Raw genomic sequence first — 56,923 nt, 5'->3', positions numbered from 1 at the left:
CGTCTGCCGTCTCGCCCGCCCGAACACCCGCTGGCTCTCGACCGGCCACGACGGCGGCGAGTGTCGCGCCCCCGCGGCCTACAACTGCACCGTGCCGACGGGGTGGGAGCGGACCGACCTCTCGACGTACGTCGACGACCGCCTCGCCGACGCGGGCTTCGACGCCCCCGGCCCGACGCTTCTGACCGGCGTCGACCAGCGTCACGCCCGCCGGGCGCGTCTCGGTCCCGTCGAAGCCGTCGCCACCGCGGGCGTCACCAACCCCGCCCGCCTGCCCGTCGACCACAACCCGGAGCGACGCGACGGCGACGGGACGCTCACGTCCGTCGCAGAGGCCGACCACGCCGGCACCGTCAACGTCGTCGTGGGGACGACCCGGTCGCTCGCGGCGGGCGCGCTCCCCAACCTCCTGACCGTCGCCGCGGAGGCGAAGGCGGCGACGCTCCTCGAACTCGTGGGGGTTCCGGGGACGACGACCGACGCCGTCGTCGCGGCCTGTGACCCGACCGGCGACCCGGCGAAGTTCTCGGGGAGCGCGACGCCCGTCGGCGCGGCGGCCCGCGCCTGCGTCCGCGATGCCGTCGCCGCCAGCCTCCGCTCCCGACATCCCGACGGCGAGTACGAGGCGTCGTCGGGCGTCGTGACCGACGACCGCGCGACGGTGACAGCGGTAGCATCGGACGATTGAAGGACGCGGCAGGCAGAGAGTCGGCAATGCGACCCGAGGAGCGACCGACGCCGCAGGCACCGCCCGAGTTCGGCCTCGTCCAAGTGTGGTGGGGAGACGGGAAAGGCAAGACCACCGCCGCCCTCGGCATGGGATTCCGGGCGGCCGGCCACGGCTACCGCGTCCACCTGCTCCAGTTCATGAAAGGCGGCGCCGCGAGCGTCGAGGACGTCCGCGGCGAGTACGCGGCCATCGAGCAAGTCGACGGCTTCAGCTACGAACACAGCGGCCACTACGGCTGGCACGGCTTCGCCGACGGGAGCGACGACGACGACCACGCGGCGCGAGCGCAGGGCGGGTTGGAGCGCGCCCGCGACATCGTCGACGGAGCGCGCGATGATGGGTCGACGCCGCTCCCGCTCGACGGCGACCCGACCGACGGCGTCCACATGCTGATTCTCGATGAAATTCTGTACGCCGCCAACCGAGGGCTGGTCGACCCCGACGACGTGGTCGACCTCGTCGAATCCAAGCCCGACGACCTCGAACTCGTCTGTACCGGCGGTCACGAACGGCCGACCTATCTCACCGACATCGCGGACCTCGTGACCGAGGTGCGAAAGGAGTGCCACCCAATCGATTCGGGACAGCGCGCTCGGAAAGGCACCGAGTTTTGAGTCGGGCGACGCCGTCTTGAGGGTCGCGTCCGAGGGGCAGGCATGGACCGCGACCTCTCCGGCGACGTGGTGGACGTGCTGGGTCAACTGTTCGACGCGGGGGCGACGGCGCTCGACGACGGCGACGCCGATACCGCGCGGCAGGTGCTGACGAGCGCCGAGACGGTCGCCACGAACAAACTCCCCGAGGGCGAGTTCCGGACCGAAGTCCTGCGCGACTGCCGCCGGGCGCTCGACCGACTGGACGACGGGGCGTTCGACGCCGCCGCCGAAGACGCCGCCGCGCTGGCCCGGCGCTTCGACTTCTAAGCAATCTAGCCTTTATGCCGACCCGGCCCCACCGCCACCCATGCGCCTCCACTGGCACCGGACGGACCTGCGGCCGTCGGACAACCGCGCGCTGGTGTCGCCCGACGCCGACCCCGTCCTCCCGGTGTACGTCTTCGACCCCAAGGTGCTGACACACGCCGCCCCGCCGCGGATGGCGTTCGTCCTCGACAGTCTCGACGCGCTTCGGGAGTGGTATCGCGCCCGCGAGAGCGACCTCCTCGTCGTGCGGGGGGAGGCGCCCGCGGAACTCGCCCGTCTCGCCGAGAAACACGACGCGGACGCGGTGTCGTGGGCGCAGGCCTACTCGGGGCTGGGCCGGCGCCGCGACGACCGGGTTCGGGACCGCCTCGCGGAGATGGGCGTCGAGACACACACCGTCCACGACCACCTCCACCACGAACCGGGGTCCATCACCACGAACGACGGCGACCCCTACTCGGTTTACAGCTACTTCTGGAAGAAGTGGCGGGACCGCGAGAAGGCGTCGTCGGTGCCCGCGCCCGGCGCCGACCGCCTCGCCGCGACGACGGCGACGACGCCGCTCCCGACCCTCGCGGACCTCGGCTTCGACGACCCGGAGGCGACGATTCCGGACGGCGGCTACATGACCGCGCGCCACCGCCTCAACGACTTCTGTGACGGCCCCATCTACGAGTACGAGGAGGCGCGCGACGACCCCGCGGCGGCCGCCACCTCGCGGCTCTCACCCCACCTGACACACGGCACCGTCGGCGTCCGAACGGTTCATGACCGCGTGGTGCGCGCCCGCGAGAACGCGCCCGACGACGCCGCCCGCGAGGCCGTCGAGACGTTCCGCGGCGAACTCGCGTGGCGGGAGTTCTACCACCACGTGCTCTACTTCAACCCCGAGGTGGTGACCGAGAACTACCGCGAGTACGAACACGATATCGAGTGGCGCGACGACCCCGAGACGTTGCAGGCGTGGAAAGACGGCGAGACGGGCTACCCCATCGTCGACGCCGGGATGCGGCAGTTGCGCGCGGAGGCGTATATGCACAACCGCGTCCGGATGATAGTCGCCTCGTTTCTCACGAAAGACCTCCTCGTCGACTGGCGCGAGGGCTACGACTGGTTCCGGCAGAAACTCGTCGACCACAACCCGGCCAACGACAACGGCGGCTGGCAGTGGGCGGCGTCGACGGGGACGGACGCCCAGCCCTACTTCCGTATCTTCAACCCGATGACACAGGGGGAGCGCCACGACCCCGATGCCGAGTACATCCGCGAGTACGTCCCCGAACTCCGGGGGGTCGACGCGGACGTGATTCACGGGTGGCACGAATGCTCGGAGGCCGAACGGGAGTCCGCCGCCCCCGACTACCCGGCGCCAATCGTCGACCACAGCGAGCGTCGCGAGGCGGCGCTGGAGATGTTCGAACGCGCGCGGGGCGAGGCCGACGAATAGAGTTGCGCTGTTGAACACTCAACAGTATCGCCGCCGTCCCGGCGCCTTTTTATGCTGGAGCGTGAGCGTGTGGCACGGATGGCAAACGACGACCCCACGGTACCCATCGTCTGCTCGGCGTGCGAGACGACGACGCGGGTGCCGCTCCCCGACGTGGCCGAGGCGGTCGAGCGACACAACGAGAACGTCCACGACGGCGAGGAGATTGCGACGGTCGACCCCGACCTCGTCGACAGCCTCGCCGACCTCGTGGCCGAGGATATGGGTCTACTCGACGAGGAGTGACGGAGCGGAGTCGCGGTGCTTTACCGTCCGCGACCCCTCTATCTGATATGAGCGACCCGGACGCAATCACGATTTACTCCGACTACGTCTGCCCCTTCTGTTACTTGGGGCGACAGTCACTCGCCGAGTATCAGGCAGAGCGCGACACAGCGCTGGAAATCGACTGGCGGCCCTTCGACCTCCGGGCGGGGAAGCGGAACCCGGACGGCACCATCGACCACTCGGCCGACGACGGGAAAGACGAGGACTACTACGACCAAGCCCGCGAGAACGTCGAGCGACTGGAGGAGCGCTACGACGCCGACCTCGCGCAGGCGATAGCGACGGACGTCGACTCCCGACCGGCGCAGGCCGTCTCGCTCCACGTGAAGGAGACGGAGCCGTACGAGACGTGGCTGGCGTTCGACGAGGCGGTCTTCGAGGCGCTCTGGACCGACGGACGCGACATCGGCGACGCCGCCGTGCTCCGGGATTGTGCCGAAACGGCGGACATCGACCCCGATATCGTCGACGCAGTTCTCGGCGAGGGGTCGGCCGCGAGCGTCGACCGTGACGCGCTCTTTGCGGACCTCGACGACCGCTTCGTCGCCGCCCAGCGACAGGGTATCACCGGCGTTCCCACGTTCGTCTACGACGACCACGCCGCGCGCGGGGCGGTGCCGCCGGCGCAACTCCGCCGCCTCGTCGAGGGCGCTTAACCTCACCACGGCCCGGATTCGAGGACTGATAATCGGGCCGGTTGACTCATAAGTCAGGGCGTCAATGCCCGACCGAGAACGCTCTATGGACGCCCGCGTCGCCGTTGCCCTCGCTATCGCCCTCCTCGTGGCCGGAGCGACGCCGCTCGTGACCGCGCAGTCGCCGCCGTCGCCGAGCATCGCCGTCGACGTCGACGCCCAACCCCACGATAGGGACGACGTCCACCACACTCGGGCCGACCCGCTGGTTCGAGTGCAAGTGACTGCCCAGACGCCCATCTCGCTCGTCGAGGTTCGCGTCGACGGCGCCACGCGCCACGCCTTCGAACCGTCGAGCGAGCGCTTCGACCAAAGTCTCATTCTCGACCTCTCGACCGGGGCGCACCGACTCACCGTCGTCGCTCGGGCCGACGGGGTCGCCAGACACGAGTCGACGGTCGTCCTCGACGACGAGGCGCCAATCGTGAACTACTCGGCGCCCTTCGAGACGACGGCGACCGACCCCGAGGAACCGCCGGCCGAGGAACTCACCGTGAACCGCGGAAACGTCACGATAAACGGCACGCTCACCGACCTCTCGGCGGTCGACGTCGTCCGCGTCGACACCGACTACGACTACGAGACGGTCGGCGGCGCGGAGCGCGAGGGGCGGAAGCAACATCTCGTCGGCGGCCCCGTCGGGAACTTCTCGCAGCCGGTCGCGCTCGGCGTCGGTGAGAACGACCTCACGGTCCGAGCCGAGGACGCCGTCGGCAACCTCCGGGTCCACGAGTTCACCATCACCGTCAAGGACGACACGGCGCCGGCGCTGACGGTCACCGACGTCGAGTGGGTGTCGCCGACCCGACTGCACATCGAGGGCTACACCACCGACAACGTCCAAGTCCAGAGCGTCTGGCTGGAGTCGGGCAAGGACGCGGGCGAGAGCGACGAAAACGACACCGCCGACGTGACCCGGCATCCGCTGGTCTTCCCGGAGCCGACGGTACCCGACCCCGACCGGCGCAACGTCACGGTCGATACGACCGTCTATCACCCGCCGGACACGGACTACGTGGTGCTCGGCGCGAACGACACCGCCGACAACGAGCAGACGTGGAACTACTCGCTCTCGGAGTTCCTCGCGCCGAACGTCACCGTCGACGACGAGCGGACGGGCTACGTCGCCGACCGCCGGGTCGCCGTCGGGGGACAGGTCACCGGCGGGCAGGTGCGCGGGGTCAGCGTCGAGGCGCTCGACCCCGAGACGGGCCGCATCGTCGACATTCGCTCGACGGACCTCGGACGGAACGGCTCGTTCGCGACGCGGCTCGACGCCGCCCCCGACGAGACGCGGATTCGGGTGCGGGTCCGCGACGCGAGCGGGGCCGAACACCTGACCAACGTGACCGTCGCCGCGGCGTCGGACACGCCGAGCGACCCGGCAGGAACGCCCGTCGAGGCACCCGCCGAGAGCGAGGCGCCAGTAGAAGAGTCGAACGAGGTTCGCATCCCCGTCGTCGGTATCGTGGTGCCGGTGCCACAGATTGGCGGCGTCCTCGCCGCCTCGGTCACCGTTCCGCTGCCGGTCGTAGGGCCGTTGGACGTCCCGCTGGTCGCCGTGGGCGTCCCGCTCGTCCTCGTCGGCATCGGGGTGCGACGACTCTGAAGTCGGCCCCTAGCGGGCGTCGCGTGGATACCGCACCAGCCCGATAGCGAGGAGACACGCCGCGAGCGCGGCCCCAATCCCGGCCGCGAGTTCGACGGGGGCGGCGGAGACGACGCCGATGCCGACGCCGCCGAAGAGAGTGAGCCCCATCGCTCCGAGCAGGTAGTCGACGCGCCCCGGAACCTCGGGCGCCGAGCGAACGTGCGAGTCCGTCATCGTGGTAATTACATCTAATTACTTTCCCGAGTATCTTTCGGCTCGATACGAGAGTAGTGTCTCAGATACGCAGGTGAAACTGAGACCACCTCGAAAGCCCCGAGTCGCTGGAATCGGGAGCCTCGCTGCGCTCCTCGGCCTTCGGCCTGCGGTGCTTACGTCGGCTTCCTTCCTCCAGCGACTCCCCCCTTTCAATCCCACCCGCATCGGCTGGCCAACCGGCTGCCGCCGGGTGGGACTGAAAGGGGCCGGCGTCTCGGCGTACCCGGACGAAGCAAGCACCGCAACGCAGTGAGGAGCGTGGTTCGAGAGAGCGAAGCTCTCTCGTCATCACGAAAGAGTGCGTTGCACTCTTTCGAACGACAGCGAGTCCCGGGAGCCGAGACGGCGGGGGCTTTCGAGGTGTCGTCAGGTCGAACGCGCCACTCTGAACGGTATCCGGCACGGGGGCGACCATAATCGGGCAAACAGATTTGGTCGTGGACGGCCAGCCTCTCGCTATGGCACATTCTGACCCGCCCGCCGACGCCAGCCCGGAGCGCTGGACGGTCACCGTCGACGGCGCCGTCGCCGACCCACGGACGGTGTCGGTGGCGGACCTCGCGGCGATGGCGACGGCGGCTGTCGCGTCGTCGACGGACTGTGAGGGAGAGGGGCCGGCAGAGGAGTGGCTGGGCGTTCGTGTCGGAACACTTCTCGACCGGACGGACCCGGACGCCGACGCCTCGCACGCGCTCGTCCGGTCGTCGGACGAAGATTTCGCGTGCGGGTTCGACATCGACCGGCTCCGCGACGCCCACCTCGCGGTCCGTCTCGATGGCGACCCGATACCGACCGACAGGGGCGGCCCCGTTCGGCTGCTCGTCGACGACGCCGACTGCTGGGAGCGGGTCAAGTGGGTGGCCCGAATCGACGTCCTCGACGCGCCGCCGGGTGACGCCGACACGGCCCGGGACCGCGTCCCCGCGGACGACTGACCGTCACGCACTTCTCGGCGCCGCTCCACGCACACCCATGGTCGGAGCGCGAACCGCCACGGCCGTCGCGGGCCTCGTCGGGAGCGTCCTCGTGAGCGTCGCCGTCTGGTACTACTTCGACACTCTGCTCGTCTTTCTCGTCCTCCCGTTCATCCCGCTCCTGTGGCGTCGCGGGCAACAGTCGGCGCCGCCCGAGCGCTCGTGTCCCGCCTGTGGGTTCAGCACTCGTGACCCCGGGTTCGAGTACTGTCCTCGCGACGGAACGCCGCTCGAACGGGAGTGAGCCGGCCACCTACCTTTATGTCGGAGTCGGGGCAATCGAGAGTCGTCAGTATGGGGGGAGCGGACGGCGACGAGTCAGGTGGTGTCCACGAGGCGTCTCGACCGAGCGCGACGCTGTTGTTAGCCGACGCCGAGGCGACGGTCGACGCACATCTCGACGTCGTCCCCGCGGCGACGAACGTCCTCGTCGTCACCACGGGGCGGTCAATGCGGGACGTCGTAGAGTCGTGGCGCCGGCGTGCCGGGATACCCGCCACGCTCGGTATCGTCACCTACGCCGAGTTCGACCGCTCGGCGTCGCGAGACGCCGGCGACGCCTCGCCGCCCGCCCGGCGGTCGCTCTCCGGCGGTGACATCACGCTCACGTCGATGTCGGACCCGTCGAACCTCCAGCGACTCGGGACGGCCGTGACGCTACATCTCGACGAGTGGGAAGACACCGACCGCGAGACGCTCGTCTATCTGGACGCACTCGGCCCGTTTATCGACGCCAGCGACACCGAGTCCGCGTTCCAGTTTCTCCACCTGTTGGTCCAGAGCGCAGAGCAACTGTCGGCAGAGGTTCTCGTCCGCATCGACCCCGAAGTCGTCGACGAGCGGACGATTCGAACGGTCCAATCCCTGTTCGACGCGGTGCTGGAACCAGAGGCCGACGACATCGATTTCCAAACGCTGCTGGCGAATCGCCGCCGACGGTTCGTATTGCGGGCGCTACTCGAGGAGTCGAGCGTGGGGTTGGAGCGGCTGGCGACGCGTCTCGCTCGGCGGGAGGCCGACACCGAGTGGGACCGGGCCTACACCGCGCTGGCGTCGATTCACGTCCCACGACTGGCCGAGGCGGGGGTCGTCACGTTCGACCGGGAGAACGGAGTCGTCCGCCTCGCCGACGGAAACTGGTCGGTCGAGCGCCTCGAACGCCGTCTCGACGAGGAGTTCGACGACTGACTACGGGTTCGGGTCGACCCGAACCTCGCCGTCGCCTTGGACGGTCACGTGACAGCCGGCGAAGTCGAAGGAGATGGTGCCGCCGTCTCGGAGCGTGCCGTCGGGCTTGGGCGCGAAGATGCGATTGAGGGCGTCCGGCTGAATCACGTCGTTGAGATTCACGTCCATCGGGTCCTTGCCAGTCGCTTCGAGGACGGCGTGGACGACGGTCACGCTCAGTTCGACGTCGCTCGTTTCGTAGTGATTGACGACGGTCACGCCCTGAGAATCGTCGGGCGAGCGACAATCAGAATCGGTTGATGAGTTTCGCATGGTGGTCCGACTGCTGCTGGTTCCCTTTCGCCGCAGACGATATTAAAAGTGTGTGTCCGAGACGGCTCAGTCGGCCGATTCAGTCGTCGAGAACGTCGGTCAGCCCCCACTCCTCGGCCCGGGAGCGGGCCTCCTCGCGGGCGGTGTGACCCCGTGCGCAGCACCACGGTACGGCCAGTGTGATGCCCGTGTCGGACTGGCCAAGTCAGGAGCGGGACGGGCTGTCGGGACCGCTGCCGCCCGCTGTCGTCGGCACATCCGCGTCGTCAATCACGCGCCGCTCGAAGTCACTGGCGCGAATGCGGAGCGGGAACCAGCCTTCCTCGTCAACCCCCAAGAGCGCCTCCGAATAGCCGTCGCTCGCGTTCCCCGCCTTCGCCGTCCGAATCCACTCCTGTTCACGCTCGTTCAAACCGAACCAGTCTGCGAGCGTGTCCGTCTCCTCACGCACGCGATGGATGAGCGTCATCGAACAGAGATTCGCAATCGTTCGGGCTTCCGGCGTGAGCGTGAACTCGCCACCCGTCTGGGTGATGAACTGGACCGACAGGTCGTAGTGACGACTGTGTCGCACTGCCGTTTCGAGAAATTCCAGCGACGACGCGTCGTTGAGCAGGTAGTGCGCCTCGTCGATGACGAACACGACGCGCTTGTCCGTCTGTTTCGCACGCTCATAGATGGCTTTGAACAGGACCTGCATCATCAGGCTCGTCCGCGAGCGCCCACGCGTCCCTTCCTCCTGTTGCAAGTCGAGATACAGGACCGGCGAGTCAAGGTCCAAGGCGGTTTGCTCGGCCAGATTCGCGAGGTCGCCGCCCGGACGGAACGACGGCCGCAACTCCGTGAGCAATGACTGGGCATCCGCGGCAACCCGCTCTTGTTCGCCGGCTGTCGCGTAGCCAAAGTCTTCGGGCGCGTCTAACAATGCCTCCAACACCCCCATCACGTCACGAATCGTCGGTGATGGGCGGGCATGCGTTTCGGGGTCGCGAGTGATGCCAGCCTGCTCGTACGCGACCTGAATGGCGCGCCGCAGGGTCTGCTTGCGACTCCCCAACTCGGAGGTTGCGACGTGCGTGAAGAACGTCTCGAAGAACGTCAGCGCCCACGTAATCTGCTCCGCCCACGGGTCGATATCCGGCACCGACTCGCGAACTGACGCGGGGGTCGCCCGGAGTTCGAGTGGGTTCAAGCCGCGTGTCCCGCCAACCGTGACCCGCTCGCCACCGAGAACCTCTTGCAAGCCAGCGAACCCGCCGAGCGGGTCAAGCATCACGATGAGCGTCTCCGGGTCATACATCGCTCGGCGCACGAGATGGAGTTTCGTCGAGAACGATTTACCGGCGCCAAGCTTGCCGATGACCATCGCACAGTAGCCCGTCTCCCGGTTGAACCGGTCGAGAATGAGCGGGCTCTCGTTGAGGGCGTAGGTCCCGTATTCGATGCCCGGTTCGGCGACCGTCCCAGCGACGAACGGAAACATCGCGCCGAGGGCGCCGGCCAGCATCGGGGTCGTCGTGTCGAACTGCGTGTCGAGCCGGTTCACCGCCATCGGACTCGCCGAGACGAGGGCATCCAGCTGTGCCCACCGTGGCGTGATTGGCGTGAGATTCGCTGGTGACTGCCGGGCCACAGTTCGAACGTCTGTCGCATCCACCTCACGCTCGCTCGCGTGGCGTGTCGTCATGAACATCGCCACGTCGAACGCCCGCATCGGGCTGTTCCGTAACACGTCATACAAGTCTCGATGGTCGTTCAGGTCCTTCTTGATGCCGCGGGCGCCTGCGCGGCGTCGGTCAGTGAGATAGTCGAAGTCAGCTTCCAAATCCTCAATTTGGTTTTCAAGGCCGTCGAGCGTCGCCCGCGTATCTCGGGGGTCGATGTGGATACTGATGTCCGTGCGCCGTGTCTCGGGCGTCGCGTACAGCCCTTCGAAGAGGCCGTCAGTCGGCATATCCGGAAATTCAGCGACCCAGAGCGTCTGTGTCCAGTCGGTGCCAGCGCGAACCGAGCCCGGACGGCAGGTGAGCGACGACGGCGACACGGCCGCGCGCTGTCGGCTCGTCCCATCGGTAAGTGGGCCACGAGAGGGCGTGTACTGCACCGATGGGTCAGCCTCGGTCGCCGCGTCATGGTCGTCGGCCGCTTCGGCGGCGTCCGTCTGCCCAGTGCGACTGCTGTCCCGCCCCAGTCGCTCGCGAAGCCAGTCGATCATCGCTCCGCCTCCTGAGACGTCCCCACAACGGGACGGGTCGTGATGACCGCCGCTGGGTCGTCGTATGTGACGCCCTCGCCACGCCAAAATGTGGCGAGCAGCTCCGCGGCGTCAGCTGCCTCCACCCGGTGAGCATCACAGCCCTCAATCTCACGCACACCCTGCCGAAGCAAGCGCACCCGTTCGTCGACGGCTTCGAACATGGCCGCTCGCTCTGCATCCCGACGGGGGGCGAGCAGTGCCTCAATGAAGACCCCGAGCAGTGGCACATTCGTAAGTCGCTGGCTGAGACTGCGCCGCTCGAATCGCACCTCGTCCGGGCTGACCGGGACGATGATGTAGTGGTCACGGATCGTCATCCGGCGTTGGTCAAGGTCGGAGCGGTACCACTCGATATACTCGTCGAGGAGTGTCGCCAGGTTTGGATTCGCGCGGACATCCGGGTCCGACCGTCGCGCTTCGTAGTGGGCCAGATACTCGTCGGCAGGAAACGCCCGCGTTGTCGAGTAGAGCTGAATCGGGAACTCGACGGTCGTGTTCAGAAATTCTTGGAAGGCGTTGGCTTTGCTTGCCCACTCTTGGTCAGTCGCCAGCGCCATCGAGGGAGGCGTTACTTGCAGCAAGCCAAGGAACGCGCCGTCGGTCCGCTCAATCACGTCGTGCGAGGGATGAATCGCCGCGACGTGCGTGTGTGCCATCGCCGCGTCGTGTGGGAGTTGTGTCGGTCGCTTCACGAAGCCGACCATCATGCCGAACCACTGGACCGTCGTGAGATGGGTCGGTGTGAGATAGACGACGACACTCCCAAGGGCGATACCCGCCACGGTCAACGGCAGCGTCAGACTCGCCACTCGATAGCCCGCCACGGAGAGCGTCGGAGGGACGAACAGTTGACTGGCCAACACGACGGTAACACCCGGCAACGCTCCGACCGCGAGGTCGGTCAGGGTGTACCGGCCGAGGATGTGTGCCTCAGTGTCAATCGACTTCGGTACGCGCTTACTCGCGTCGTGTAAGGTTTTCTCGTCTGGCATTGTGGGGAGGGAGCGGCAGTCGCATCGTCTGGTAGTCAGCGGTCGGTTCGGTCATCAGTCGGCGTCTCGTCGCGAGCGGCGCTCTCGTCGTGAGTCGCGGTGTCGTACTCAGTCGGTTCGAAGCGAACCGGGTCCGTGTACACATGCGCGGTGTCGTCAGTGTCCGTGGGCTGGAACTGGTCACCGAGGCGCCCGGCTGCCGAGTGCAGGCCGCGACGGACGCCGCCCCGCCGCGAGCCGCTACGTGCGCCCTCGCTGGTCGTCGAGGGCTGGTGCGAGCGGTCGCGCAGCGTGTGCAGCGACTCGCGGCCCTGAGTGGCGAGCGTCGTACCGAGGTCGCGCCCCCGTGTCGTTCGGCTGCGGAGCCGAGACCCAGACAGGCGCCGTCCCAGTCGCTCGCCGACAAAGAGGAGACCACTCGCCTGCCAGATGAGGACGAACGGTGAGGCGATGGCGACGAAGGGAATCACGAGCGCGGTGAGCCACGCCCCGAGGCCGCCCATCGAGAGAGTTGCAGCGTCGCCGAGCAACGCACCGAGTCGCAAGAGCAGGGCGACTGGCACGGGCATCAGGAGGAAGGGGACGTAGAAGCCAGCCAGCCGGGTGGCAAAGCGGGCAATGAGGGCAAACGGCCCAACTCCCGGAATCCACGCGGCGATCAACAGCGGCATCCCGAGGACAAAGCTATAGAGCAGGAGTTGCCGGCCGAGATAGACGAGCGCAAGCAGCCCGAAAATGAGGGCGTCGAGACTCAGGGACACAACGATTCCGAGGAGGCCGATGCCGGCGAACGAAACTGTCTCGAACAGCGATATCGACGCAAGGTCGGGCACGAGCAGCGTGACAAGCTGGTCGGTCACCTGCAGTGAGAGAGCCGCGAGCCACCACCACGACAGAATCCCAAGCAGACCGCTGAATGCCCGCCGCTTGAGATTCGTTCGGTGATAGCTACTGAACAGGTGACTCGTCGTTTCGAGAAGGATAACGAGGCCAACCGCGAGGCCGAACAACAACAGGGAGAGGGGAATGATTGTCGACCAGTAGAACTCGTGCAGGGTCACCCACGGGAGCGTCCGTGGCGCGTCCAGCACCGTCTCGGGATGCGGCGTCCCGACAATCAGTCGGAGGAGACTGTTGCCGTGAGCTTCGATGAGCCCCTCAATCGGGGTAAACAGTGTCCGCAAGAGCGACCGCAGCGCATCCACGACGGCGTCGGCAATCATGCCACCCGTGACTACCTGCCCACCATTGCTGCCGCCACCGTCAGTGGTCGACTGCGCAAGAGCCGGCTGGCTCCACGCCCAAGCACTCACGAGGAGGGCGCCGAGCCACCGGCAGACTGGCCGACTGTCGCGCCGCTGGTGGGCTGGCGTCCGTCGCTGCGGGCCACTGGTCGTGTGCGACACACGCGGCGCCGTGTCTCCGGGCGTGCTGCCAGCAGTCGATGACGCGGAGCGCACTGTCTCACTCACGGCTTAGAACGAACAGCTTGCGCCCCCGGCAACGACATTGGTCAAGAGGAACTGGATGATTGCCGTCCCCAGCGGCGCGACAATGATACCCCACACGATACCCTGATTGCGGATTTCTTTGATTTCGCGTTTGAGATCGGAGCGCCGAATCGTCGGTAAGGCGACCGTCGCCCCGAGGGCAATGACACCACCGATGAGTGGCCCACCGAACTGGATGAGTTGAAAGATGTTCAGCAGCGTCCGGGCCAAGGCCGTCTGGCAGAATGACTCACCGATTGACTGGGCCGCGACGGGGGTGGCGAAAAGGCCGATAGCCGCGATAGTGAGGAGCCACCGGCAGCATCGCCGCGCCGAGACAGTGTCCCGCACACGTTGTTTGTACACCTGACATCCCGTCGATTGACCGTCGGAGTTCCTTCGCATGACAGGGTTTCCTCACACCGTATAGCGCCTGACTGCACGCTAGTGGCGTGGGCGACTGGTCAATAGTCCGTCACATAAAATTCAGGGCATGAATATCACCAGTGATACTCAAGGGCAAGAGCGGCAGCCGAGTCTGGGTGCGCCGTCTACTCGGCCGGGTCGTTGAAGCGGTCGCGCAGCTGTTCTGCTCGCGTTTCGAACTGGGTCACTTGAGCTTGGAGGTCAGCCGTGACGTGTTCGAGTTGGGCGAGTGCTGCTTGGCTCTCGACGCCGGTTTGCCCCTCCGCATCCGTTGCCTCGGCCGCTCTGGCCTCGTATTCGTCTCTGACCCGCTCCAGCGTTGCCTCTGGGTTGAACAGGATGTCGTTCGCCGTCCGAACGTAGCCGTCGAGTGCCGACCCCTCCTTCCCCGTGAAGGCGTGGGTCAAGGCGTACGTCGCCCCCGAATGCAGCGTCCACATGTCCGGTTCGAAGGGGTCCGTGGCGTTTGCGCGGGCATCCGACGCGGCCCGCGTGGCGAGGTAGGTCGGGAACGCCAACAGTTCGTAAAACTCCGCCAAATCGAACGGGGCGCGCGTCAGGTCGAGCGTCACTGCTTGGGCATCCTGAATGAATGCCGCAAGGTCGCCGCGAAGGAGCCCGAGTTGGTCCAACAGTCGATCCCACCAGTCATCGAACGCCTCGACATCGCCCACGTGCTTGATCGTCTGGCGATCCGTCAGCGACCGAATCGAGTTCGCACACGCCGTATCACGAGCAAAGCCTTCGACGTACACCGCGTGATTCCCGAAGAAATCGTAGCCCGATGTGACCCCCATCGTGATTGGCTCGCTCCGGTCAGGAAGGGTCACGTCCAGTCCGTCGAACATGATGTCCATGTGAACTTCGCCACCGCCGCGGTACTGCCGCAGCTCACCGAAGACGAGGTCGCCAAGCGGTTGGCCCTCGTAAGTCGTCTCGCGGAGCACCTCTTCGAGTGGCCCGTAGACGTCGACGGGGTTGATGATCGCGTACGACGACGTTGGCACGTGGAACAGGGGGTCGGTCGTGCTGTCGTCAGCCTCGGTGACCGCCGCGCCACCATCCGTCGAGGGGGATCGCCCCTCGGCCCGCCGCTCGAGGCGACGCGGCTCGACGAGGGCGGTGAATCGCTCCGTCGAGACCCACTCGTCCGTGTAGGGATTCTTGTACGCCACTGACGTCTCGGTTGCGCGCGGCAATCGTCGAATGGCCTCGGCAAAGGAGCATGGCTCCGCAGCCGGATGGGTTCGGTCGTACCACGCCGGCAGGCTCGCAGTTGTTCGGTCATCGACACCACTGAACACGAGTCGCGTGTCTGGGTCCTCCATACTGAACTCCTGCAGGCTCCCGATTGCAGGCGCCTGCGCCCGTCGCAGGCGCCCCATAACCAGACCCGCCGCTGCCCCGGCCCTAGTATCGCACCTCCGCAGGGACGATCCACACCTGGTCACCCTGTGCGAGCACGGCGTCGAGACGGTCACGATGCCGAATCCCGAGGCCATACTCGTCGTACAGATAGGTCGTCGGCCCCGCTGTCGCCCCCAGCTCACTGCACAGTCGCCGGACGCCGTCGACATCACGCATGAGTTCGAGCGCCGCGTGACTGCGGAGGGCCTCGCCCACTTGCTCCAGGCGGTCAAGGAACGCCGTCAGCGTCTCCGCCCACTGGCGTTCGAGCAGGGACGCCCCCGGCTCCTGTCGCACCGCCATCGTGGTCGGCCACGTCCCCCAGCGCTCGGTCAGCGCCGACGTGGGTGTCGCAAACGTCGCGTACGACTCGAACACCGGAGTTCGTGCGCCGGCGCCGACGAGTCGGTCGAACGTACCCCGAGCGACCGACAGCGCGTCGTCAGCATCGGCTGCTGGCACGAGCGCCGCGATGAGCATCTGCTGACTCATCGGCGCTCCCCCGTCGTGTCGACGTCCGCACCGGACTGCAGTTCGGCACGAAGGTCTTGCCACCGGGTTCGCAGCGTCACTGGCGCCACGTCCGCAACATCGGCTAGCTCCGCTTGCGTTCGCGCGGGACCCCGCTCGCGTGTGGCCTGATACACACACGCGGCGGCGACGCCAGAGGGCTGACAGCCATTCGCCACACCCGTGTCGATCGCCAGCGTCGCGAGGTCGAGCGCGCGCTTTCGGGTCGACGCCTCGATATCCAGCGCCGTCGCAAACTTCGGGACGAAGTCACGCGGGGTCTGTGGCACGGCCGGCAACCCGAGGTTCTCGTTGAGGACGCGGTACGCGTTCTGCACGCGGTCCGTCGCCACCCGCGCCACGGCACCGACTTCGTCCACCGAGCGCGGCAGACCGGCACAGCGACACGCCGCGTACACACTCCCGGCCGCGACCGCCTCGATTGACCGCCCGAGCAGCAGGTCCGCCCGTTGCGCCTGTCGGAAGATGACGGCGGCCTGTTCGTCGCGCGCCGCTGACAGTCCGAGCGCGCCGACCAGGCGCGACACTTCTTGCAACCCGAACTCGAGGTTGCGCTCGCGCTTCGAGCCGTGTCGCGCCCGCCGCTGTTGGGTTCGGAGCCGTCGCAAGCGTCGCCGCGTCTTCCCGTCGAGTGTTCGGCCCGTGCCGTCGCGGAACCGCCCGATTGTAGTGGTGAGCCCGCCGTCGTGCATCGTCTTCGTTTGTGGGGCGCCGACCTGCCGCGGGTCGGTCTCAGCATCCGGGGCTGCTCGCGGTGTCGCCCCGTGGTCAACGTGGTATTCGTCGACAATCAGCCCGCAGTCAGTGCAGTGTCGCTCGCCCGCGTCCGCGACGATAGTGCCCTCACATTCGGGACACGGTGCGTCTGCGTCGAGTGCTTGGCCGCTCGATTCGTCGAAGCCAGTCTCGTAGACATCGCCGGTATGCATCGGTACTCCTGCGAGGCACTGTTCATCGCGCCCCGCACCCCTCGGGGGCGCATACAACCACACCGCGCGATGGCCGTGCTCCGCTCTCGGCTGTCAGGCGTCGTCGCCGGCGCGGTCGCCGACTGCGAGTGCGAGTCGGTCGGTGGTGACACAGGGCCACCGGGGACGCCCACCGTCCGGCTGGCAGTCACAGTCGGCAGCGTCAGGGACCGTTGCAGGAGCTGTCGCCCCACCTTCGCGACGCTCGCGGTGCGTGTCATCGCGCCCGTCGGCCGCGGTGGTCATCGCAATCGCCATGTCGAGAATTTTCGACCGGATGGCGACCCCAACCCGGTGTTTACAGGCGCGCTCGTACTCCATGTCGGCCGGACAGGTACAGTTGACAGGGATGCCATCGGCGATGCGCACCCGGTACGTGTGTGCCTCGGGGTCCGCGTAGCTGTGATTTCGCACGTCGACGTACGACGGCCGGATGACGAACGCGAGGGCTTCGTACTGGGCCCGCTTCAGGACGCGCGACGAGACGTCTAATCGGTCAAGAGGATGTTGCGCACTAGCCATTGGAACTCGCGGGGCCGGGGGATGCGCCCCGCGCCCGTCGCGGGGCGCACAAAAACCGGTCACTGTGTCACTCCCGGTGGGGATTTTCTCTCACTGCAACCGGTCCGTCTTCGCATTCGCCACGAACACCGATGCGATTCAATCCCGTTCTGGGTTACTTCCCCGTCGCGACTAATCACCGGCAGGATGGTGAATCGGCAGTTCGGGTGGTTTCAATCCCGTTCTGGGTTTCTTTCCCGTCGCGACGAGCGGCGCGCACGCGACCGCCCCCCACTGCCAGTTTCAATCCCGTTCTGGGTTTCTTCCCGGTCGTGACTGGGCATCCTCGACACCTACGGCACCGTGCTCATGTTTCAATCCCGTTCTGGGTTTCTTCCCGGTCGCGACCGCCGTCTGAGCAAGACGCCGGTAGAGGTACGCCCCGTTTCAATCCCGTTCTGGGTTTCTTCCCGGTCGCGACGATGGAGAAGGCCGCCGAGACCACGCAGCTCGACGAGGTTTCAATCCCGTTCTGGGTTTCTTACCGGTCGCGACCTACCGTGAGGTGGGCGCGTCAACATGGATTCAAGAGTTTCAATCCCGTTCTGGGTTTCTTCCCGGTCGCGACATCGTCTGCAACTCCGAGGTCGTCGCGCAACGCGTCGTTTCAATCCCGTTCTGGGTTTCTTCCCGGTCGCGACGGCACCGGCGGGTGGTGGTCGCGGTCGTCGTCGTCGGTTTCAATCCCGTTCTGGGTTTCTTCCCGGTCGCGACGCGACTGCACACAAATATGTCCTCAGCTTTCGTCGAGTTTCAATCCCGTTCTGGGTTTCTTCCCGGTCGCGACATTCCCACTCCTCGGCTACTCTCTCCGCCCCGTAGTGTTTCAATCCCGTTCTGGGTTTCTTCCCGGTCGCGACGACGTATCTCCTCGATGTCCAACTCCTCTCCGTCGTGTTTCAATCCCGTTCTGGGTTTCTTCCCGGTCGCGACCCTCGCTATCGCGGACATACGTCACGAACATACGGTTTCAATCCCGTTCTGGGTTTCTTCCCGGTCGCGACGGTCGCTGTTGTGCTTGAGTGCCGAGAGCGAATCCTGTTTCAATCCCGTTCTGGGTTTCTTCCCGGTCGCGACAGCCTGACCAGCCTGACCAAGACGAACAGTTCGTTTCAATCCCGTTCTGGGTTTCTTCCCGGTCGCGACACCGGTCGTGGCGCTGGGGTTCGTGACGCCTTTCAGTTTCAATCCCGTTCTGGGTTTCTTCCCGGTCGCGACAGGGGGTGATATTCCGTCCATAGAACCTATAATTTGCGCTGCATACGTAGTTCAGAGTTCAATCTTCATCAACCCCCGCTGTACACGTTATTGAAAAGGGTCCACGAACGCGCCGGTCAAATCACGTTCGACTGCTCGTCCGGTGGAGTAGCTCCGAGATCCGTGATATCGTCGAGACAGGACTCACACAACCGATAGATTCGGACCCGGTCACCATCATCCTCGTCGATTTGATCGGCCAGTTCATCTTCCAATTCGACCCGACCAGCCTTCGAAACATCCACCTCAAAGACGCTGTACTGTCGCCACGCACCATACCGTTCAAGCGTCCGATAGACCTGTCGCCGGTTCGTGTCGTCGCTCACGTCGTATGTGATGGCTAGTCTCATCTCGAAACCTCCAGCGCGTAATAGGAATCAAGTTCACCTGTGATCGCTTTCCGCAGGAGGATCGACTGTTGATGAATCGCTTTCCGGCGCGTCACCTCGTACTCGAAGTACGGATGCGTCAGCGTTTCCTCCATGTAGTCGTCGAACTTGTCCAGATACGTCTTGAAGGAATTGTCACGAAGGTGGTTGTCGTCCCGAAAGTCGTCGTGGGTGAACGTTCCTCGATTCACGATACGCGTGACGAACGCGTCACAGAATAGCGGTCGGAACTCCTCCTGTAAATCGAGTGCGAGCGACGGTCGTCCATGCCGATCCGCGTGAAGTACCCCGAGAAACGGATCGAGATTATAGCTTCTGAGACCAGTCAGTGCCTCGTTTTTCATCATCACGTATGTCAGCGACAGCAGCGAGTTGATGTGGTCCTCCGGGGGGCGTTTACTCCGGGTTTCGAACGTCCATCCATCGACCAACGTCTCGTCGAGGCGGTCGAAGTACCGCTCGGCGGCCTCTCCCTCAGTCCCGCGAATATCGTCCTTCGAGTCGGCGCACTTGACACGCTCGCCTAAATCCCGGAGCACGTCGGTCCCAGTGACGCCCTTTCGCGAGAGAAGGGTCCGGGCGTTGCGGATCTTTGCTCGGATCATGGCCTTCGCGATGTCGAGTTCGACCGCATCATCGAGTGCGTACTGTGCGCGACGGACCTCTGCGATCGTGTTTCGTTCGGGGACGAAGCTCCCCCGGTACTTCCCCTGCTGTGTGAAGTAATTGAGAACGATCCCGTGTTCGTTAGCCTCGGCGACGAATGGCGTCGAGAAGTTCACACCCCCGAAGACGTTGATCGTCTCAACCTGCTCCGCCGGGAACGTCCCGAGCTCTCCCCCACCACCGTCAACATCGTAGACGATGATCTGCCCGCCATCGGTTCTGACTTGAGTGCCTTGGGTCGTGACGTACACGACCGAATCGAGGAACATTCCGTCGCTTGCTTTCACGATGGGTCCTCCGGACGAGCACCTTCCCATTCAGTACCCTCTGCCATCTCCGGGGCAAGCATCGCCGTCTCGGCGGGCATACAGTAGTCCCGAGCAGAACACGCCTCGCACTTCGAGCGGTTGTCGATCAACGTGGGAACATCACCGAAGGATAACTGTTCGATCCGTTCGACGACATGGCGGACCGCCGTACGGTGGTCATCGGTGATTCGAATGGGATGTCGGGTATCAGTCGAATAGAGGTAGACGTACCCAACGTTGACCGGTTTGCCGATCGCGTCCTCCAACAGCATACAGTAGCCGGCGATCTGTAGTTCGTCACTCGGGTAATACTCGCCACTCTCGGCACGTTTGCGCTCCACCGGTGTCGGTGTCCCGTCATCCGTCTCGATTAAATCGATCTTTCCGTGCAGTCCGAGCTCATCCGAACGAAAGTATCGTTCGGTAATCCAGCCGCCGCGTCTCGCCACCCCGTCGTGTTTCGATCGGCCGTCGATCAGCTCATACGGCTCGCCGATTTCGTCGTGGAACCGTTGGTAGTAGTACCGACGCGGACAGTACGTGAACTCGTTGAGCGCGCTCACGTACACCAGTTCCTGCTTGAAGCTCGACCCAGCGGTCATCAGATATCCACTCCAAATCGTTCGAGATCGACAGACTCCGCTTCGTCCTGAACTGCACAATGGAGATACAATGCGTCTGTCCCAAGTGCGATCGAACGGAGCCCGTTCGGCATCAGTAACCCGTAGAGGAAAAAGAACGGGCCGAGATCATATTGATTCTTGACGGCGTTCGGATCGTCGTCAACAACGTACGCCAAGATGTCGAGATCGGTCATCTCCTCGCGAAGATGTTCGATACTATCGATCCGACGAGATCCGTTATTGACATCGACCTCCACCGAGAGATCATCGACGATTCGAGGCTTCCGCCCCTTTCGATCCTCCTCAGTCTTTAACCACCGATAGAGCTCCGGTGTAGGTTCCAAAGCAACATCTCGGCCGTAACCGTCCTTGTTCGACGGGATCGTCCCGTGGTACGTACAGAATCCAGTCACATAGGCTGCCGTGTTATCGATAGCTGCGTGGTGTTTTTCGGGTACCATCTGTTCGAATTCCTTGCGTGGATAGAACTCGATATCACCATGCCGGAGGAGATAGAACAGATTGTACGCTCGAATAGCCTCACGACCCTCACCTGCCGGATCGTACACGAGTGCTTGTAGCGAGTCCCCACGATACCACTTGAGCGTATCCTCGACTGCATCCTCGATTGGATCGATATACCGTTCAAGGTCTTCTCGTGTGAGCCCCGAATCCGGTGCGAAGTGGGCGGTAATGCGATCCCATCCCTCGGATCGTATCTCGTCTTCCAGTTCGGGGTTGGCATCGCGCGCTCGCCTTTGCAGATGGTGATACGCCTCCGCCGCGGAGTACCGCCAGTCAAACGACTCTCTGTCCCGTGGGTCATAGTACGCATCCTTGAGAATCCGAGTCAGTTCATCCCGTTCGAGTGACTCGGTATGCGACCGCTCATTAAGTGATGCTGTGACCGCCGGAGGAACGTAACAGCGGGCGGACTGACGGACTGTTTCGGTCCGGAGCCGCCCCAATCGCTGGAGAAAACTGGCTCGGTCGTGTGCCGAAAATATCAGTCGGTCGACCGTAAAATCGATCCCGACTTCGACTGCCGAGTTACTCACTAGTACATCGAAGCGGTTGAGTTTCGATTCAAGATCACCGCGGTGGAATCCATCGATACGGACGACTTCTTGCTCATCAAGCCTCTCATCGAGACAGGTGTACACGTCCTCGACCTCGCGGATCCCATCGAGGATGAAGACAGTTCTCCCCGACTTCGACGCAAAATCGCATGTCTCATCCCAATCCTCACCGAGCAACGTTTCGGAGGTGCCAAATGTTGATGCGGAGCGGACATCGAGTTCTACAGGAGGCATCACCGCACCCCATCCCGACGATGGGTTGTCATCGAACGGTCGCTGCTCAATCTCTCCCCGTCTCTCGGTGACTCGGTGATACGGCGGACTCATCCCGCTCTTGAATCGATCTTCGAGCCAGTCCGTTGGCGTGGCGCTCAGCAAGACGATTCGCGAGAGCGCACAACGATATTCGGGAAGGTCATACATCTCATCAAGGAGGAACAGCAGCGTGTTCTGCTCCTTACGACCGGCACGATGGAACTCGTCGATCACGACGGTCCCGAACTCGTTGAGTGCACGGAGCTTGGCTCCAGGATTTCCGGGTCGACCGTAGAGGCTCCGTCGCATCATTACGAAGATGTCCGGATTCGTCAGGAGGATCACCTGCGTACTGCCGTGATAGATCTCCTCTCTGAGAAGACGCCGGAGTCGTGCTCCATTGCTCGTCTCTTTCGGAAACCGTTCGGCGTATTCTCCGCGAAGCGTGTCGGCAGTGACGGTCAGTAGCTTCGCGTCTTCACCGAGCTCTGTTTCAGGAAATTTCTCCGAGAGTTCCGCTCTAATGTTCCGTTCTTGGTCGTGGATAAGCGCGTTTGTTGGGTAGAGGCCGAGTGTGTGTTCGCCGCGTTCCACGACCGGTGCGAGCCACGACATAGTCTTCCCGCCACCGGTGGGACTATCGTTTACTGCGAGGAATGATTCCTGTGTCGCGAATAGTTCTCGAAGGTCCTGCTGGTGGGCATACGGCTCGAAGGTAGAGTCAGCAACAGGATAGGACGGATCCGTGTGTCGGCGTAACTCAACCCCCGACAGGGGGATCAATGCCGTCATCGCTTTCTCCGAAGAAACTGCACGTCTGCTGGGAGTTTGATCGAGTCGCTGTTCGAGTCCGTATCTGACTCGCGCATCGGCTTCGAGAGTTCGATGTGGGGACCCTCGTACGTTCCTTGTCCGATCAGCGGTGTCGGTCGCATCTGCTTAGTGATGAGATCCCCGACCGGCGACTGTTCACTGTCATACGCACCGATTGCATGACCTAGTTCATACCGACCGGTCGCATCGGTGACCGCAAGTTGTCGAGTTTCGACTCGCGCCTTTCCACGCTTCTTTCCGAGGCGGATATACCCCGGTAATTTGGCGTCCAGCGCATCGATTTCCATATTTCGCCCGAGAACATAACATCGGAGTTCGTTCCCGTGACCGAGTACTCGCCGTCGCCCGTATGAGGGAAGATTCTGCCCCTCGTCCGGGTCGTCTTGGGCGGAATAATTGATCGTCGCGTAGTCGTCAGTGCTCGTATTGTACGTCGACGTAATTCTGTTTTCGATTCCAGAAGTAGGCGTTGCAGGAGTAACGTAGATGTCGTCCGCGACATCCGCCGTGTCGTCGAGGTACGTCGGCTCGAACAGTCGGTCGACGTAGCGCCCCGAAGCGAACCCGAACGCGTAGTATAGGGCCGTGTTGAGAAAGTACGGCTCCGTATCCGCGAGCCGGCCGACCTCGCGGCTGGCGAACCATATCTCCCCCTGAGTTCGAAGCGTTACTTCTAGTGCCGACTGCATCGAGCTACTCCTCCTCGGACTGGTCACGGAACGCCCGTGAGGCGTCCCGTTGCTGTTTCAGTACTTCTGCGAGCTCCTCTCCGGTCGCTGCCGCGATAAGATCGGCTACGGTCTCGGACGGGACGCGTTCGAGATCTAGTCCTCCGCGTTCAGCGTCGACACGCTTCTCGAAAGCCCCTCGGAGATGTTCTCCGACGACTTCCGGATCGTGAGCCGACTCGGTGATCACGTCTTGGATTGTCTCCGAGTCCGTCATATCGCTGTCACGAAGTCGCCGGATCACATCTCGGGTCAATCCAAGGTTCGCCGGACCCTCCTCGCTGCCGACATATACTCCGAGGATGTGGTTCTTCACACGGCCGAGACGGCTGGTTGCAGCGCCGTAGCGCTTGTTCTTTGCGGTGATCCCAAGTACAAATGCGAGCTCTTCTGGTGTCGCATCGCGGAGCGTGATAACCGCAGGAAACAGCGTCCCGGGCTCAAAGAAGTCCGGTTCGCGGATCGTCGCCTCGGCTTCTTTCGCGTAGTCGTCACCGGGAGCGTTCTGGAACTTCTCGTCGATGGCGGCGGTCGCGTCACGGAGTGTGTAGGCGGTATCGTACATCACCCGGGAGGTGATCGAAAGTGCTTGGTCCGCGTCGTCGCTTGCGGCGCTCCCGTAGAGAATGCACTCGACACAGTCTTGGCACATACCATTGACCTGCATTGTACACTCAATGTCGAGTAGATCGCGCTGGAGCGACTTCCCGAAACGGCGGTCGCTCCCCGTCTGTTTGCGCATAAACATCAGCCCGGGAGAATAGGTCTCACGATCGTCACCGGATCCCACGGCTACACTTGCAAGGTCGGCGCTCTGTCCGTCAGTCGTGAAGATTGCGTGGCTCTCCAGTTCTCGGAGGACCAGAATGTTTGTGAAATTATTCTGCGGTGCGATGCTCATCTCGTCAGGGGCGACGGTACCGCGCTCAAGTTCGGGGTAGGTGTCGTAATCGAACATAGTTATTGACTCGTGTTGCTGTTGTTGGTCGGTTTGTTTTCGGTTCCACTGTCGTCGTTGGATTGGTGCTGCAGCCGGAGTGTCGCGGCGTAGAATCCGTCAGCGAAGTTATTGGCGCGCCGCTTCAGTAAGGACGGCTTCCCTTCGCATCGATCTACGAGCAGGCGCTGTGCGAACGCTTCGGCGTACCGTTCGATCCGCTCATTGAGATGTCCGCCGTATTCGCTATCCGCCTCAGAGACACGGTATACCTGATTACTCCGGTCCGGTAGCTTCTGCAACCGACCAGCAACCAACAGTTCCGCCTCGTCGGCATTCACGTGGAACTCGTTCGATTCTTTCACGGCTTTCACGGACTCGCGAAACACGCGCTCGACCGCGTACGGCTTGTCGTTGCCGTAGACCGGTCGAATTGCATCGTACGCGAGTGCTGCGAGCTCTGAGATATCGTCTCTCGTGGTGGTTGTTGTCGTCATTCGTTGTTAGTCGATGTGAGTCGTGACGTAGTTCGTGACCGCTCCGATGCGTGGTGATCAAGGTACTCCGCTTCCTCAAGCAGGTACTGCGGTGCCCCGCCATCATCGGCATTTCTCGCTGCTTGCTTTAGCAGATATGACCCCGGTAACGGCTTGTTCCGTGTCACGCGGAGGTACTTGGGAAACCGAGCGTCGTCCCTGGCCTGCTCGTATCCGAGTTGGATGAGTGCTGCTGCAGCTCCGAGTCGTTCTCGTAGAACTGACAATGCGATCTCCTGTCCGTAGAAGTCGGTGACTCTTGTGAATCCAGCATCGAGTTTTGCCATCGTCTGGAAGTCCCGACCGCGAAGATTCGGGAGCGGTGACTGAGAGATGTACACGCGCGTTCCCATCGCGGCGGCGATCGATAGACCAAGGAAGACACCGAAGAACTGGAACTCTGTTTCGTTGTCCAGCGGCTTGTAGAACGAGAGCGTCCGGGTTCCGAAGCCGGCGTCCGGATCGAACTCTTGGCTGAGTTGTTCGACCATTGAGCGGCCGCCTTCGTCCTCGGCGCGGGTCGCCTCGCGGATGACGGTAGCAAGCGACTCGCCGGCGAGCGTGTCAGCGGTATTCCTATCGGTCGCATCGAATACGGCTGATGCCAGTCGACCCATCCGGGTCATCGCCTCGCCGGTGAACCGAGCAAACATCTCGTCGGCGTACAGCGACCACATCGTCGGCGTGTAGAAGTAATCTGGGACGAGGTGGATAAACAGTCGTCCCGCTTCACGTCGCGTTGTCCCTGTCTCACGAAGCGAAAACTCCACCTGACACGGGATACAGGCGAGGAGCTTTTCCGGCTTCCCAGCGTCTGCCGGGATCCGGTTCGAATAGCCCGCTTGGAATGTCGTAAGCGATTTTGGGGCCTTCATATCGCTCTTCCGCCCGCTGGTCGTCCCGCGGTTACAGAACGTACACGTCTTCCCACGTCGGGTAGCGTGATGTTCTTCGTACGGGTCGGTAATCTGATTGTTTTGTCTCCTGTCGACCGACCGGCCATCAACGCGAAGTACGTCCGCCAGATACGCCGTGAGTTCAGTCTCGAACTCGCCAGCGTGCTCAGCCATCACAGTTTCCTGCCAATTCGGAGCCGCATCCTCGAACCGTTCCAGCAGATACTCCGCAATGTGTTCGGCCGCTGGGGACCATCCTTCTTTCCGGACCGTATTGGCAATATGTTGTCCGATCGCGTATCCATAGTCCCACTTGCCGCCAGCAGTCAAGCTCACGTCTTCGTCGTCGCGGAGTTCTTTCAGGGCCTCTGTAATCTCCTCTCCCAGGCCGAACAGCCGACAGGTTGCGGTCAACGCGTCTTCGTCAAGTATGCCCTCATCAACGAGCGGGTCGACAAACGACCGTTTGATCGTGTACGCCAGTCGGGAATACCCCGGAGCGACGCGGGTGGTCGCGTCGATCTCTATCGGCAGCCGCTCGTTGAGCAGTTCCATCGTCTCCCGCATACTCTCCGTCGGGTCGGAGTCCGGGTCGGCATCTTGGACTGCTTTCACGGTAACCGCGAGCAGGATGTTCGCAGCTCCAGCGTAGAAGAAGTCCTGATCGTTGATCGTATAGAACCCCTGTGACTGAACAGAGAGATTTTCGGCGAGTCGCTGTCTGTCGTCGTATGCCGGATGCGCGTCGCCGATTTCGTCGGTGAGACGTCCATAGAGTTCCTCAATTAGCATCGCGTCGACAGTCGGGTCCGGCTCCTCGGCGTCAGCAACGTACACGCATCCGTCCTGATAGATGAGCAGAAGTTCGTACCCCGCGCATTCGTCCAACTCCCGGGAAACAACCCCGTTCAGAAGGTTGGTGAAGATCCCCTTCACATCGTCAAGGATGTGGGTCCGAAGTTCAAGATCGGCCCCTGGATACGCTTCGTCGAGCGATCGTTCGTTGCGCTCACTCGCCGCTGACTCGGGCGTCTCACACGACGCGAAGGCGTCGGCAAGTCGGACGAACGGACGGAGGCGGTCGTACGTCCGCGTAGACTGCTCGGGGTTCGACTTCCAGCTATTCTCGTGGTCGACAGCACAGGCGTGAAAGTCCTCAGTTCGAAGCGACGGAGCGAACTCGTCGACACCGACCGCGTTTACCAACGACTCAACTTCGTCCTTGTCGATGTCGTACTCGCTCCTCGCAGTCGTCTCATCGTCGCGGTACTTGTGGAGGTCGTGTATCACGAACAGCGCCGTCGCTTGTCGGAGCTCGGAATCGGTGAGCTCGTATGCGCCGAATGTGGGTGCTACCTCGTTGAGTCGCGAAAGCGCGAAGACGCCGTTTCGGACGTGGTTGACCATCGATTGGTCGGTCTGACCGCCGTACTCGACACCTTTCGCGACCTCGAAGCCCCATCCTTCGTCAAGCAGCTTGGGGTCGACATCCGAGAGGAACTCCGCGAGAACCGGATGTAGTTCGGTTGTGTCCCCGAAGACAGGCATACTATTCATCCCTGCACCTCTACCTCCGTAACCCCGCACCCACGCGCGACCGAACTCCCTACGCCGGAGTACTCACCAAACTGTGCGAGCGCGGTCACGGCGTTTCGGACGGCCTCGCTCGTGTCCTTGAATTTGTACGTACAGGATCCAGTGAATCCCTGTGCAAGGATGGGAGAGCCGTCCTCGCCGCGGTTCACGAGCACGCTGTGAGTCTCGTATGTCCGCGCGTTGGGTTTCTCGATGAGGTTCGCCTCGAACTCTTCACGGGTCATTGCAAGCGCTAGTTCGTCACTGTGCTCGTCTGGAATTGTTGCGTTCCATTTCCGGAGAAGCGACCGGAACACCGAACCCCGGTGGGGAAACATCGTCGTGATTTCGTCGGCCTCTTCGATGCAGGTTGGTGTTCGGAATCGCAGTTCGATCTCGAAGGTGTCCGGACGGTCAGCCACGGTCTCGGCCGCCGTCTCCAGCAGTTCCTCATGGGTTGTGTTGTGACTCGCGAAATCCCGCACCTGAAGCGAGCCCTCCGCGAGATCTAACGAATCACCACTGAACACGAATGCGTCAGCGAGTGCCTCGAACACTGCCTGGTCATCGGGATCTGTCACGCCCAACGAGAGCATGTAGGTCTCCGCGGGCACGACCCGCTTGTGGAACTTGCGCTCACAGCCACGAAACGAGCCCAACAGGCCGCTGTTGTGGAGACTACCCAATGGGGAGTCATGAACCCGCTCGCTCACGTCTGCTGCCACGTTATCGAGCGCATCGAGTAAGGCACCGTACACCTGATACCCGTCTGCGCTCGGAATGATAAACGACTCCCGCGGTTCGAGAGTCAATTCGACGTGCCGCATTGACACCTCCATCGGTCGGGCCGCAAGTTGGCACCCTGCACAAAGTCACATAGCGTGGGGGCCCCACTTTAGTCTTATTCAAGAATTGATATGTATGCAGAGATGTGCGAAATTTCGTAGATATTTGCAGGCTACTGCAACGGAACCATTTAGCCGCTGAGGGTTGAGGACAATGTGTGCGCACGTACGTCTCGACGATTGGGTACTACGAGACGCGGGTCGTCCGTCCAGTCCTTGATCACGGGCTCGATGCAGAGGATATCGTCGTGTTGCTCCGCCCGTACAACGATGACGAGGACGGGGACAGTGCCGTTGCAGACGTGAAACAGATTTTTTCGGAGCTCGGCCCCGATGTCGAGGTCATCGTGGAACAGATTACGTACGACGAGTTCTCGACCGCCGTCGAGGAATGTGTTGATATCCTTGCTGCCGCTGACGGGGAGACGATCGCGAACTTCGGTGGCGGGCCGCGTGAAATTTTCCTCGCCTTTTCGATCGCTTCGCTTGTCGCGCAGCCGCAGCTTGACACCACGCTCCAGTTCACGGATATCGATGAGGACGTCATCGAATTGGCGCTGCCTGAGTTAATGGCCCCGCTCCCAGCAAAAACGCATCCGACGCTGCAGGCGATCGCAGCAGTCAGTGGGGAAGCAGCGCTCCCGACGATTGCGCGGGAGAGCGACCAATCACGAAGCACCGTCGGTCGCCATCTCGATGAGCTTGAGGCCGCCGGTGCTGTCACGACATCAAAACAGGGGAAAACCCGTCACGTCGAACTGACACTCGGTGGTCGGCTACGACTGTTTCGAGTCGCATAGTTCGTGGACCTTTTTGAATGCGGTGTATAGGGGGGGTCCACGATGAGGTATCGAGTTCTCGCGCATTCTGCACAAACTATAGGGGCGTTCGGCCGATATTCACCCCCTGTCGCGACAGGGGAGAAACCCGCACCGGGATTGAAACCGGCGCATGACCTTGTGATGGGTCTACTCTGAGATGTCGCGACAGGGGAGAAACCCGCACCGGGATTGAAACACGTCGTCGACGGATGCGGGGCCGAGGACCGGCGCGTGTCGCGACAGGGGAGAAACCCGCACCGGGATTGAAACACGTCGTCGACGGATGCGGGGCCGAGGACCGGCGCGTGTCGCGACAGGGGAGAAACCCGCACCGGGATTGAAACACGTCGTCGACGGATGCGGGGCCGAGGACCGGCGCGTGTCGCGACAGGGGAGAAACCCGCACCGGGATTGAAACATACGTCATAAGAAGTTTATCCAAGCCGGGAAATTGTCGCGACAGGGGAGAAACCCGCACCGGGATTGAAACATCATCGTCAGCGGATGTTTCATCGCGCACCTCCGTGTCGCGACAGGGGAGAAACCCGCACCGGGATTGAAACCTGCTGGCATGGGGCCAGCGCGTCATCCAGATGAGGTCGCGACAGGGGAGAAACCCGCACCGGGATTGAAACACAACGTCCTCGTCGGTTGTCGCGTAGGCACTGGGGCTGTCGCGACAGGGGAGAAACCCGCACCGGGATTGAAACACCTCGACGCCGAGGAGGTCGAGGAGCTGGACCCGTCGCGACAGGGGAGAAACCCGCACCGGGATTGAAACACGAAGTGTAAACGACTAATGGAAATGGACCAGACAGTCGCGACAGGGGAGAAACCCGCACCGGGATTGAAACGGGCAGGTGCACTCGGCCTCACCGCGGCTGGCATCGTCGCGACAGGGGAGAAACCCGCACCGGGATTGAAACTTCACGGCACTGTGGTCGACGTCGGGCGAGGCGTTCGTCGCGACAGGGGAGAAACCTACACCGGGATTGAAACAGCGCGTGTGTATCAGCCCGCGGGACGACGGCGCCCAGTCGCGACAGGGGAGAAACCCACTACGGGATTGAAACGATATATGTGCAATGCACCGTATCACACGTAACACAGTTGCGACAGGGGAGAAACCCACTACGGGATTGAAACTGGGCGAACTCACCGGCGTTCGACTGCACGATTCTCGTTGCGACAGGAGAGAAACCTACACCGGGATTGAAACAGCGCCTAATGGGCGACTACTCCTTTGACGATTTGGTCGCGACAGGGGAGAAACCTACACCGGGATTGAAACGGTCGAGATGCTCCGCCCGAAGCCCTGCTCATCGGTCGCGACAGGAGAGAAACCCGCACCGAGATTGAAACTAATTCGTGATATCTATGTCGGGAGAACTGCACAGAGAGAGTCGCACTGCCGCACTCGATAATCTCGACGCTGTCGTCGAGCTCGTACTAGTGGTCTGTTGATACAGGGAGAAGTACCTTCATGAGGCGATACAGTATCTGTCTGCCCGTCGAGATGTGGGAGTGGGAAAACGAGGAGGCGATTCGTAAGTGCAACTCCGAGAGCTTCTCCCCCTACGACTTCGAGGTCTTCGGCTACGAAATCGACGTGAAAACATCGAGGGACGTCTCCGCCTTCCGACCGTCGAAACTCGTTGAAGCGGCGATTACAGCTATGATTTCGGCTCTCTGTTTGAGGGCCGCCGCAATAACACTCGGAGCGAATGCGGCTATCGTGGTGGTCTTATCACGGGTGCAGTTCAGCTGACTGCGGCTGTTGCGATTGTCGGCGTGTGTGCTACCGTTCTCCTCTCGTTCGCACAAGCACTCACTCCCTGAACGACCCCATATTTTGGTTCCGTAGAGGCGGTTGTGGCTGCGCGCGCAGCGACCATCGGGAGCGAGCACGGAGCGGAGGGTGGGGCGGTGGGGACTGGGTCGGGCTGGCGTCCAATAAAAAAAGAGTGGGAGCGTCGCCTACGCGTCCCACCACCGCCCGCGATCCGGGAACACGACCTGGCTCGTCGATGTCAGTGCGACCGACCACTGCCCGCGATACCAACTCACCTTCGCCGCGCGAAACCGCACCCGTTCACCCTCACGCACAGTGGGTTGCCGACTTTTCTTCCAAACGGTGAATTTCGTTTTTGCCGTGTCATCACCGATCAGCCCGGCCTGCTGCACCGACCCACTCGTCTCGAACAACGTCTTCACCTCACCCTCGATGCTCACTTCCTCCCGGTCAACTTCGGGCACGGCCTCAATGGGGATGATGCGCCCCGGCGCCAGCTGCTCGTCTTCGGCCACCTGGATGGCCGCCTCGAACAACTCGCGCCCGGCCAAGACGTGCTCGGCCAATCGCCGGCCGAGCATCGCCCGCGACAGCCGCCCCGACAGCCGCTCGCACAACCGCTGTGCCTGCTGGTTCACCGCCGCCAACTCGTCTTGGGACAGGAACTCCCGCGCATCGACCAACGATGTCTGTGCATGCCGCGTCCGGGCCTGCTCGCGCACGACCTGCCGCGTCCGGGCCTCTCGGTCCGACGTCTGTCGGTCGTCCAGCCGGCGTCGCGTCCGCTTGATTTCCCACTCGCGCGCCTGCAGTTGTTCCTCTTCCGCGAGCGTCTGACCGAACAACCGGTCACCGTCGTCGACCCACTCGTCGTCCGCATGGTCAACCTTGCCCTGACTGTCCTGCGCGACGCTCGCCCGCAGTTCGGGCGTGTCGTCCTGCGTTGCATCCGCCTCGCGCCGCTCGCGTGTTCGTTCGATCTGTTCGTCGACCCAAACCTCTTCAGCGATGGCATTCCTATCTGACATCGGAGTACTCGCTCCACGGCGCTTCACGGCGCCCACCCACCGCGCCTCCACCGCGGTGGTTTCTGACAGGCCGCAGCCCGCCAGACATGGCTGCGCGCGCCGCTCGCGCCGTAGTGAGCGCCCGACAGGGCGCGAGCGGCGCGCGCTGTCAGCTGGCCACACAGCCAGCCGCGCGCGCCGACCCGCCCGGAGCGAGCGGCCAGCGCATTCCCCGTTCGCCGCGACGCAACCACGTCCGTCGCGGTCGGCGCAGCCGAGGTCCGCAGGACCCGAACGGGTGAAGCGCTGGCGTCGAGGGCACATTCACTTTAGCCCGGCAGCCCGCCCGCTACTGCAGGCAGGCAGCCCGGACTGGTCGGTCGCGAGCGAAGCGCGGCGCGACCGACAGCGAGCGGGGAGTGTGCGACCCGCGAGCAGGGAGCGCCACGATGCGAACGGCGAACAGAGTGAGCCGTGAGCAAGCGGAGGGCGGCAGCGGCGAGCGGGGCGTGCCGCTACGAACCCCATCTGATCAAGGAGTGCCTGCATGCCCGGAGTGATATCCCGTTTCCGAGATGGAGTGATATCTTCCACCGGATCTCCTCGTGGAGTACGGGCACGACCGACTGTGGCTACACCTTTGCAGGCGATCAAAAACAACGCAGAGTATCCGCTCTAATCCGTGACTTGAGGATTTTTACACGAGGTTTCATTAACAGTGCACGTCCTCAACGGTGTATGGTACGAACCGTGGCTGACGTCCCGAGCTACGAACTTACCTTGGTTGATTCTCAGGACAACCTAATTTCTGCGATTGAGATAATGTTCGAGAACGACTACTCTCAATTAGGCGTCGAACGTGATGGAGAATTGATCGGGATGGTCTCCTATCGATCAATCTCACAGGTGCTGTCGATACTGCGCAAGCTGGGTGCTGATAAGAATCTCCCCGGACGAACGGTACAGATCGCTATCGAAGAGGTTGAACCCGTGGTGGAGCCCACGACAGATCTCGTCGTTCTCTTTGATTTGTTGGCTGAGGATCCATATGTGCTGGTTAATAATCCCGACCAAGAGTCGTTGCAGATTCTCACGAACTACGATCTTCTCCACTACCTCCGAGACTCGATTGAACCCTTTCTGATGATTGAAGACATCGAAATCTCGATTAGAACGCTTCTCCAAGAAGCGTTCCCCGATGATCTCGATACTGAACTACAAAACTTCTATCAGAATAAGGATATTCGGACGCCAGATGGACTGACAGACTGTAGTTTCGGCCATTATCCACAGTTCATGTGGCAGAATTGGCCTCAGTTTGAGTCGTACTTTGAAGAAAACGGCGACTTCGTTGGTCGACTAATCGAGGAGGTCGGAGATGTCCGCAATCAGATCTTCCATTTCCAAACTGAACGTCATAATCCAGATGTTGACGAGGCGCTCTTGGATTTTGCTCATAGCTATTTCGCAGACCGAAGATCTCGAACCCCGTTGTCATAACCTCTTTCTACAGAGAATCAATGGTCGGTCGCGAGCGAAGCACGGCGAACGGAGTGAGCCGTGAGCAAGCGGAGGGCGGCAACGACGAGCGCAGCGTGCCGTTCAGATGCTCATCACGGCATACTCTTGATGAACCTGTCTCGAATCATAACTCGTTTTGGATGATTCGGAAGTACCAGTTCAGTCTGCGCTCCGTTGTTCAGTGGCGCCGGCCGAGCTGACTGGTGATCGGCCGGTCGTTTGTTGTTGGACAGCTGTCCCTACGGCTGTTGATGTCGATCCGAGGGTACTTGTGATAGGTTCGGTGGGATCGGATTCGAAGTCATCATCATCGTGGCGAAGTTGGTTGACGAGATCGCGGAAGACAGCTGCCTCCAGCTGTAGCCGATCTTTACTGGGATTCGCGGCCTCCATTTCCAGATGCTCGTGTGTGTCGGTGGAGTCGGCAAGGAACTGGTAGAGGTAGTACGCTGGATCACTCAGGGTATCTGCATCTGCATGCTTCTTGAGTTCCCCGAGCGCTTCAGTGCCTGCTTCTTGTGCTTCATCGAGGGTCACTAAGCGGGTTGCAGCGACGAATCCAATTCCAGCTGAGAGTGCGGCAGTATATGCATCAGTGCTGGAATCCAGATCGGTGCGGGCCTTCCAAGCTTTCCGCAGTGGTTGAAGTGCATCATCGATCTGATCCCTGTCAAGATACCGAAGCCCAACGTACAACAGATCCTCAACACCATCCTTAGGAGCTTGATGGCTAGCCCGTGTTTCCACGAAGTACAATTCAGCTTCTGGTAAGAGATTCTCATCACATTCGTCGAGATAGGACTCCGCAGACTGGCACCACGAAATCACCTGTTCAGACTGTTTAGTCTCAACACCAATCTGAACAAGATTCCTTAGGGCGGTCACGATAAGATGACTTGCATCTTCCTCACGGAACGTTGCGAGCGCGTCAGTCAGGCTTTCACGGGCTTCGTCATAGCGCTCCATATCTGCCAAAATCGTGCCCTGTTCAAGCTGAGCACGGCCAGTCACGATCGGCTGATCGATCAACTGCTCGGAGGAATCCAAGATACCCCGGATCGCTTCGAGTGCCGCTTCAGGCTTGTCTTGGTCGCGGTGAATTTCGGCTTTCTTGAACAATGCGATCGATCGGTAGACATCTCGGTCTGCTTTTTCGGATAAATCGATGGTAACATCTAGCCAATCGATTGCATCACTATATTCGTGGATCTCCCGGTAGGCATCAGCGAGTTCAATCTGTGTCGTTAGTGCTGACGTGAGATCTTCTGTATCAGCATATTGCTCTACTGCATCGCTGAAGGCATCGATCGCAGCCTTTGGATTCTCCTTGCCCATCTCGAGAGTCCCCCAGCTACGTCTGAGTTCTGCCTGTGTGTGCTCATAGATGGTTTCCTCGGACTCTAACAACTCTTCTGCTGCTTCGAGTGTCATCTCCTGAGCTTCGAGATCGCCACTTGCAGAGTGGATCTCTGCTAGCGTCAGTTGGAGGTTTGCTCGTTCTGTAGTCGCCCCTTCATCTAAGAGGGCCAACCCACGCTCGATAGTAGATATTGCGGGGCCAAATTCTTCATCGATCACCTGAATAGATGCTAACTGCTTCAAACTATCCACAGCGGATGAGTGATCGCCAATTTCGTCGAAGTACTCCACTGCGGTTTCCAAGTGTTCTTTCGCATCTTCGAAGCGATCGAGTCCAAGAGAAGCTCTTGAGAGAGCTTGTTCGGCATGGGCCTTGGCTGATGTTATACCATTCTCATCTGCCAACTTCTGGGCAGATCTGGCCAACTCAATAGCAGCGGTATAATGACCTTTGTCATTAGCCATATAGGAAAGTATAATCTGTGACGATCCAAAGATCGCCTTATCCATTTCATTGGCATCTCCGAGATTCACATTATCCAGCAATGAAGCCGCTTCTTCAACATTGTCACGGTGGGCTTCAATCAGTGCCTTACCGGCGGCAATGAGGGCATTGGTCGTCTCGTCGTCTATCTCTCCGTTGAGCGACCCAATCTCGTCGATGTATTCGGTCGCAGCCTCAACATCACTATTTTTGGCTTTCAGTGCTGCTAAGTGTGCGTACACTTCGGCAGCAGACTCGAAATCACCTTCATCGCGGAACAGCGAAGCCGCTTTGGTGAACGGTTCCGTTACTGGCTCACTATCAGCGAGGGAGCGGCAGAGTCCAAGTAAGTGGAGAGCCTCTGCCTGCTTGATTGAGCTCCCAATCCGTTCGTACTGTGTCGCGGCCGTCTCGAACGCTTGGAATGCCGTCTCGAACTCCTCATCAGCATCCGATCCCTCGAGAGCTTCGCTTCCGGCATACCGGCCTAATGCAAACATCGCTCCAGCGCGCGCATCTATAGCATCAATTTCAGCATAGAGGTCATCAAGGCCTTCGACAAGTAATTGTGCTTCCTTAATGGGAAGTTCCCTAACAATTGATAGGATATCTAAGTTCGTCAATCGCTCTCGAACATCGGTATCGAAAGATGTCTTTTCAGAGGTTGCAATCTCTACGAGAACCTGTAATGCCTTTGTCTGGCACTCACTGTTCGTTCTATCTAAGAGATCGATCAATCTCGGAATTGTGGGAGAAATTGCATCAGGCTTCACTTTTGCAATTTCCCGAAGACCGTCCAAGACTTGCGGTCCAACATCTGAGTCATTAAGCACGTCTAGGAGGCGTTGGCCAAGTTCCTGAGCGGCACTTGCTTCGAGATCGGCCTCGCTTGATTGTTCAAGAGTGTATGAGAGTCCCTCAATACGTCGCTGGGTCTCTTTGTCGATTTTACCCTCAGTTTCATCAGCTGTCTCTAGGTGATCGGTTAATTCTGATTTAAGCTCCTCTTGAGTGGCTTTCTCGGGACGTGGTGCATTCTCATAAGCTTCGACTTCTTCGGGCTTGTCCATCGATTCGTACATCGCCCGGATCAAGTCTAGGTCATTGAAGAGATTCAACTCATCGACGACCCGAAGGCCGTATGGGGTCAGCCCATAGAACGTCGAGGGTTGATCCCGTCCTGCATCTTCATATTCAAATTGAGTGGTTATGTCGTTCTCTTCGAGCGTTTTGAGGTGCTCGTAGATCGTGGATCGACCTTTGTCGACAACGTATTCGAGTTCGCGGAGCGATGGTAGCGACTCCGGATGGGCCAGAATATTCTGTATAATCTGGAATCGGGTATCTTGGGTCACGAGGTGCTGCACTTCATTCCCCTTTTTAGAGGGGGCCCCGCCAGAGGCAGTCATACAACTAATTGAGGCCGCCCAGACGCATAATGATTCGGGAATTACGAATCGGATATACTCCGGTTTTCCCGAATTAGTCCCGAACTCTTATGTGGGAACCATGCAACATCTCACATATGGCAGGGCCGGTGGATCCGGATAGTGTCTTAGGAGCAGACAACTCCGATTCAGGATCAACTCTGGATGAAGCCGAAGTCGAGCACTTAAAAGATCTCAATGTCCAGAAAGAGGAACTCCAGGCACTAGCAGAATTCAAGCGACAACTCGAATTCATCAAGAACAACGAGATCACTTATCTGGTGTTAGGTGATTTTTCTGAACATCCAAAACGCCGCCTCAACTGCATTTCCTTATATCTAAGCGGGAAATCGAAGACATCCGCGCAGCTGTTGATTAAGCTTCCATATTTCGATGAATTAGAGAATGTCAGTACTGAAGCGGCAGAAAGCAACCTCGAAACCTATCTCAAATTCCAATCGGTCGCCAGGAATGTCACAGCAATTGTTTTTGTAGCCGAAGGGCGAAATGCAGGATCCGCAGTAGAACTTGGAGACCTCACACCAGATAGAGGCCACCATAACAAGCACCCATACTTTTCAAAAACCTACCTTGCTGTCCGGGATTACTCGGAGCTGACTGCAGCTGACATCAGTTCCAGCCATCCATCGTTCGACGATATCTTCTCGACAAACTCGAATGGGGAAACAACGCTGACTACCTCTAGACCCTACAGTTCCCCACAAGAAAGCAAATTCGAGATTTTCAAACGAGAAGGACGGTATTGGAGATGGGATACACGTCCAGCACTCTGGGAGAGTGCCGATGAGATTCACGAACTGGTTACGACCAATAAGTAGCGATAATCGTCCAACAGATTGTTGTTGTCGACAGGTATCTCCGGTCATCACATCTGGTTAGGTTTGTACCTCAACGTCGATCCTCTGAGCATGATAGCGCAGTACTATCGTCTGGTCCGACTATCGCTATGAATCGTCGTCGCCAGAGAGCCGCCGCGACAGCTGGTCGAACCGCGACTGCGCCTGTGCACGGCGCGCCTGTGTCGCGTCGGGGTCGTACTCCCACTCGGCAAGCGCGCCATCGGTGACGACGACGGTGAACACGGCATCCGCGTGCCGACCCGGCTCCGGCAACTCGTCGGCCGACAGTACGAGACTTGCGCACTCGACGTTGTCCTGTTCGATGAAGACCCGTGCCTGCCCATCTTCGATCGCGTCGACGACCGCTGTGTACGTGCCATTCGCGAGGGCAACGTCGGTCTCAGTCATGCGTAGGCCTCCTCGACGACGAGTGTCCCATTTGCGGTGCGAACCCGAACGGTGTCGCCACCGTTGTTCCAGATGGGAGCGTCCGCCCCCCAGTACAGGTCGGTCGCAGAGTCACTCCCGCTCCCGGTATGCAGCGTGACCGTCTCACCGCCGGCCAGCGTGTACCCGTCTGGTACCGTGTAGGTGTGGTCTGCCGCATCGGCGACGGTCCATCCTGAGAGGTCGAGTGGGTCACTTCCTGTATTCCGGAAGACCACGTACTCCTCGTTCAGATTCTCTCGGTCGTCACCGGGCGCGTCCGCTTGGACCGTCTCGACCACGAGTGCCTCCTCAGGAGGCGTCTGAGTCGTCGTCCCACCATCCGAGACTGCCGTCAGTTCCGTGCTCTCTCCTACCGCATCGTACCGCGCCCGCGGGGTGACGCCGCCGCTCGTTCCGGGGTCGACGGGCGCACCGCTGCGCAAGTCGAGAGGGGCCGTGGTGGCCGCGCGCTGCGTTCGCACTTCCACCGCCGACCCGTTGCTCGCGAGGACGATATTCCCGTGTGTCGCCGTCCAGTAGGTGGGGAGTGACCGCTCACTGAGTCGTTGCAGGACCGCCTCGTTCGGATGCCCATACTGGGAATCGTAGGCGCTGGAGATGACGGCCACGTTCGGCTGAGAAGCATCGAGGAGGGCTGCGCTGGTTGAACTCGCCGAGCCGTGATGACCAGCCTTCAACATCGTCGACTGGAGTCCCGAGCCATAGCGTGAGACGAGGTACGACTCTTGGTCGTCTTCGGCATCACCCGTAAAGAGGAAACTCGTCTGTCCGTGGCTGAATCGGAGGACGATGCTGTTCTCGTTTCGCGCTCCGTTTTCCAGGTATGGCTCTGGTGGGCCGAGCACCTGCACGTCGACGCCCTCGAACGGCAGTTGGTCCCCTTCACGTGTCTCGTAGAGTGGCACGTCGTACTGCTCGACCGCGTCGAGATACGCTTGGTATGTCTGTGTACTGGCCGCAATCCCGGGGTCGTACACGGCGCCGATGCCGTCGGCCTCCGTCTCGTAGTACTCGATGACGGCCGCGTTCCCCCCGATATGGTCCGCGTCGTTGTGTGAGACGACGAGATGGTCGATGCGGTCGATGCCCCGTTGTTGGAGATACTGGAGGACGTACGCGCCGTCGTCGTGGTAATGCCCCGTGTCGATGAGCATCGTCTCCCCGGTCGGGCTGACGACCAGCGTACTCACCGACTGGCCGACATTGATGAAGTGGACTGCAAGGGTGCCGTTGGCGTCGGTGCTGGTCGTGGTCTGTGTGGGCGGCGCCGAACTCGGGGATGCCGACGTCGGCGTCGCCGTCGCCGACGGCGTCCCATCAGGGGCCGGCGCTCCACTACACCCCGCGAGCACGACGAATGCCACGACAAGAAGAAGTCGGAGTGACGGCGACCAGTCACGCATTGGTGGCTGTATGGGGTGTGTGGGCAAAGGTGTATGGCTCACCATCTGGCTCCGTCGGCCCTGTTGCAATCTCAGTGAGAGGTTTCAATCCCGGGACTGAAAGGGGCGCCGTGCTGGCGGACGGCGGGCGACGCAAGCACCGCAACGCAGTGAGGAGCGCAGCGAGCCCCCCGACGCCAGCACGGCGGGGCTTTCGAGGTGAAAACCGGGGCCCCGCCTCACCGGAACCATATCGGTGAACTGGACGCAGAGATTTATATGCCACCGACGAGACACGTCGCTACCCACGACGCGACGATGTCTGGTGACGAGCCCGCCACCCGACCGTATCTCCGCATCCAGCCCGCGACCGACGCGCTCGACCCCGACACGGTCCACACCCAGTGTCGGCGCCTCCACACGCTCGCCGAGACGGCCGACACCCGTCGGCCGGCGATACTCGACCGTACTGCCCCACCCACCGTCGAGATCTGCCTCCACAGCGACGGCGACCGCATCGAGTACCTCGTCGGCATCGCGGCCCCCGACCACGCGGCCGACCTCGACGCGCTCGACCACCTCTGTCACACGCTCTTTCCGGACACCTACGCCATCGACCGCGTCACCCGCGCCCCCGACGCACTCGTCCCGACGACCGACGCCGACACCGCCCCCACCGCCCTCGTCTGCGAGGGCCAGCCAGACCGTCGCCAAGACTGGCACACCCAGCTCACCCCATTCGACGAATTCCAAGCCGACGACCAGCCACGGGTGCCCCTCGCGACCGTCGCCGAGACGATGGCCACGACGGACACACCCATCGTCTATCAGGCGCTCATCCAGCCGTACCCGGACTGGACGGCCGCGGCCGACGACCGCCGCGCCGCCATCGAAGCCGGGCAGGACACCCTCGGTGGCCAACTCATCACGTCACTCACGGGCGTCGATGCCCCCACGGCCGATGCCGACCCAACGCGGGCGGGCACGGGCGCCGCTGACGCCCTGCCCGCGTCGGACCGCAGCCGGCTCGACGCCATCGCGGCCAAAGATGCCACCCGCTCGTTCGTGGTGAACGCCCGCCTCGTCGCGGCCGCGGCTGCCCCACTATCCGAACTCCGGACCGCCTTCAGCGAGTGTTCGGGCCCCCACTACGCGCTGCACCTGCGCCAACTCGATGGGGCTGCCGCGGCCGACGTGGCCACCGCGATTCGCGAGCGGACCGTCGACCCACCGACCTACGACACGGTGCGCGCCCGCCTCCCCGGCACCACCGTCCGGAGTCGCGGCCTCATCGTCGACGCCGCCGCGCTCGGGAGTGTCTGGCTGCTCGATGGCACGGCCCTCCCCGCAGCGAGTCAACGCGCCCTCGACGTCACCCCGCACGACCGGACGCCAACGGCCCGGCCACCCGCGTCGATGCTCGACACCTACGATACCTCCGGCCTTACGCTCGGCCGCCCACAGACACAGGATGGGACCGTCAGCGACACCCCCATTGCCCTCCCCCCGTCACTCCAGCGCCTCCACACCGCGTGGTTCGGGCGGACTGGCTCGGGGAAATCCACTGCGCTCACGCGCGCCATCCGCGACAATCACGCGGCGACTGCGGGCGCCGATATCCTCATCGACCCGAAAGGCGATGGGATGGCGCTCGACTACCTCCGGGCCCACTACGCGCAGTACGGCCACCTCGATAACGTCCTGTATTTCGACTGCAGCGAGGTGCTCCCTGCCCTCTCGTTTTTCGACGTGCGTGCCGATGTCGAGGCTGGCGTCCCGCGAGCGACGGCTGTCGACGACATCGTCGACCACTACATCGAGATTCTGCAGGCCCTGATGGGTCGTGACCGCTTCGAGCAGGCGGTGCGAGCCCCCGACATCATCCGGTTTCTGGTCCGGGCGCAGTTTGACCCCGTCCACGGCGCCGACGCGTTTGCCCATCGCGACCTGCACGGCGCCGCGCGCCGAATGCACGAACGCCAGTCGGCCCCCGCCGTCTCGAATCCCGACCTCGAGCGGATGCTCGGGGGCGTCGTCGCCAACCGGGCGCGGACCTTCGACGAGGTGATGCAGGGGGTCGCGAACCGACTGGAGAAAGTGCCGACCGACCGACGGCTCGCGCGCCTGTTCAATCACGTCCCCGAGACACCCCGGACCGAGACGGCCACCGCGACGGCGACGGCAGCCGACGCGACCGACACCGCCGCCGGCGCGCCCACCGACGCGACAGCGACCGATGCCCACTTCGACCTCGGCCCGTATCTCGACGCGAACGTCGTCATCATCCTCGACGTGGGCGGGCTGCGCATCGAGACGCGGCGCGCGATCACGCTCGTTCTGCTCTCGAATCTGTGGACGGCGCTGCGACGCCGCCGCCAACGCCGGGACGCGGACCGCCTGCCCCTCGTGAACTGTTACCTCGAAGAGGCGGCGAGCATCGCGGCGACGGACCTGCTGACCACCCTGCTCGCCCAAGCCCGCAGTTTCGACTGCGCGCTCACCCTGGCGATGCAGTTCCCCACCCAACTCGACCAGGCCGACCCGACGGGGGCCGCGACCGACGAAGTCCTGAACAACGTCGGGACGATACTGACCGGTCCCATCGGTCTCGACCAGGGCCTCGCCGAGCGCCTCGCGACGGCCGATACCACCGCACAGGACGTCGCCCATCGCCTCCGCGGCCTCCAGCGCGGGCAGTGGCTCGCAAGTCTCCCCGCGGCCTTCGGCGACGCGGCGCCACGCCCGTTCCAACTGCAGTCCGCGCGCCCACCCGCTGGGCATCCCGCCGCCGACGCCACCGCTGACGGGGTTGCCGACGCGATTGCCGACGTCACCCACCGCACCCGTGCCCAAGCCGGCGTCACGCTCGCCGACCCCGCCCCGACCGAGGACACGACCGAGGAGACGGCGACCGACCCCGAGCGCCGCGTCGACTCCGCGCTCCCCCACACGATGCGCCTGCCCGCCTGGGTCGACTACGATGGCGAGCTACACGCCCTCCGGTGTGCGGCGTGTGATAATCGGTACGACCCCACGCAGCCAGGGCTCCAGCGGGCGATTGCCTGCTGTCACGACCCCGATGCAGTCGCCCGCGCCGATATCCCCATCTGCGAGTTGAATCTGAAGCTCACGCCCGCGGAGCGCGCCGACAGCCAGTGGAGCGATGCCCAGCTGATGTTCCTGCAGGCAGTGTACAACGCCCAGCAGTTGCGCTACGAGCCACCGGGGTACGACCTCCTCCAAGATTCCATGCTGCGATTGCAGGAGTACGTCGGTATCGACCGCGAGGCGGTGGACGAACTCCTCGAAACGGAGCTCCTGCGCCACGATACGGACCATCCCCACCGCCTCTTCTCGGTGTCGCCGACGGGGCGCGACGTGATCGGCGAACACTACCGCCAAGGCGTCGATTACGGCCACGGCCAGGGGGACCTCGAAGAGTCGAGTCAGCACGTCTTCGCCGTCGAGGTGGGGCGTCGCTGGCTCGATCAGGAGTACGTCGCCGACCCTGATTCACCCGTGACCGAGGTCGTCCCTTATTATGACGTGGCGGGGAATCAGCGGCTCGACATCGCCGGCCTCGATAGCGACGGAGAGATTCGGGTGGCGGTGGAGGCCGAGCGTGTCAATCACGATATCCAAGAGGCCGTGCCAGCTGATTACGACAAGATTGCGGCGTGTGATGTCGACGACGCGATTTGGATTGTCATGACCCAGAGTGATGGCCATGCGGTCTTACAGGCGCTCAACGACCCGCCAGACGGCGCGCCGCGGGTGGCCAAGACGTATGCGGAGACGACGCCACCCCAGCAGTTCCGCATCGACACGGCCGGCCTCACCGCAATGTATCCCGTCGAGTGGGTTCGGGACCGGGTGATAGGGTGAGCCACAGCTCGACACCCGACCCGTGGTGGGCAGGTAGTCATAACGGGTGTCACGTGGTGAGCGGGGTCGAGACGGTGGCTCGGTGGGACTCGGGTCGTGCCGGGAGATTCATAATCGGGTATTTCACCGGAAGGAATGGGTGTGACCGACGGGTTGGCTGTCGCACTCCGGGTGTGTGGCACGCGCCGCGCCACCTGGTGATGGGCCGTGTCCACGACGCTCGCGGCTGTCGTCCAGCCACTCGGGGGCGCTGCCGCTCAGTCAGCCCGGTGTGACACACCCCGTGCACCACCACAATCGACAGCCCGCGACCGAGTATGACACGCATAGTCGCCGAGTCCGTCCCATCGTGGACCCCCATGCAGCAGCCAGCGCCCCGCGTTCGGGCCTGTCGCGATACATCTGCCCCAGCCGCGCCCCGGCCTAGTTCGGCCCCGTCCAACACCTCACCGATACTCTTGCGGTCCGCATATCCGATTATGACACCACCCTGTTGTCCGTATATCCCAGCATAACCCGGTTCAAACCCACAAATCTGAGTATGAAAACGCAGCTACCCCCGACCCGAATCCCCATATACGAATCCGCGGCCACAGCGCATCGCCGTGCCCCACAACCACCCACCAGACGGACCCAGTGGGCTGACTGGCGACACCGAGGTACTCACGACTGCTGGCCTCGCCCCCGTCGCGACACTCGCCCCTGGTGACACGGTGTACACGCTCGACCTCGACACGGGACTGACGACACCAACACCAGTGCAGGCGATCGACCGACTCGCTGTCGACGAACTCGTTGCCATCGAGACGCGCCGAGCAGACCTCCGGGTTGCCGCTGGCACGCCGATTCCATGTACGACGCGACACGTCGCTGAGCCGCGCCTCATCCGGGCGGGGGCGATTGGTGACCACGCCGCCTATCTGTTCATCAACACGTGGACGCAGCCGGTGGAACCGGAGCCGACACAGGTCGATATCACCACGTGGCTCGATGACTACGAAATGTGTGCGACGTTCGAGGCACACGGCCACACGGTTCGAGCGGCCTTACCGACAGGCTGCAACCCGCACCGCCGGAATAGTACGGTAGGCTACTGTTTCGACCCAGCCACATTCACGCGGCATCAGGCAACCATCGAACGGCTTGCCGACACCGTCGCAATCCACGCTGGCCCGAACCACCATCGACGACCGTACCGCTTCGCAGCGAGCGATTTCCTGCGGCTCCTCGGATGGTACATCACCGAGGGCAGTGTGTATTGGTCGGCGACGAGCCAGACGGCACAGGTCAAGATTGCACAGCAAACACCGACGCACCGGCAGGCACTCACAGCCTTGTTTGACCGCCTCGGGATTGCAGTCCATCGCGACGCCCGACGCTTCGAATTTGGCTCAGTCACCTTCGGTCGGCTCCTTGAGCAACTCTGTGGGAGCGACAGTCGTACCAAACACTGCCCGCCGTTCATCTGGGAGTGGTCACAGGCCGCCCAGCGGCTCCTTCTCGAAATACTTCTCAAGGGCGATGGCGATGCCCGCGGCACCTACTACACAGCGAGTGAGCGGCTGGCGACGGATGTGCTTCGACTCTGTGTCGACTGCGGAATCAAGCCGCGGTATGGACGCCGTGGGGAGATGTGGCGCGTATACATCCGCGATGTGCACGATGGGTTTCGACCGGAGCGCCACGTCCGTCGGCTTCCTGCCACCCAAGACGTGTATCGACTGCACTTGCGCGATAATCGCGTGGTTATGGCCGGTCGAACGGGGTGCTTCCAATGGGTCGGCGTCGATGACGGGCAGGAGGGGAGTGAGACAGGCACATAGCCGGCGGGCGACGGGCACCACGCCACGCTCACCCTAGTCGGATATCTCGACCGCCGCGGGGAGCGTCACCGTGACGACCGCCCCGCCGTCGTCGGCGTTCGCGACGCAGACGGTGCCGTCGTAGGCGTCGACAATCCAGCGGACCAGCCAGAGCCCGATGCCGTCGCTGTGTTGGAGCGCCGTCTCCGCCGCCCCCCGGTGGACGGCGAGTTCCGCCTCGTCGAACCCCGGCCCGTAGTCCCGGATGCGGAGAGTCACGTCGCCGCGGCGGTCCTCGGAGATGGAGACGGTCACGTCGGGGGCGTCGGTCCGGTCGCCCCTCGTGCCGTGTTCGACGGCGTTTCGAAGCAGGTTGTCGACGACGGAGGTGAGCAGTTCGTTCGCCCGAACGAGGACCGTGTCGTCGATATCGGTTTCGACGACGACGTCCTCGGTGCGCCGAATCTCTGCGACGCGGTCGCTGACGAGCGACCCCAAATCGACCGGCTCCGTCTGCGTCATCGATTCGAGGTCGTCGAGGCGCTTTGCGGCCTCGCTCAGCCGCTCGATGTGGGCGAGTTGGTCGCGGACCACCTCGGTCGAGGAGAGGGGGGACGACCCGCCGTCGGCCGCGAGGTCCAGATGCCCGCGAATGAGGTTGAGGCTGGTTCGGATGTCGTGTCGGAACAGGCGCAAGAAGACGGTGTTTCGCTGGTTGAGCGTGCGCGTCCGGTCGTGTTCGGCGCGCAGTTCGAGAATCGAGCCGACGAGGACGCCCACGACGCCGCCGGCGGCGATATCGACCATGACGACCGACCGCCACCCGATGCCCTGAAGCGACGAGGGGGCGAGCGTGATGACGAGAATCGCGGCCAGCGTCGGGAGGCCGAGGCCGAGCGTCGACCACCCCGCGACGCGCCAGACGTGTTCGTCGTCGAGCGTGCTTCGGGCGAGGCCGACGCCCGTCGCGAGGAAGCTTCCGGCTATCATCACCCCCATGCTGACGCCGAGCAGCGACTGTGAGTCGACCTGCCCGCGGGCGCCGGTCGGAACGACGAAGCCGGTGCTGAAGACGCCACAGAGCACGACACCCACCGCGACCAGATACCCCACCCCCAGGTCGCCTTTCGACACCATTCACCCCCACCCTCGATAACCCATTCCATAAACGGACTGATTAAATTATCACGATTGATTCTCCAAGGCGGCTATCGTCGGACTGAAACCCGCCGCGACCCTACTCGCGGTAGTGACCGACGTTCCGCCCGATTACGCCGACCGCATCCGCGAGAACCGCGCCGAGAAAGACCGCGCGTTCGCCGAGCAACGCGGGTCGCCGATTCCGCCCGAGGAACGCGACGACTTCGACGGCCTCTCCTATTTCGACCCGGATCCCGACTACCGCGTCACGGCCACCGTGACCGTCCACGAGGACCCCGACCCCGTCGAGATGGAGACGAGCGACGGCCGGACGGTGCGGTATCTCCGCGCCGTCACGTTCGAGTTCGAACTCGGGGACGACACCCACACGCTCTGTGGCTATCGGCAGTCGCCCGACGACAGCGACATCTTCGTCCCCTTCCGCGACAAGACGACGGGCCAACAGACCTACCGTGGCGGTCGCTACATGGAACTCACACCCGACCGCGAACTCAGCGACGGCGACAGCGTCACGCTCGATTTCAACCTCGCGTACACGCCGTTCTGCGCGTTCAGCGACACCTTCTCCTGTCCCCTTCCGCCCGAGGAGAACTGGCTCGAAACGACGGTCCCGGCGGGCGAGCGCGACCCGGCCGAATAGCCCGTCGACCGGCGGAACCGTTTTGCCGACTCATTCCTTTCCCAACACGAATGCCCGTCCGTTCCGCCACCATCGTCGTCGTCGCCGCACTCGTTCTCGTCAGCGGGTGTTCGGGACTGGCGCCGACCACCGACACCGAATCGGCGTCGCCGACGCCGGAAGCCTCGTACACCCAGACGCCCCACATGGGCTGTCAGCCCGGTGCAATCCGCGAGAACGGCACCTGCCAGCCCGTCACCTCGGGCGCCAACGCCGACATCTTCAGCGCCGAGAATCTCTCTGCGGTGCGCACGTCGCGGACGACCATCGACGGCACGCCGGGGTATCTCGCTCGGCCCGACGACAACGGCACCTACCCCTCCGTCGTCGTGATTCACGAGTGGTGGGGCCTGAACGAGAACGTCGAACACATGGCCGAGATTCTGGCCGGGCACGGCTACGTCGTCTTCGCAGTCGACCTCTACGACGGCGAGGTGGCGTCGAACGCCTCGGAGGCGGGCCGGCTCTCCGGTCAGGTCAGGGAGAATCCCGACGTCGCGGTGTCGAAGATGAGCCGTGCCGTCTCGGGGCTGCGCGCTCGCTCCGATACGACGGACCAAGTCGCCAGCCTCGGCTGGTGTTTCGGCGGCGGCCAGAGCCTCCAGTTGAGCCTCAGTGATGCCGACCTGAACGCGACGGTCATCTACTACGGAACGCTGACGACGGACGCCGAGACGCTCCAGCGTGTCGACGAACCCGTCCTCGGGGTCTTCGGCTCCGAGGACGAAGTGGTCGGCATCGAGAACGTCCGCGCGTTCGACCGCACGCTAGACGACGTGGGCGCCGAACACGAGGTGTACGTCTACGAGGGCGCGGGCCACGCCTTCGCCAATCCGAGCGGAGAGAGTTTCCGTCCGAACGCGACTCGGGACGCGTGGGGCAAGACGCTCCGGTTCCTCGACGACAATCTGAACGAATCGGCGTCGTGAACCCCTCGTCTCAGTCCAGCAGGTTGGCCACCATCTCCGAGACGTGGTCCTGTTCGTCCGCGTTGATGGTGTGACCCATCCCGGGGTAGAGTCGCTCGGTCACGTCGGCGTTCAGTCGCTCGAACACCTCCGTCGTCTCGTGGACTCGCTCCTCGGGGATGTGCGGGTCGACGTCGCTACACCCGACGAAGACGGGCGTCTCCAGCAGGTCGCCGTCGTAGTCCGCGGGGTCGATTGATTCGCCAATCAGCCCCCCGCTCAGCGCCGCGAGGCCGCCGTAGCGGTCGGGGTTTCGGGCGACGAACTCGCTCGCCAGACACGCACCCTGCGAGAAGCCGAGGAGCATGACTCGGTCCAGAGGTACGCCGGCGTCGGCCGCCGTCTCGATGGCGTCCGAGACGGCCTGTAACCCCGAGGAACGCCCCGGTTCGTTCGACTCGACGGGTGCCGTGAACGGGTTGGGGTACCACGTGTTGCGGTTCGCCTGCGGCGCGAGGTAGGCGACGCCGGGGCGGTGAAACGCCTGTGCCATCTGGACGATGCTCCGTGCCGTCGCACCCCGCCCGTGGACGAGGACGAGGGCCGCCGTCGCGTCGTCGAGGTCGGTGCCCGCGGTTACGAGCGGCTGATTCTGGTGGGGGCCGTCCATCTCAGTTCGCCTCCGGCGTGGTCCGTGTCGCGTGGTCGAGCGTCATACCACTCCGTACGGCGGCGACGAGTATAGGCGTTCGCCGACGCGCGTGCCACCGGGTGGCGCCCGCGTCATCGGGGTCAGACGCCGAACTGACTCTCGAAACGCGTCGTCGCCTCGTCGGTGCCGGCGATGACCACCTCGTCGTCGACCTCGAACGTGAACGTCTCGGGGTCGAAGTCGACGATGGTCCGGTCGTCGCGGACGATGGCGACGACGGTACACCCCGTCTCGGTTCGCACGCGCTCGTCGGCGATGGTGCTGCCCGCCAAATCGCCGGCGGGAAGCCGCACCACGCTCACCTGCTTGTCGTAGGCGAGGACTTCCTCGTTCTCGAAGACGGTCGAGGCGAGCATCCGCCCGCTGACCGTCGCGAGCGACTGCACGTAGTCGCCGCCGGCGCGGTAGAGTTTCTGGACGTCCGCCTCCTCGTTCGCCCGGACCACGACGTAGAGGTCGGGGTTCAACTCACGGGCGATGAGCGTCGCGAAGATGGCAGTCGTGTCGTCGCCGACGGTGACGATGAGCGCCGAGGCGTTCGTGATACCCGCCTCGTCGAGGGTGTCGGGGTCGCGCGCGTCGCCCACGACGTCGACGCCCTCGCCGTCCTCAACGTCGAGGACGGTCACCCGGGTGCCGGTCGAGGAGAGCGCGTCCGCGGCGGCCTGCCCCGAATCGCCGTAGCCCGCGATGACGATTCGCTGCGGGCCGAACCGGCGGACGGTCGAAGCCGTCGCCTCCTTGAGCGCCTGCACCTGCGCCGACTCGCCGGCCACGAGGAGGCGCGTCCGCGCAGTCAGTTCGTCGCGCGCGTCGATGGGCGTCTCGAAGTCGCCGTCGAACCACGCGCCGATGACGTTCACGCCGAAGCGCTCGCGCAGGCGCGCCTCGCCGAACGTCCGCCCGTGGAGGTCGCTGTCCGCCGCGACGGTGAGTTCGACGAGTTCGAAGTCGTCGCCCACCTCGACGCCCGAGTCGACGTCGGTGGTGACTGCCGTCGGTACCTGTTGGGCCAGACTCGACCCCAGCAGTTGCCGGGGTGAGAGCACGTCGTTCGCGCCCGCCGCCCGGTGATAGCGGGCGAGGTCCGCGTCCTCGACGAGCGTGATGATTCGAACGTCGGAATCGGCGTCTCGCGCGGCGAGTGCGATGCTCGCGTTCGTGTCGTCGTCCGCGTCGGCGACGACGGCAAGCGCCGACTCGACGTTCGCGGCCCGGAGACCGTCGGCCGACTCGGGGTCGGCGTGGACGACCCGGTATCCCTCCTCGTGGAGGTCGCCGGCGCGGTCCTCGTCGGCCTCGACGAGGACGTACTCGCGTCCCCGGGCCTCCAGTTCGCTGATAAAGGCGTCCGTCCGCGGGGTGTGCGCACAGATGATGACGTGGTCCGAGTGGTCGTCGATGGACTCGGGCGCTCGCGGTGCGAGTGCGGTCCGAAGCCACGGCACCGCGAAGACGTCGACGGCGGTGAGGATGAGTCCGATACCCGTGAGTTGCATCGCGATGACGAGAGCGTTCATCTGTGGCGTCCGCCACGGGGCATCCTCGCCGTAGCCGGTCGTGGTGAAACTCTGCACGACGACTTCGAGCGACCGGTACAGCGGCTGGGACCGACCCTCCCAGACCGCCATCCCCGTGTTGTAGACGAGGGTAAAGAACAGCGTCGTGGCGATGACCAGCCCGAGATAGTAGGCGGGCCGGCGAGCGCGAAGCGGCATGGGCGGTCGTTCGCCGGCCCGGTAGTTATACCGTGTCCCTCCGCGACTACACGAGGCGGTCGTACAGGTCGTCGGTGACCGCCTCCGTCGTCGCGCCCCCGCCGATATCCGCCGTTCGGGGTGCGTCGTCGTCGGCCAACTGCGTGGCTACGCCGTGCCACAGAGCGTCCGCGACGGCGTCTTCATCGAGATGCTCGAACATGAGACTACCCGAGAGCACCATCCCGAGGGGGTTGGCGATGCCCTCGCCCATGATGTCGAACGCGCTGCCGTGGACGGGTTCGAACATCGAGGGGTAGGTGCCGTCGGGGTTGATGTTCGTCGACGGCGCGAGGCCGAGCGACCCCGAGATACCCCCGCCGATGTCGGTGAGGATGTCGCCAAAGAGGTTGGAGGCGACCACCACGTCGAACTCGTCGGGGCGTCGGACCATGTCCATGCTCGCGGCGTCGACGAGGAGTCGCTCCACCTCGACGTCGGGGTAGTCCTCGCTCACTTCCTCGACCATGTCGTCCCAGAAGACCATCCCGTGAGCCTGCGCGTTCGACTTCGTGACGTTCGTCAGTTTGCCGCGGCGCTCGCTCGCCGCCTCGAACGCGGGCCGGAGGAGTTTCTCCGTCCCTTCGCGGGTGAACACCGACGCCTGCACCGCCACCTCGTTGGCGAAGCCCTGATGTTCCCGCCCGCCGACGTCCGCGTACTCGCCTTCCGTGTTCTGCCGGTAGACGACGAAGTCGATATCGCCGCCCTCGTAGCCGCGAAGCGGGCTCTGGACCCCTTCGAAGAGATAGGTGGGGCGCTTGCAGACGTGCTGATTGAACCCCTTCGTGATGGGAAGCCGGAGGCCGCGCAGGGTGACGTGGTCCGGAACCTCGGGGTGGCCGACGGCGCCGAGGAGGATGGCGTCGAACTCGGCCAACTGGTCGAGGCCGTCGTCGGGCATCAGTGCGCCCTCGTCGAGATAGCGCTGGCTCCCCCAGTCGAACCACGTCGTCTCGACGCCCACGCCGTGAGCGTCGGCGACGTCTAGCAACAGGGGTTCGACCGCTTCGACGACTTCGTTTCCGATTCCGTCGCCCGGAATCACCGCGATTTCGTAGGACATGGGGCGTGGGTGTCGGCACGCGGTGATAAATGGCCCGGAGCCAGCGAATTCGGCCAGCCCGTGCCAACCACTAATATCGGGCCGGACGAAGGCCGGGTCGTGACGCTACTGGTTCCATTCGACGGGTCCGACCTCTCCGAAGCCGCCCTGAAGCGCGCCCGCGAGTTCGCCACCTATCGGGACGAGGAGGTGGTGGTGCTGACTGTCGTCCCCGACGACGAATCGTTCGCGGCGGAGCGTGGCTGGATAGAGCCGGGCGAGTCGTACGACCCCGAAGCGGTCTGTACGGCGTTCGAACGCCGCGTCGAAGAGATAGACGCGGACGCGACGTTCCGCTGTGAGCACCCATCGCCCGCGGCGCATCCGACGGCGACGGCCATCGACAACGTCACGCACACGATTCGGTCGGTCGCCGCGGACCTCGGCGTCTCGATTATCTTCATCGGGAGCGAGAACGCCGGGCGGGTGTCGATGCCCGTGACGAGCGTCGGCGGCCCGCTCTCGACCGACGCCAACTACGACATTCACATCGTCCGGCGGGCGGAGTAGCGTCGACGACCCATCGGAGGAAGCCGGACACGAGGTATTTATACGGGACCGCCGAACGTTTGGGCGATGGAACGTCTGTCGGCGAAGGCAGGGGGGACAGCCATCGCCATCGTCGGCCTCGGCCTCGCCGCGGTCCAGGTGGAATCGGCGGTCCGGTTTCGAACCCAGCCAGCGCTGGTGCTGGTCGAGGTGGTGATTCCGCTCGTGGTGTCGCTGGTCGTCGCCGCCGTCGGCGCGCTGATTCGAGCGGAGCGTCTCGCGCCCCCGCAGTTCGTCGGCCGGGTGCTCACTTGGAGCGGGGTCGGTGCGGTGGCGCTGAGCGCGGCCATCGGCTGGCTGTTTCTCAGCGCGTCCGTCCGCGGCGAGCCAGTCCCCCACGGAACGGAACTCGTCCTCGACGCCGCCACGATGGGCGTCCTCGTGGGCCTCGTCGTCGGTGTCTACGACGCCCGGAGCGCGAGTCAGCACGCGCGAGCCGAGCAGTTGACACGCATCAACGACACGCTCCGCATCGCGACGCGAGAAATCGTCGAATCACCGGACAGAGCCGCCCTCGAACGAGCGGTGTGCGAACGCCTGACCGACTCCGCTATCTACGACCAAGCGTGGATTGGCCGCTACGTCCCCGAGGAGGACGTCGTGAAACCGGTGGCGTGGTCGGGACACGACGATGCGTACATGGAGTCGCTCCATGTCACCACCGACCCCGACGAATCGAGCGGGCGAGGACCGGGCGGGGAGGCGATTCGAACCGGCGATATTCAGATTGTTCACGACGTGTACGTAGAATCGAGTCTGGAGCCGTGGCACGACATGCTGGCCGAGGCGGGCGTCGAATCAATCGCGGTCGTCCCGCTCGTCGGGACAGAGCACGTCTACGGCTTTCTGAGCATGTACGCCAACCGTCCGAACGTGTTCGACGCGCAGGAACAGGACGCCCTCACCGACCTCGGCGAGAGCATCGGCCACGCCATCGACGCGATGGCGGCCCAAGAGCGACTCAGCCAACGCGAGCAGGAACTCGCCCGCCAGAACAAGCGCCTCGACGAGTTCGCGAGCGTCATCAGTCACGACCTTCGAAACCCGCTCAACGTCGCGCAGGGGAACGTCGACTTGGCGCGGACGACCGGCAACGAGCAGTATCTGGACCAAGTGGACGACGCCCTCGACCGGATGGACGAACTGGTCGACGACCTGCTCACGCTGGCCCGATACGGGCGGACCGTGAGCGACACCGAGCGACTCGATATCCAGACGGTCGCCGAGAACGCGTGGACGACGACGGCCACCGACGGCGCGCGGCTTCGATTCGACGGCGACCCCGGCAGTATCCGCGCCGACGGGAGCCGCCTGACCCAGTTGTTCGAGAATCTCTTTCGGAATAGTGTGGAGCATGGCTCCACAAACAATCGGCACGCTGAACGCGCCGATGATAGTGTGGAACACGGCTCGACGGATAGCCGGACGGAGTCCGGTGACGACACCCCGCCCGTGACCATCACCGTCGGCGAGATGGACGACGGCTTCTACGTCGCCGACGACGGGCCGGGCATCCCCGAGGACGAGCGTGAGACGGTGTTCGAGACGGGCTACTCCACGACGGCAGATGGGACGGGCTTCGGTCTCAACATCGTCCGCAACATCGCCGAGTCCCACGGGTGGTCGGTCGCCATCACGGAGAGCGAGGACGGCGGCGCCCGGTTCGAGTTCACGACCGACGCCGGCGATGCGACGGCCCGGTAGCCACGCCGACGGAACACGTAAACCGGCCTCGGCCGAACGGCGAGTATGGCGGCCCAACCAGTCTTCGAGTTGTACGAGGACAGAGGTTCGGAGTGGCGATGGCGTCTCGTCGCGTCGAACGGCAACATCGTCGCCGACAGCGCGGAGGGGTACGCGTCCAAACAGGGGGCAAAGCGGGGCATCGACTGCGTCAAGCGAATCGCGCCCGACGCGGACGTCGAAGAGCGATAATCCGTCGGCGGCACCGAGAGAGTTTTAGTAGTCCGCCGACACGTCGAAGCGAATGAGCGGAGCGCAGTCGTGTGCGTACACCCACGACGTGAGCGCGTTCGACGACATCGAGGGGGCGGAGTGGGGCTGTCCGCACGACCGCTACGGCGACAGCGACACCTGCATCTTCCACCAACCGATTCGCGCGCTCGATTCCGTCACACCCGAACAGGTGGGCACAGCGCTCGAAGCCGTCGTCGAGACGGCCGACGCCGAGCGACACCGAATCCTCGGGGCACGGTGTCCGGGCCTCGACCTCCGGCACACCGTCGTCGACGGCGGGTCGAACCACCCTATCGACCTGCGAGAGGCGTGGTTTCTCGGCCGCGTCGACTGCGAGAACTGCCGCATCGCGCACGCGCTTCGGTTTGACCGCGCGGTGTTCGAGACGCTCGCGACGTTCGAAGACAGCATCTTCGAGGCAAACACGAGTTTCGCCGGCGTGGAGTTCCGGGCGGACGCCGACTTCAACCTCGTGACGTTCCGCCGATGGGCGAACTTCGAGGCGACGACCTTTCGCGGCGAGGCGCGGTTCCGGGCCTCCGTCTTCCGGAGCGGGATTTTCGGCATCGGCGTCACCTTTCGCGACGCCGCCGACTTCATGAGCGCCCAGTTCGAGGGCGTGGCCAACCTGTACGACGCCACCTTCGACAACGGCGGCCTGTTCGCGTCGACGACGTTCGAGGGCGACGCCAAGTTCATCAAAAGCGACTTTCGCGGGCCGGTGGCGGTGGGCGAGAACTTCGTCGACGACCCCGCGCTGGCGGACACGGCCCTCCCGTACCGGGACGGCGTCATCACGGACACGGCGCTCGTGATTTCGTCGTCGACCTGCGTCGGTGACCTCGAACTCGACGACGTGACGACGGACGACCGACTGCTCGTCACGGACACCACGCTCGACGGCGATATCGAACTGCGGGGCGCCAGCACGGCGACGGCCGAGACGGTCGATGTAGCGTTGTGGGACGTCGAGACGGTGTCGGGCGTCCTCGAACTCGCGCCCGGCCTGCACTTCGATTTCGGCGACAGTGTGTTGGAACAGGTCGACTTCCAAGGCGTCGAGCGGATTGGCCCGAACCTCCGCCGACTCGATTTCGAGAACGCGGTGTTCGACGGGTTCGACTTCGGGGCGTACCGGGAACTGTTCGAGCGCTTGGAGTGGCGAATCCACACGGACGGCACCACCCCGTCCGAGCGGGAGAACACGTATCTGCGCGCGAAAAACGGCGCCATCGACGTCGGCGAGAACACCGCCGCGCGCGAGTTTCACTACCGGGAACTGGTGTGTCGGGGCGAGTCACACCGCCGGCGCCTGACCGAGTGGGACCGGGGCGACGACGAGAGTCGCCTCGCGTTCGCGCGGCGAAAGTCCCACGCCGCCCGGAAACTGTGTAGCAACCTGCTTCTACGGACGACCTGTGGCTACGGCGAGCGCCCCGGTCGGGTCGTCCTCGCGTCTATCGTCGTGATTCTCGGCTACGCCGCCGCGTACGACCAAGTCGGCGTCGACCTCTCCTACCGAGGGTGGGGCGGAGCGCTCGCATTCAGTTTCCAGTCGTTCAACGCACTCGTCCTCGGACTGCCGGAGGTAGAGAGCGCGACGCTCGGCGTCCTCGTCGCGAGCGAGGCGTTTCTCGGCCCCTTCTTCGTCGCCCTGTTCGTGTTCTCGATAACGCAGTCGCTGGGTCGATAGCTCAGTCACCGACCCCCGTCTCGCTCCGGGCGCGTTCGACCGTCGCCACCTCGTCCGTCCGGAGGTCGGAGACGAAGCCGAACAGGGCGTCGAAATCAGAGATGCCCTCCTGCACCAGATACTGCACGTATCGGTGTTTGCGGTGGAACTCGGTTTCGACCGCGTCGACGTCGCGGTCGGTCGCGTCGGCGAGGCGATGGAAGAGGCGGAAGCCGAGCGCCCGGTGGTCGTCGTCGAGATGCGGGTGGGCGTAGTCGAGGCTGAACGCGCCCTCGGTGTCGCGCCGGGCGACGACGTTCCAGTAGAGGGTTCGCCCGCCTTTCTCGATGGCGCCGGAGGGGAGCGTTCCGGTGCCGTCGAGCGCCTCGTACTCCGCCTCGCTGAGCAGTTCGACCGCCTCGGCGACATAGCGGTCGCCGTCGACGTGATGTGGGAAGACCACGAGGTCGATTTCGCGCAGGAGGTAGGGTGCGAGCCCCCGCTCGATGACGCGGTTGACGAGCGTCTCGACGCTCTCGGCGTGGGTGGTGCCGATGACGCCGTGGCCCGTATATAGTCGAGATATGTTAGTAGATATCTTTACTGGCTCAACAGAAAGAGGAAGAATATGGGCTGTCGGCTATATCAGTAACCAATCGAGCCACCTCTGGTTCAATTCCGGGAGGCGGCATCCGCATACCGGTTGAATGATAACCGACAGCGTCTACGCCGTCCTGCGATTCCAACTTTCCTCGTGCGATTTCAACCGGTCACTGGGCGCACCCCGTCACGTCCGGCGTTCTGCAATAACCGAAACGCGCTCGGGGAACCTGATTCTTTGGGTGAATAAGGTCGTTAAGTTTCCTTGACCCGCGTGGACACTCACGCACCCTCATCGTTCAACAACGTCTCGGGATAGAGGTCGGAGATTAGCCCGATGATCTGGTATTCGAGTTGTTCAAGAGGAACCTCGAAATCGTGATATAGCCCAACGTCGTCCTTCCGCCACGCCTTCGCCCAGAAGTACGTTGGCTGTCGAAGTTGTCTCCCTTCCTCGAAAAGCCGATTAGCCCATTTCTCATACTTCTGTTTCTGGTTCTTGTCGTGGTCGAAGATGATAGCGCTGAGATTCCCGATATGGTAGTAGTGACCGTCTCCCCATCGAGCAAACTTCCCCGTGCTCGTTCCACGGAGTCCACGTAGATTCGCACTTAGACCTTCACCGTCTCGTCCGTACTTCCCTGCCTTGCCGACGTAAAGGGGAGTGACGTTTCCATCCTCCAGCCAGTACATCAAGTAAATCAGCCCATCATACGTGTCGTCGGAGGTCGACCAATCGTTGATAACCTTCCGCCCCTCCTCTCGGACGAGCGTTTCCATCTCCTCGCTTCGTTTCAGGATTCGTCTGTCGTCTTTGCCGTAGTTCTTGTATTCGACGGTGAGAGCCTCATCAGTCTCAAACAAAGGAATTGGACCCTCTATGTCAATATACCGATCAGTCCACTTCTGCCAGATCTCCTCCTTGGTCGTCATAGTCGTTCGTTGTACCACGCTTGCGTCTCTCCGATAGCTAGCCCCTCCGTTGGGATC

The 56,923-nt window shown here is 63.1% G+C and carries 51 protein-coding genes, 1 pseudogene and 2 CRISPR repeat arrays (2 of these 54 cut by a window edge); of the genes and pseudogenes, 22 read left to right on the top strand and 30 right to left on the bottom strand.

Going from position 1 to position 56,923, the window contains the following annotated elements:
• The 7 genes from ACQUSQ_RS06055 to ACQUSQ_RS06025 all read left to right on the top strand — a co-directional run.
• On the top strand, window positions 1–688 hold the 3' portion of the coding sequence (locus ACQUSQ_RS06055) for an adenosylcobinamide amidohydrolase (protein WP_435067726.1). The gene continues 26 nt to the left of window position 1, outside the view; 688 of the gene's 714 nt are visible here — the last part of the coding sequence; its start codon lies beyond the left edge, outside the window; the stop codon is at window positions 686–688.
• 26 nt (window positions 689–714) lie between these two features.
• Entirely contained in the window at window positions 715–1,344 is a 630-nt protein-coding gene (locus ACQUSQ_RS06050) for a cob(I)yrinic acid a,c-diamide adenosyltransferase (protein ID WP_435067640.1), read from the top strand.
• 42 nt (window positions 1,345–1,386) lie between these two features.
• Window positions 1,387–1,653, top strand: coding sequence for a hypothetical protein (locus tag ACQUSQ_RS06045; protein WP_435067639.1), 267 nt, complete (start codon window positions 1,387–1,389; stop codon window positions 1,651–1,653).
• Window positions 1,654–1,693: 40 nt separating this feature from the next.
• A complete protein-coding gene (locus tag ACQUSQ_RS06040; protein WP_435067638.1) occupies window positions 1,694–3,100 on the top strand; it encodes a cryptochrome/photolyase family protein in 1,407 nt (468 codons plus the stop codon).
• Window positions 3,101–3,178: 78 nt separating this feature from the next.
• The gene (locus ACQUSQ_RS06035; RefSeq protein WP_435067637.1) at window positions 3,179–3,385 is read left to right on the top strand and encodes a hypothetical protein; all 207 of its coding nucleotides are present in this window, start codon (window positions 3,179–3,181) and stop codon (window positions 3,383–3,385) included.
• Window positions 3,386–3,432: 47 nt separating this feature from the next.
• On the top strand, window positions 3,433–4,083 hold the full coding sequence (locus ACQUSQ_RS06030; RefSeq protein WP_435067636.1) for a DsbA family oxidoreductase: 651 nt from the start codon (window positions 3,433–3,435) through the stop codon (window positions 4,081–4,083).
• Between the two features lie 85 nt (window positions 4,084–4,168).
• Window positions 4,169–5,731 carry a hypothetical protein gene (locus ACQUSQ_RS06025; RefSeq protein WP_435067635.1) on the top strand — a complete coding sequence of 521 codons (1,563 nt, stop codon included), beginning with the start codon at window positions 4,169–4,171 and terminating at the stop codon, window positions 5,729–5,731.
• Between the two features lie 9 nt (window positions 5,732–5,740).
• Here ACQUSQ_RS06025 and ACQUSQ_RS06020 read toward each other — a convergent pair whose 3' ends face one another.
• A complete protein-coding gene (locus ACQUSQ_RS06020; protein WP_435067634.1) occupies window positions 5,741–5,947 on the bottom strand; it encodes a hypothetical protein in 207 nt (68 codons plus the stop codon).
• Between the two features lie 500 nt (window positions 5,948–6,447).
• Between ACQUSQ_RS06020 and ACQUSQ_RS06015 the strand changes: the two genes are divergently transcribed.
• Genes ACQUSQ_RS06015 through ACQUSQ_RS06005 form a run of 3 tightly spaced genes read left to right on the top strand, consistent with a single transcriptional unit; the run spans window position 6,448 to window position 8,151 of the window.
• Window positions 6,448–6,924, top strand: a complete 477-nt coding sequence (locus tag ACQUSQ_RS06015) for a molybdopterin-dependent oxidoreductase (RefSeq protein ID WP_435067633.1) — start codon at window positions 6,448–6,450, stop codon at window positions 6,922–6,924.
• A gap of 37 nt (window positions 6,925–6,961) precedes the next feature.
• A complete protein-coding gene (locus ACQUSQ_RS06010; protein WP_435067632.1) occupies window positions 6,962–7,207 on the top strand; it encodes a hypothetical protein in 246 nt (81 codons plus the stop codon).
• 50 nt (window positions 7,208–7,257) lie between these two features.
• Window positions 7,258–8,151 carry a DUF7504 family protein gene (locus tag ACQUSQ_RS06005; protein WP_435067631.1) on the top strand — a complete coding sequence of 298 codons (894 nt, stop codon included), beginning with the start codon at window positions 7,258–7,260 and terminating at the stop codon, window positions 8,149–8,151.
• Here the strand turns inward: ACQUSQ_RS06005 and ACQUSQ_RS06000 are convergent, their stop codons facing one another.
• The 18 genes from ACQUSQ_RS06000 to cas6 all read right to left on the bottom strand — a co-directional run bounded on the left by ACQUSQ_RS06000 (window position 8,152) and on the right by cas6 (window position 28,005).
• The gene (locus ACQUSQ_RS06000) at window positions 8,152–8,463 is read right to left on the bottom strand and encodes a HalOD1 output domain-containing protein (RefSeq protein WP_435067630.1); all 312 of its coding nucleotides are present in this window, start codon (window positions 8,461–8,463) and stop codon (window positions 8,152–8,154) included.
• Between the two features lie 205 nt (window positions 8,464–8,668).
• Complete coding sequence (locus ACQUSQ_RS05995; RefSeq protein WP_435067629.1) at window positions 8,669–10,678, bottom strand: VirB4 family type IV secretion system protein; 2,010 nt, start codon at window positions 10,676–10,678, stop codon at window positions 8,669–8,671.
• Entirely contained in the window at window positions 10,675–11,712 is a 1,038-nt protein-coding gene (locus tag ACQUSQ_RS05990; protein WP_435067628.1) for a hypothetical protein, read from the bottom strand. The genes ACQUSQ_RS05995 and ACQUSQ_RS05990 overlap by 4 nt, the downstream gene beginning before the upstream one ends.
• A 35-nt stretch (window positions 11,713–11,747) precedes the next feature.
• Window positions 11,748–13,118, bottom strand: a complete 1,371-nt coding sequence (locus ACQUSQ_RS05985; RefSeq protein ID WP_435067627.1) for a hypothetical protein — start codon at window positions 13,116–13,118, stop codon at window positions 11,748–11,750.
• Between the two features lie 69 nt (window positions 13,119–13,187).
• Complete coding sequence (locus ACQUSQ_RS05980; RefSeq protein ID WP_435067626.1) at window positions 13,188–13,553, bottom strand: hypothetical protein; 366 nt, start codon at window positions 13,551–13,553, stop codon at window positions 13,188–13,190.
• A 200-nt stretch (window positions 13,554–13,753) separates the two neighbouring features.
• Window positions 13,754–14,956: a hypothetical protein gene (locus tag ACQUSQ_RS05975; RefSeq protein ID WP_435067625.1), complete on the bottom strand. Its 1,203-nt coding sequence runs from the start codon at window positions 14,954–14,956 to the stop codon at window positions 13,754–13,756.
• A gap of 82 nt (window positions 14,957–15,038) precedes the next feature.
• Window positions 15,039–15,527 (bottom strand): hypothetical protein, encoded by a 489-nt coding sequence (locus ACQUSQ_RS05970; RefSeq protein ID WP_435067624.1) that lies wholly within the window; start codon window positions 15,525–15,527, stop codon window positions 15,039–15,041.
• Window positions 15,524–16,495: a transcription initiation factor IIB gene (locus ACQUSQ_RS05965; protein ID WP_435067623.1), complete on the bottom strand. Its 972-nt coding sequence runs from the start codon at window positions 16,493–16,495 to the stop codon at window positions 15,524–15,526. Before ACQUSQ_RS05965 ends, ACQUSQ_RS05970 begins: the two co-directional genes overlap by 4 nt.
• Before the next feature lie 93 nt (window positions 16,496–16,588).
• Entirely contained in the window at window positions 16,589–17,056 is a 468-nt protein-coding gene (locus ACQUSQ_RS05960; protein WP_435067622.1) for an SWIM zinc finger family protein, read from the bottom strand.
• 135 nt (window positions 17,057–17,191) lie between these two features.
• Window positions 17,192–18,313: a CRISPR direct-repeat array (repeat unit 37 nt; unit sequence GTTTCAATCCCGTTCTGGGTTTCTTCCCGGTCGCGAC).
• A gap of 116 nt (window positions 18,314–18,429) precedes the next feature.
• A complete protein-coding gene (cas2, locus tag ACQUSQ_RS05955; RefSeq protein ID WP_435067621.1) occupies window positions 18,430–18,702 on the bottom strand; it encodes a CRISPR-associated endonuclease Cas2 in 273 nt (90 codons plus the stop codon).
• Window positions 18,699–19,694: a CRISPR-associated endonuclease Cas1 gene (gene cas1 / locus ACQUSQ_RS05950; RefSeq protein ID WP_435067620.1), complete on the bottom strand. Its 996-nt coding sequence runs from the start codon at window positions 19,692–19,694 to the stop codon at window positions 18,699–18,701. The genes cas2 and cas1 overlap by 4 nt, the downstream gene beginning before the upstream one ends.
• Window positions 19,691–20,317, bottom strand: coding sequence for a CRISPR-associated protein Cas4 (cas4, locus tag ACQUSQ_RS05945; RefSeq protein WP_435067618.1), 627 nt, complete (start codon window positions 20,315–20,317; stop codon window positions 19,691–19,693). Before cas4 ends, cas1 begins: the two co-directional genes overlap by 4 nt.
• Complete coding sequence (cas3, locus tag ACQUSQ_RS05940; RefSeq protein WP_435067617.1) at window positions 20,317–22,464, bottom strand: type I-D CRISPR-associated helicase Cas3'; 2,148 nt, start codon at window positions 22,462–22,464, stop codon at window positions 20,317–20,319. The genes cas4 and cas3 overlap by 1 nt, the downstream gene beginning before the upstream one ends.
• The gene (gene cas5d / locus ACQUSQ_RS05935) at window positions 22,461–23,195 is read right to left on the bottom strand and encodes a type I-D CRISPR-associated protein Cas5/Csc1 (protein ID WP_435067616.1); all 735 of its coding nucleotides are present in this window, start codon (window positions 23,193–23,195) and stop codon (window positions 22,461–22,463) included. Before cas5d ends, cas3 begins: the two co-directional genes overlap by 4 nt.
• A gap of 4 nt (window positions 23,196–23,199) precedes the next feature.
• Window positions 23,200–24,192 (bottom strand): type I-D CRISPR-associated protein Cas7/Csc2, encoded by a 993-nt coding sequence (cas7d, locus tag ACQUSQ_RS05930; protein WP_435067615.1) that lies wholly within the window; start codon window positions 24,190–24,192, stop codon window positions 23,200–23,202.
• 2 nt (window positions 24,193–24,194) lie between these two features.
• On the bottom strand, window positions 24,195–24,668 hold the full coding sequence (cas10d, locus tag ACQUSQ_RS05925; RefSeq protein WP_435067614.1) for a type I-D CRISPR-associated protein Cas10d/Csc3: 474 nt from the start codon (window positions 24,666–24,668) through the stop codon (window positions 24,195–24,197).
• Window positions 24,665–27,151, bottom strand: a complete 2,487-nt coding sequence (cas10d, locus tag ACQUSQ_RS05920; protein WP_435067613.1) for a type I-D CRISPR-associated protein Cas10d/Csc3 — start codon at window positions 27,149–27,151, stop codon at window positions 24,665–24,667. The genes cas10d (ACQUSQ_RS05925) and cas10d (ACQUSQ_RS05920) overlap by 4 nt, the downstream gene beginning before the upstream one ends.
• Window positions 27,152–27,156: 5 nt before the next feature.
• Window positions 27,157–28,005 carry a CRISPR system precrRNA processing endoribonuclease RAMP protein Cas6 gene (gene cas6, locus ACQUSQ_RS05915; RefSeq protein WP_435067612.1) on the bottom strand — a complete coding sequence of 283 codons (849 nt, stop codon included), beginning with the start codon at window positions 28,003–28,005 and terminating at the stop codon, window positions 27,157–27,159.
• 176 nt (window positions 28,006–28,181) lie between these two features.
• Here cas6 and csa3 point away from each other — a divergent pair, with 176 nt between their 5' ends.
• The gene (csa3, locus tag ACQUSQ_RS05910) at window positions 28,182–28,823 is read left to right on the top strand and encodes a CRISPR-associated CARF protein Csa3 (protein ID WP_435067611.1); all 642 of its coding nucleotides are present in this window, start codon (window positions 28,182–28,184) and stop codon (window positions 28,821–28,823) included.
• 108 nt (window positions 28,824–28,931) lie between these two features.
• Window positions 28,932–30,206: direct repeats of the CRISPR family, unit length 37 nt; unit sequence GTCGCGACAGGGGAGAAACCCGCACCGGGATTGAAAC.
• A gap of 121 nt (window positions 30,207–30,327) precedes the next feature.
• Window positions 30,328–30,612: a hypothetical protein gene (locus ACQUSQ_RS05905; RefSeq protein WP_435067729.1), complete on the top strand. Its 285-nt coding sequence runs from the start codon at window positions 30,328–30,330 to the stop codon at window positions 30,610–30,612.
• Between the two features lie 209 nt (window positions 30,613–30,821).
• Here the strand turns inward: ACQUSQ_RS05905 and ACQUSQ_RS05900 are convergent, their stop codons facing one another.
• Window positions 30,822–31,664: a DNA-binding protein gene (locus ACQUSQ_RS05900; protein WP_435067610.1), complete on the bottom strand. Its 843-nt coding sequence runs from the start codon at window positions 31,662–31,664 to the stop codon at window positions 30,822–30,824.
• A 717-nt stretch (window positions 31,665–32,381) separates the two neighbouring features.
• Between ACQUSQ_RS05900 and ACQUSQ_RS05895 the strand changes: the two genes are divergently transcribed.
• Window positions 32,382–33,143 carry a CBS domain-containing protein gene (locus ACQUSQ_RS05895; RefSeq protein ID WP_435067609.1) on the top strand — a complete coding sequence of 254 codons (762 nt, stop codon included), beginning with the start codon at window positions 32,382–32,384 and terminating at the stop codon, window positions 33,141–33,143.
• 180 nt (window positions 33,144–33,323) lie between these two features.
• Here ACQUSQ_RS05895 and ACQUSQ_RS05890 read toward each other — a convergent pair whose 3' ends face one another.
• Window positions 33,324–36,416 (bottom strand): hypothetical protein, encoded by a 3,093-nt coding sequence (locus ACQUSQ_RS05890; protein WP_435067608.1) that lies wholly within the window; start codon window positions 36,414–36,416, stop codon window positions 33,324–33,326.
• A 116-nt stretch (window positions 36,417–36,532) separates the two neighbouring features.
• Between ACQUSQ_RS05890 and ACQUSQ_RS05885 the strand changes: the two genes are divergently transcribed.
• Window positions 36,533–37,273 carry a hypothetical protein gene (locus ACQUSQ_RS05885; RefSeq protein ID WP_435067607.1) on the top strand — a complete coding sequence of 247 codons (741 nt, stop codon included), beginning with the start codon at window positions 36,533–36,535 and terminating at the stop codon, window positions 37,271–37,273.
• A gap of 126 nt (window positions 37,274–37,399) precedes the next feature.
• Here the strand turns inward: ACQUSQ_RS05885 and ACQUSQ_RS05880 are convergent, their stop codons facing one another.
• The gene (locus ACQUSQ_RS05880; RefSeq protein WP_435067606.1) at window positions 37,400–37,702 is read right to left on the bottom strand and encodes a DUF3006 domain-containing protein; all 303 of its coding nucleotides are present in this window, start codon (window positions 37,700–37,702) and stop codon (window positions 37,400–37,402) included.
• Window positions 37,699–39,147, bottom strand: a complete 1,449-nt coding sequence (locus ACQUSQ_RS05875; protein ID WP_435067605.1) for a lamin tail domain-containing protein — start codon at window positions 39,145–39,147, stop codon at window positions 37,699–37,701. Before ACQUSQ_RS05875 ends, ACQUSQ_RS05880 begins: the two co-directional genes overlap by 4 nt.
• A gap of 258 nt (window positions 39,148–39,405) precedes the next feature.
• On the opposite strand from ACQUSQ_RS05875, the gene ACQUSQ_RS05870 reads away from it, so the two are divergent.
• Entirely contained in the window at window positions 39,406–43,011 is a 3,606-nt protein-coding gene (locus ACQUSQ_RS05870; RefSeq protein WP_435067604.1) for a hypothetical protein, read from the top strand.
• Window positions 43,012–43,616: 605 nt separating this feature from the next.
• Window positions 43,617–44,834, top strand: a complete 1,218-nt coding sequence (locus tag ACQUSQ_RS05865) for a hypothetical protein (protein WP_435067603.1) — start codon at window positions 43,617–43,619, stop codon at window positions 44,832–44,834.
• Between the two features lie 33 nt (window positions 44,835–44,867).
• On the opposite strand, the gene ACQUSQ_RS05860 is transcribed toward ACQUSQ_RS05865, so the two are convergent.
• On the bottom strand, window positions 44,868–45,950 hold the full coding sequence (locus ACQUSQ_RS05860) for a sensor histidine kinase (protein ID WP_435067602.1): 1,083 nt from the start codon (window positions 45,948–45,950) through the stop codon (window positions 44,868–44,870).
• 112 nt (window positions 45,951–46,062) lie between these two features.
• Here ACQUSQ_RS05860 and ACQUSQ_RS05855 point away from each other — a divergent pair, with 112 nt between their 5' ends.
• Both ACQUSQ_RS05855 and ACQUSQ_RS05850 read left to right on the top strand, forming a co-directional pair.
• Window positions 46,063–46,614: a DUF1684 domain-containing protein gene (locus ACQUSQ_RS05855; protein WP_435067601.1), complete on the top strand. Its 552-nt coding sequence runs from the start codon at window positions 46,063–46,065 to the stop codon at window positions 46,612–46,614.
• 50 nt (window positions 46,615–46,664) lie between these two features.
• Window positions 46,665–47,582, top strand: coding sequence for a dienelactone hydrolase family protein (locus ACQUSQ_RS05850; protein WP_435067600.1), 918 nt, complete (start codon window positions 46,665–46,667; stop codon window positions 47,580–47,582).
• A gap of 10 nt (window positions 47,583–47,592) precedes the next feature.
• Here ACQUSQ_RS05850 and ACQUSQ_RS05845 read toward each other — a convergent pair whose 3' ends face one another.
• From ACQUSQ_RS05845 to ACQUSQ_RS05835, 3 genes are all read right to left on the bottom strand, one after another.
• Entirely contained in the window at window positions 47,593–48,231 is a 639-nt protein-coding gene (locus ACQUSQ_RS05845) for an alpha/beta hydrolase (protein ID WP_435067599.1), read from the bottom strand.
• Window positions 48,232–48,353: 122 nt separating this feature from the next.
• On the bottom strand, window positions 48,354–49,991 hold the full coding sequence (locus ACQUSQ_RS05840) for a potassium channel family protein (protein ID WP_435067598.1): 1,638 nt from the start codon (window positions 49,989–49,991) through the stop codon (window positions 48,354–48,356).
• 46 nt (window positions 49,992–50,037) lie between these two features.
• Window positions 50,038–51,096 carry an isocitrate/isopropylmalate dehydrogenase family protein gene (locus ACQUSQ_RS05835; protein ID WP_435067597.1) on the bottom strand — a complete coding sequence of 353 codons (1,059 nt, stop codon included), beginning with the start codon at window positions 51,094–51,096 and terminating at the stop codon, window positions 50,038–50,040.
• Window positions 51,097–51,195: 99 nt separating this feature from the next.
• On the opposite strand from ACQUSQ_RS05835, the gene ACQUSQ_RS05830 reads away from it, so the two are divergent.
• From ACQUSQ_RS05830 to ACQUSQ_RS05815, 4 genes are all read left to right on the top strand, one after another.
• Entirely contained in the window at window positions 51,196–51,645 is a 450-nt protein-coding gene (locus tag ACQUSQ_RS05830; protein ID WP_435067725.1) for a universal stress protein, read from the top strand.
• Between the two features lie 66 nt (window positions 51,646–51,711).
• Window positions 51,712–53,388, top strand: coding sequence for a GAF domain-containing protein (locus ACQUSQ_RS05825; RefSeq protein ID WP_435067596.1), 1,677 nt, complete (start codon window positions 51,712–51,714; stop codon window positions 53,386–53,388).
• A 45-nt stretch (window positions 53,389–53,433) separates the two neighbouring features.
• Window positions 53,434–53,619, top strand: a complete 186-nt coding sequence (locus ACQUSQ_RS05820; protein ID WP_435067595.1) for an HVO_2922 family protein — start codon at window positions 53,434–53,436, stop codon at window positions 53,617–53,619.
• Window positions 53,620–53,671: 52 nt separating this feature from the next.
• A complete protein-coding gene (locus ACQUSQ_RS05815) occupies window positions 53,672–55,354 on the top strand; it encodes a pentapeptide repeat-containing protein (protein WP_435067593.1) in 1,683 nt (560 codons plus the stop codon).
• Window position 55,355: 1 nt separating this feature from the next.
• Here ACQUSQ_RS05815 and ACQUSQ_RS05810 read toward each other — a convergent pair.
• From ACQUSQ_RS05810 to ACQUSQ_RS05800, 3 genes and pseudogenes are all read right to left on the bottom strand, one after another.
• A pseudogene (locus ACQUSQ_RS05810) lies at window positions 55,356–55,910 on the bottom strand (secretion system protein); the annotation flags it as partial.
• A gap of 305 nt (window positions 55,911–56,215) precedes the next feature.
• Entirely contained in the window at window positions 56,216–56,866 is a 651-nt protein-coding gene (locus ACQUSQ_RS05805; RefSeq protein ID WP_435067592.1) for a hypothetical protein, read from the bottom strand.
• On the bottom strand, window positions 56,863–56,923 hold the end of the coding sequence (locus ACQUSQ_RS05800; RefSeq protein WP_435067591.1) for a DUF6884 domain-containing protein. Its footprint extends 365 nt past the window's final position; the window shows 61 of its 426 coding nt (coding positions 366–426); the start codon falls outside the window, past its right edge; its stop codon occupies window positions 56,863–56,865. Before ACQUSQ_RS05800 ends, ACQUSQ_RS05805 begins: the two co-directional genes overlap by 4 nt.

Origin of the sequence: Haloplanus sp. C73 (assembly GCF_051195115.1) — an archaeon.
GTDB lineage: Archaea > Halobacteriota > Halobacteria > Halobacteriales > Haloferacaceae > Haloplanus.
Note: the sequence above shows the minus strand (reverse complement) of the source record. Positions and strands in the feature narration are given on the sequence as shown.

What these genes read in the sequence shown, in the direction of transcription:
- ACQUSQ_RS06050 (WP_435067640.1), top strand. Translation starts at nt 715, where the DNA reads ATGCGACCCGAGGAGCGACCGACGCCGCAGGCACCGCCCGAGTTCGGC.
- ACQUSQ_RS06045 (WP_435067639.1), top strand. Translation starts at nt 1,387, where the DNA reads ATGGACCGCGACCTCTCCGGCGACGTGGTGGACGTGCTGGGTCAACTG.
- ACQUSQ_RS06040 (WP_435067638.1), top strand. Translation starts at nt 1,694, where the DNA reads ATGCGCCTCCACTGGCACCGGACGGACCTGCGGCCGTCGGACAACCGC.
- ACQUSQ_RS06035 (WP_435067637.1), top strand. Translation starts at nt 3,179, where the DNA reads ATGGCAAACGACGACCCCACGGTACCCATCGTCTGCTCGGCGTGCGAG.
- ACQUSQ_RS06030 (WP_435067636.1), top strand. Translation starts at nt 3,433, where the DNA reads ATGAGCGACCCGGACGCAATCACGATTTACTCCGACTACGTCTGCCCC.
- ACQUSQ_RS06025 (WP_435067635.1), top strand. Translation starts at nt 4,169, where the DNA reads ATGGACGCCCGCGTCGCCGTTGCCCTCGCTATCGCCCTCCTCGTGGCC.
- ACQUSQ_RS06020 (WP_435067634.1), bottom strand. Translation starts at nt 5,947, where the DNA reads ATGACGGACTCGCACGTTCGCTCGGCGCCCGAGGTTCCGGGGCGCGTC.
- ACQUSQ_RS06015 (WP_435067633.1), top strand. Translation starts at nt 6,448, where the DNA reads ATGGCACATTCTGACCCGCCCGCCGACGCCAGCCCGGAGCGCTGGACG.
- ACQUSQ_RS06010 (WP_435067632.1), top strand. Translation starts at nt 6,962, where the DNA reads ATGGTCGGAGCGCGAACCGCCACGGCCGTCGCGGGCCTCGTCGGGAGC.
- ACQUSQ_RS06005 (WP_435067631.1), top strand. Translation starts at nt 7,258, where the DNA reads ATGGGGGGAGCGGACGGCGACGAGTCAGGTGGTGTCCACGAGGCGTCT.
- ACQUSQ_RS06000 (WP_435067630.1), bottom strand. Translation starts at nt 8,463, where the DNA reads ATGCGAAACTCATCAACCGATTCTGATTGTCGCTCGCCCGACGATTCT.
- ACQUSQ_RS05995 (WP_435067629.1), bottom strand. Translation starts at nt 10,678, where the DNA reads ATGATCGACTGGCTTCGCGAGCGACTGGGGCGGGACAGCAGTCGCACT.
- ACQUSQ_RS05990 (WP_435067628.1), bottom strand. Translation starts at nt 11,712, where the DNA reads ATGCCAGACGAGAAAACCTTACACGACGCGAGTAAGCGCGTACCGAAG.
- ACQUSQ_RS05975 (WP_435067625.1), bottom strand. Translation starts at nt 14,956, where the DNA reads ATGGAGGACCCAGACACGCGACTCGTGTTCAGTGGTGTCGATGACCGA.
- ACQUSQ_RS05970 (WP_435067624.1), bottom strand. Translation starts at nt 15,527, where the DNA reads ATGAGTCAGCAGATGCTCATCGCGGCGCTCGTGCCAGCAGCCGATGCT.
- ACQUSQ_RS05965 (WP_435067623.1), bottom strand. Translation starts at nt 16,495, where the DNA reads ATGCATACCGGCGATGTCTACGAGACTGGCTTCGACGAATCGAGCGGC.
- ACQUSQ_RS05960 (WP_435067622.1), bottom strand. Translation starts at nt 17,056, where the DNA reads ATGGCTAGTGCGCAACATCCTCTTGACCGATTAGACGTCTCGTCGCGC.
- cas2 (WP_435067621.1), bottom strand. Translation starts at nt 18,702, where the DNA reads ATGAGACTAGCCATCACATACGACGTGAGCGACGACACGAACCGGCGA.
- cas4 (WP_435067618.1), bottom strand. Translation starts at nt 20,317, where the DNA reads ATGACCGCTGGGTCGAGCTTCAAGCAGGAACTGGTGTACGTGAGCGCG.
- cas3 (WP_435067617.1), bottom strand. Translation starts at nt 22,464, where the DNA reads ATGACGGCATTGATCCCCCTGTCGGGGGTTGAGTTACGCCGACACACG.
- cas5d (WP_435067616.1), bottom strand. Translation starts at nt 23,195, where the DNA reads ATGCAGTCGGCACTAGAAGTAACGCTTCGAACTCAGGGGGAGATATGG.
- cas7d (WP_435067615.1), bottom strand. Translation starts at nt 24,192, where the DNA reads ATGTTCGATTACGACACCTACCCCGAACTTGAGCGCGGTACCGTCGCC.
- cas10d (WP_435067614.1), bottom strand. Translation starts at nt 24,668, where the DNA reads ATGACGACAACAACCACCACGAGAGACGATATCTCAGAGCTCGCAGCA.
- cas10d (WP_435067613.1), bottom strand. Translation starts at nt 27,151, where the DNA reads ATGCCTGTCTTCGGGGACACAACCGAACTACATCCGGTTCTCGCGGAG.
- cas6 (WP_435067612.1), bottom strand. Translation starts at nt 28,005, where the DNA reads ATGCGGCACGTCGAATTGACTCTCGAACCGCGGGAGTCGTTTATCATT.
- ACQUSQ_RS05905 (WP_435067729.1), top strand. Translation starts at nt 30,328, where the DNA reads ATGAGGCGATACAGTATCTGTCTGCCCGTCGAGATGTGGGAGTGGGAA.
- ACQUSQ_RS05900 (WP_435067610.1), bottom strand. Translation starts at nt 31,664, where the DNA reads ATGTCAGATAGGAATGCCATCGCTGAAGAGGTTTGGGTCGACGAACAG.
- ACQUSQ_RS05895 (WP_435067609.1), top strand. Translation starts at nt 32,382, where the DNA reads ATGGTACGAACCGTGGCTGACGTCCCGAGCTACGAACTTACCTTGGTT.
- ACQUSQ_RS05890 (WP_435067608.1), bottom strand. Translation starts at nt 36,416, where the DNA reads ATGACTGCCTCTGGCGGGGCCCCCTCTAAAAAGGGGAATGAAGTGCAG.
- ACQUSQ_RS05885 (WP_435067607.1), top strand. Translation starts at nt 36,533, where the DNA reads ATGGCAGGGCCGGTGGATCCGGATAGTGTCTTAGGAGCAGACAACTCC.
- ACQUSQ_RS05880 (WP_435067606.1), bottom strand. Translation starts at nt 37,702, where the DNA reads ATGACTGAGACCGACGTTGCCCTCGCGAATGGCACGTACACAGCGGTC.
- ACQUSQ_RS05875 (WP_435067605.1), bottom strand. Translation starts at nt 39,147, where the DNA reads ATGCGTGACTGGTCGCCGTCACTCCGACTTCTTCTTGTCGTGGCATTC.
- ACQUSQ_RS05870 (WP_435067604.1), top strand. Translation starts at nt 39,406, where the DNA reads ATGCCACCGACGAGACACGTCGCTACCCACGACGCGACGATGTCTGGT.
- ACQUSQ_RS05860 (WP_435067602.1), bottom strand. Translation starts at nt 45,950, where the DNA reads ATGGTGTCGAAAGGCGACCTGGGGGTGGGGTATCTGGTCGCGGTGGGT.
- ACQUSQ_RS05850 (WP_435067600.1), top strand. Translation starts at nt 46,665, where the DNA reads ATGCCCGTCCGTTCCGCCACCATCGTCGTCGTCGCCGCACTCGTTCTC.
- ACQUSQ_RS05845 (WP_435067599.1), bottom strand. Translation starts at nt 48,231, where the DNA reads ATGGACGGCCCCCACCAGAATCAGCCGCTCGTAACCGCGGGCACCGAC.
- ACQUSQ_RS05840 (WP_435067598.1), bottom strand. Translation starts at nt 49,991, where the DNA reads ATGCCGCTTCGCGCTCGCCGGCCCGCCTACTATCTCGGGCTGGTCATC.
- ACQUSQ_RS05835 (WP_435067597.1), bottom strand. Translation starts at nt 51,096, where the DNA reads ATGTCCTACGAAATCGCGGTGATTCCGGGCGACGGAATCGGAAACGAA.
- ACQUSQ_RS05825 (WP_435067596.1), top strand. Translation starts at nt 51,712, where the DNA reads ATGGAACGTCTGTCGGCGAAGGCAGGGGGGACAGCCATCGCCATCGTC.
- ACQUSQ_RS05820 (WP_435067595.1), top strand. Translation starts at nt 53,434, where the DNA reads ATGGCGGCCCAACCAGTCTTCGAGTTGTACGAGGACAGAGGTTCGGAG.
- ACQUSQ_RS05815 (WP_435067593.1), top strand. Translation starts at nt 53,672, where the DNA reads ATGAGCGGAGCGCAGTCGTGTGCGTACACCCACGACGTGAGCGCGTTC.
- ACQUSQ_RS05805 (WP_435067592.1), bottom strand. Translation starts at nt 56,866, where the DNA reads ATGACGACCAAGGAGGAGATCTGGCAGAAGTGGACTGATCGGTATATT.